This window comes from Pseudomonas defluvii (genome assembly GCF_001695625.1).
Lineage (GTDB): Bacteria > Pseudomonadota > Gammaproteobacteria > Pseudomonadales > Pseudomonadaceae > Aquipseudomonas > Aquipseudomonas defluvii.
Map to the genome: position 1 here is coordinate 56,153 of NZ_MBPN01000005.1, position 45,571 is coordinate 101,723.

At 62.6% G+C, this 45,571-nt stretch carries 36 protein-coding genes; 9 read left to right on the top strand and 27 right to left on the bottom strand.

Annotated features, from left to right (window positions below):
- Window positions 1-104 precede the first annotated feature (104 nt).
- The 11 genes from purD to EKA13_RS02430 form a co-directional block, all read right to left on the bottom strand.
- Window positions 105-1,400: a phosphoribosylamine--glycine ligase gene (gene purD / locus EKA13_RS02375; protein ID WP_065757940.1), complete on the bottom strand. Its 1,296-nt coding sequence runs from the start codon at window positions 1,398-1,400 to the stop codon at window positions 105-107.
- Between the two features lie 121 nt (window positions 1,401-1,521).
- Window positions 1,522-3,123 carry a bifunctional phosphoribosylaminoimidazolecarboxamide formyltransferase/IMP cyclohydrolase gene (gene purH, locus EKA13_RS02380; RefSeq protein WP_065757941.1) on the bottom strand — a complete coding sequence of 534 codons (1,602 nt, stop codon included), beginning with the start codon at window positions 3,121-3,123 and terminating at the stop codon, window positions 1,522-1,524.
- Between the two features lie 82 nt (window positions 3,124-3,205).
- Window positions 3,206-3,526 carry a DNA-binding transcriptional regulator Fis gene (fis, locus tag EKA13_RS02385; protein WP_003186237.1) on the bottom strand — a complete coding sequence of 107 codons (321 nt, stop codon included), beginning with the start codon at window positions 3,524-3,526 and terminating at the stop codon, window positions 3,206-3,208.
- On the bottom strand, window positions 3,523-4,536 hold the full coding sequence (gene dusB / locus EKA13_RS02390; protein WP_065757942.1) for a tRNA dihydrouridine synthase DusB: 1,014 nt from the start codon (window positions 4,534-4,536) through the stop codon (window positions 3,523-3,525). The genes fis and dusB overlap by 4 nt, the downstream gene beginning before the upstream one ends.
- A gap of 174 nt (window positions 4,537-4,710) precedes the next feature.
- Entirely contained in the window at window positions 4,711-5,970 is a 1,260-nt protein-coding gene (locus EKA13_RS02400; RefSeq protein WP_065757943.1) for a DUF3426 domain-containing protein, read from the bottom strand.
- Between the two features lie 40 nt (window positions 5,971-6,010).
- A complete protein-coding gene (gene prmA / locus EKA13_RS02405; RefSeq protein WP_065757944.1) occupies window positions 6,011-6,889 on the bottom strand; it encodes a 50S ribosomal protein L11 methyltransferase in 879 nt (292 codons plus the stop codon).
- A 151-nt stretch (window positions 6,890-7,040) separates the two neighbouring features.
- Window positions 7,041-8,105 (bottom strand): 2,3-butanediol dehydrogenase, encoded by a 1,065-nt coding sequence (locus EKA13_RS02410; RefSeq protein WP_245704297.1) that lies wholly within the window; start codon window positions 8,103-8,105, stop codon window positions 7,041-7,043.
- A gap of 31 nt (window positions 8,106-8,136) precedes the next feature.
- Complete coding sequence (locus tag EKA13_RS02415) at window positions 8,137-9,258, bottom strand: acetoin dehydrogenase dihydrolipoyllysine-residue acetyltransferase subunit (protein WP_065757946.1); 1,122 nt, start codon at window positions 9,256-9,258, stop codon at window positions 8,137-8,139.
- The gene (locus tag EKA13_RS02420; RefSeq protein ID WP_065757947.1) at window positions 9,255-10,274 is read right to left on the bottom strand and encodes an alpha-ketoacid dehydrogenase subunit beta; all 1,020 of its coding nucleotides are present in this window, start codon (window positions 10,272-10,274) and stop codon (window positions 9,255-9,257) included. Before EKA13_RS02420 ends, EKA13_RS02415 begins: the two co-directional genes overlap by 4 nt.
- Before the next feature lie 35 nt (window positions 10,275-10,309).
- Window positions 10,310-11,287: a thiamine pyrophosphate-dependent dehydrogenase E1 component subunit alpha gene (locus EKA13_RS02425; protein ID WP_065757977.1), complete on the bottom strand. Its 978-nt coding sequence runs from the start codon at window positions 11,285-11,287 to the stop codon at window positions 10,310-10,312.
- A 22-nt stretch (window positions 11,288-11,309) separates the two neighbouring features.
- Window positions 11,310-12,368 (bottom strand): ATP-NAD kinase family protein, encoded by a 1,059-nt coding sequence (locus EKA13_RS02430; protein ID WP_065757948.1) that lies wholly within the window; start codon window positions 12,366-12,368, stop codon window positions 11,310-11,312.
- A gap of 280 nt (window positions 12,369-12,648) precedes the next feature.
- Here EKA13_RS02430 and EKA13_RS02435 point away from each other — a divergent pair, with 280 nt between their 5' ends.
- A complete protein-coding gene (locus EKA13_RS02435) occupies window positions 12,649-14,529 on the top strand; it encodes a sigma-54-dependent Fis family transcriptional regulator (RefSeq protein WP_065757949.1) in 1,881 nt (626 codons plus the stop codon).
- Window positions 14,530-14,592: 63 nt separating this feature from the next.
- On the opposite strand, the gene accC is transcribed toward EKA13_RS02435, so the two are convergent.
- The 6 genes from accC to EKA13_RS02465 form a co-directional block, all read right to left on the bottom strand.
- On the bottom strand, window positions 14,593-15,954 hold the full coding sequence (gene accC, locus EKA13_RS02440) for an acetyl-CoA carboxylase biotin carboxylase subunit (RefSeq protein ID WP_065757950.1): 1,362 nt from the start codon (window positions 15,952-15,954) through the stop codon (window positions 14,593-14,595).
- Window positions 15,955-15,971: 17 nt separating this feature from the next.
- On the bottom strand, window positions 15,972-16,430 hold the full coding sequence (gene accB, locus EKA13_RS02445; RefSeq protein ID WP_065757951.1) for an acetyl-CoA carboxylase biotin carboxyl carrier protein: 459 nt from the start codon (window positions 16,428-16,430) through the stop codon (window positions 15,972-15,974).
- Window positions 16,431-16,520: 90 nt separating this feature from the next.
- Entirely contained in the window at window positions 16,521-16,973 is a 453-nt protein-coding gene (aroQ, locus tag EKA13_RS02450) for a type II 3-dehydroquinate dehydratase (protein ID WP_065757952.1), read from the bottom strand.
- 171 nt (window positions 16,974-17,144) lie between these two features.
- Window positions 17,145-18,926, bottom strand: coding sequence for a protein-disulfide reductase DsbD (locus EKA13_RS02455; RefSeq protein ID WP_065757978.1), 1,782 nt, complete (start codon window positions 18,924-18,926; stop codon window positions 17,145-17,147).
- 113 nt (window positions 18,927-19,039) lie between these two features.
- Window positions 19,040-21,001, bottom strand: a complete 1,962-nt coding sequence (locus tag EKA13_RS02460) for a methyl-accepting chemotaxis protein (RefSeq protein ID WP_065757953.1) — start codon at window positions 20,999-21,001, stop codon at window positions 19,040-19,042.
- Between the two features lie 107 nt (window positions 21,002-21,108).
- A complete protein-coding gene (locus EKA13_RS02465) occupies window positions 21,109-22,725 on the bottom strand; it encodes a response regulator (protein WP_065757954.1) in 1,617 nt (538 codons plus the stop codon).
- 282 nt (window positions 22,726-23,007) lie between these two features.
- On the opposite strand from EKA13_RS02465, the gene EKA13_RS02470 reads away from it, so the two are divergent.
- The 4 genes from EKA13_RS02470 (at window position 23,008) to speA (ending at window position 27,255) form a co-directional block, all read left to right on the top strand.
- Window positions 23,008-24,081: a DUF2333 family protein gene (locus EKA13_RS02470; RefSeq protein ID WP_065757955.1), complete on the top strand. Its 1,074-nt coding sequence runs from the start codon at window positions 23,008-23,010 to the stop codon at window positions 24,079-24,081.
- A gap of 4 nt (window positions 24,082-24,085) precedes the next feature.
- Window positions 24,086-24,622, top strand: a complete 537-nt coding sequence (locus EKA13_RS02475; RefSeq protein WP_065757956.1) for an NUDIX hydrolase — start codon at window positions 24,086-24,088, stop codon at window positions 24,620-24,622.
- A 193-nt stretch (window positions 24,623-24,815) separates the two neighbouring features.
- Entirely contained in the window at window positions 24,816-25,187 is a 372-nt protein-coding gene (locus EKA13_RS02480; protein WP_065757957.1) for a translation initiation factor Sui1, read from the top strand.
- Between the two features lie 154 nt (window positions 25,188-25,341).
- The gene (gene speA / locus EKA13_RS02485; RefSeq protein ID WP_065757958.1) at window positions 25,342-27,255 is read left to right on the top strand and encodes an arginine decarboxylase; all 1,914 of its coding nucleotides are present in this window, start codon (window positions 25,342-25,344) and stop codon (window positions 27,253-27,255) included.
- 206 nt (window positions 27,256-27,461) lie between these two features.
- Here the strand turns inward: speA and EKA13_RS02490 are convergent, their stop codons facing one another.
- The gene (locus EKA13_RS02490; protein WP_065757959.1) at window positions 27,462-28,826 is read right to left on the bottom strand and encodes an MATE family efflux transporter; all 1,365 of its coding nucleotides are present in this window, start codon (window positions 28,824-28,826) and stop codon (window positions 27,462-27,464) included.
- 171 nt (window positions 28,827-28,997) lie between these two features.
- Between EKA13_RS02490 and EKA13_RS02495 the strand changes: the two genes are divergently transcribed.
- A complete protein-coding gene (locus tag EKA13_RS02495; RefSeq protein WP_065757960.1) occupies window positions 28,998-33,896 on the top strand; it encodes an alpha-2-macroglobulin family protein in 4,899 nt (1,632 codons plus the stop codon).
- Window positions 33,897-33,961: 65 nt separating this feature from the next.
- Here EKA13_RS02495 and EKA13_RS02500 read toward each other — a convergent pair whose 3' ends face one another.
- A complete protein-coding gene (locus EKA13_RS02500) occupies window positions 33,962-34,255 on the bottom strand; it encodes a hypothetical protein (RefSeq protein WP_065757961.1) in 294 nt (97 codons plus the stop codon).
- Window positions 34,256-34,359: 104 nt separating this feature from the next.
- Here EKA13_RS02500 and pbpC point away from each other — a divergent pair, with 104 nt between their 5' ends.
- The gene (gene pbpC, locus EKA13_RS02505) at window positions 34,360-36,714 is read left to right on the top strand and encodes a peptidoglycan glycosyltransferase PbpC (RefSeq protein ID WP_065757962.1); all 2,355 of its coding nucleotides are present in this window, start codon (window positions 34,360-34,362) and stop codon (window positions 36,712-36,714) included.
- A gap of 12 nt (window positions 36,715-36,726) precedes the next feature.
- Here the strand turns inward: pbpC and EKA13_RS02510 are convergent, their stop codons facing one another.
- On the bottom strand, window positions 36,727-37,176 hold the full coding sequence (locus EKA13_RS02510; protein WP_065757963.1) for a DMT family transporter: 450 nt from the start codon (window positions 37,174-37,176) through the stop codon (window positions 36,727-36,729).
- Window positions 37,177-37,356: 180 nt separating this feature from the next.
- Between EKA13_RS02510 and EKA13_RS02515 the strand changes: the two genes are divergently transcribed.
- Window positions 37,357-39,024, top strand: a complete 1,668-nt coding sequence (locus tag EKA13_RS02515) for a ShlB/FhaC/HecB family hemolysin secretion/activation protein (protein WP_065757964.1) — start codon at window positions 37,357-37,359, stop codon at window positions 39,022-39,024.
- Window positions 39,025-39,421: 397 nt separating this feature from the next.
- Here the strand turns inward: EKA13_RS02515 and EKA13_RS02520 are convergent, their stop codons facing one another.
- The 7 genes from EKA13_RS02520 to EKA13_RS02550 all read right to left on the bottom strand — a co-directional run bounded on the left by EKA13_RS02520 (window position 39,422) and on the right by EKA13_RS02550 (window position 44,559).
- Window positions 39,422-39,892 (bottom strand): prepilin peptidase, encoded by a 471-nt coding sequence (locus EKA13_RS02520; RefSeq protein ID WP_065757965.1) that lies wholly within the window; start codon window positions 39,890-39,892, stop codon window positions 39,422-39,424.
- A 93-nt stretch (window positions 39,893-39,985) separates the two neighbouring features.
- The gene (locus EKA13_RS02525) at window positions 39,986-40,546 is read right to left on the bottom strand and encodes a DUF4136 domain-containing protein (RefSeq protein ID WP_065757966.1); all 561 of its coding nucleotides are present in this window, start codon (window positions 40,544-40,546) and stop codon (window positions 39,986-39,988) included.
- 26 nt (window positions 40,547-40,572) lie between these two features.
- A complete protein-coding gene (locus tag EKA13_RS02530) occupies window positions 40,573-41,193 on the bottom strand; it encodes a DUF4136 domain-containing protein (RefSeq protein WP_065757967.1) in 621 nt (206 codons plus the stop codon).
- Window positions 41,194-41,213: 20 nt separating this feature from the next.
- Complete coding sequence (locus EKA13_RS02535; protein WP_065757968.1) at window positions 41,214-41,963, bottom strand: methyltransferase; 750 nt, start codon at window positions 41,961-41,963, stop codon at window positions 41,214-41,216.
- Window positions 41,960-42,265: a MazG-like family protein gene (locus EKA13_RS02540; protein ID WP_065757969.1), complete on the bottom strand. Its 306-nt coding sequence runs from the start codon at window positions 42,263-42,265 to the stop codon at window positions 41,960-41,962. Before EKA13_RS02540 ends, EKA13_RS02535 begins: the two co-directional genes overlap by 4 nt.
- A gap of 78 nt (window positions 42,266-42,343) precedes the next feature.
- The gene (locus EKA13_RS02545) at window positions 42,344-43,204 is read right to left on the bottom strand and encodes a MaoC family dehydratase (RefSeq protein ID WP_065757970.1); all 861 of its coding nucleotides are present in this window, start codon (window positions 43,202-43,204) and stop codon (window positions 42,344-42,346) included.
- A 2-nt stretch (window positions 43,205-43,206) separates the two neighbouring features.
- Entirely contained in the window at window positions 43,207-44,559 is a 1,353-nt protein-coding gene (locus tag EKA13_RS02550; protein ID WP_065757971.1) for a 3-oxoacyl-ACP reductase, read from the bottom strand.
- Between the two features lie 119 nt (window positions 44,560-44,678).
- Between EKA13_RS02550 and EKA13_RS02555 the strand changes: the two genes are divergently transcribed.
- The coding region (locus EKA13_RS02555) for a thiolase family protein (RefSeq protein ID WP_065757972.1) at window positions 44,679-45,571 on the top strand (893 nt) is incomplete at its 3' end.

Here is a 45,571-nt window from a genome sequence, read left to right on the forward strand (position 1 = left end):
TGAATGCCGGGGTACCACTATGCGCGGCGGGCCGAGACGAAGGCAAGGCCCGCGCGGGGCCTTGTCGTCTGGTCGGGTACGCCAGGCGTACCCGTGGTCTCGTTTTACTGCTGATGTTCACCGCGCTCACGGGCAATGGCACGGTAGCCAATGTCGTTGCGGTAGAAGCTGCCTTCCCAGCTGATTTCACGGGCCAGGCGGTACGCTTGCTGCTGTGCGGCTTCAACGGTTTCGCCCAGTGCTGTGGCACAGAGTACACGACCGCCGGTGGCGACGATTGCGCCATCCTTGAGTGCGGTACCCGCGTGGAACACCTTGCCGGTCAGTTGGGCAGCAGCGTCCAGGCCGTGGATCGGTGCACCTTTGGTGTAGTCGCCCGGGTAGCCGCCAGCTGCCAAGACCACGCCCAGGCTTGGCTGCGGGTTCCACTGTGCTTCGACCTTGTCCAGCGCCTTGGCGAATGCGGCTTCGATCAGCAGCACCAGGCTCGACTCCAGGCGCAGCATGACGGGCTGGGTCTCCGGGTCGCCGAAACGGCAGTTGAACTCGATGACCTTCGGGTTGCCCGCTTTGTCGATCATCAGACCGGCATAGAGGAAGCCCGTGTAGACATTGCCTTCCTCGGCCATGCCGCGAACGGTCGGCCAGATCACCTGATCCATGACCCGCTGATGCACCTCGGCGGTTACGACCGGTGCTGGCGAGTAGGCACCCATGCCGCCGGTGTTCGGGCCGGTATCGCCGTCGCCGACGCGCTTGTGGTCCTGGCTGGTGGCCATCGGCAGCACATTATTGCCGTCGACCATGACGATGAAGCTGGCTTCTTCGCCATCGAGGAATTCCTCGATCACTACGCGCGAACCGGCTTCACCGAAGGCGTTGCCAGCGAGCATGTCGCGTACGGCGTCTTCGGCTTCTGCCAGGGTCATGGCAACGATCACGCCTTTGCCCGCGGCCAGGCCGTCGGCCTTGATCACGATCGGTGCGCCTTTTTCGCGCAGGTAGGCCAGTGCCGGTTCGATTTCAGTGAAGTTCTGGTAATCGGCGGTCGGAATCTTGTGGCGTGCCAGGAAGTCCTTGGTGAACGCCTTGGAGCCTTCCAGTTGGGCGGCACCCTTGGTTGGGCCGAAGCAGTCCAGACCACGGCTGCGGAACAGATCGACGACGCCAGCGACCAGCGGGCCTTCCGGGCCGACGATGGTCAGGGTGACGTTTTTCTCGGCGAAGTCAGCCAACTGCTCCAGCGCGGTGACGTCGATGGCGACGTTCTCGCACTTGGCTTCGGTAGCGGTACCGGCGTTGCCTGGGGCGACGAAGACTTTCTCGACGCGTGGGTCCTGGGCAACTTTCCAGGCCAGGGCGTGTTCACGACCGCCGCTGCCAATAATCAAAACCTTCATGTCAAAACCTCGATGACGCTAATTCTGGAAACTGCGGGAGCCAGCGTTGTGGCGATGGGCGCGTTGCAGTCCTGGGGACTGCACGCGGCCTGTATCGCTGACAACGCCGGCGCCTGAGCGCTTAGTGGCGGAAGTGGCGCATGCCGGTGAAGACCATTGCAATGCCGGCTTCGTCAGCGGCAGCAATGACTTCTGCATCGCGCATCGAGCCGCCTGGCTGGATCACGGCAGTGATACCCACTTTAGCTGCATTATCGATGCCGTCACGGAACGGGAAGAACGCGTCCGAGGCCATGACCGCACCCTGCACCTGCAGGCCGGCGTGCTCAGCTTTGATCGCAGCAATGCGCGCGGAGTTGACGCGGCTCATCTGGCCTGCGCCAACACCGATGGTCTGACGGTTCTTGGCGTAGACGATCGCGTTGGACTTGACGAACTTGGCCACTTTCCAGGCGAAGATCAGGTCGTTGATTTCCTGTTCGGTCGGCGCGCGCTTGGTCACGACTTTCAGGTCGTTGGCCGAGATCATGCCATTGTCGCGGCTCTGCACCAGCAGGCCGCCGTTGACGCGCTTGTAGTCCCAGGCGGCAGCACGCTCGGCAGGCCATTCGCCGCAGGTCAGCAGGCGCACGTTGGCTTTGGCTGCAACCACAGCGCGGGCTTCGTCGCTGACGCTTGGGGCGATGATCACTTCGACGAACTGACGCTCGACGATGGCTTTGGCGGTTTCGCCGTCCAGTTCGCGGTTGAAGGCGATGATGCCGCCGAAGGCCGACTCGGTGTCGGTGGCGTAGGCCAGCTCGTAGGCCTGGCGAATGCCGCCCTCAGGGCTGACAGCCACGCCGCATGGGTTGGCGTGCTTGACGATGACGCAGGCCGGCTTGACGAAGCTCTTCACGCACTCCAGCGCGGCGTCGGTGTCGGCCACGTTGTTGTACGACAGCTCTTTGCCTTGCAGCTGTACGGCCGTCGAGATGCTGGCTTCGGCTGGCTTGGCTTCAACGTAGAACGCCGCGCTCTGGTGCGGATTCTCGCCGTAGCGCATTTCCTGGGCTTTGACGAACTGGCTGTTGAAGGTGCGCGGGAATTCGCTGCGGCCTTCGGTGGTCAGGGTTTGCGCCGACTGGTTGATGGTGCCCATGTAGTTGGCAATCATGCCGTCGTAGGCTGCGGTGTGCTCGAAGGCCTTGAGCATCAGGTCGAAACGCTGAGCGTAGGTCAGGCCGCCGGCCTTGAGGTTTTCCAGGACGCTGGCGTAATCGCTGGCGTTAACCACGATGGCGACGTCTTTGTGGTTCTTGGCCGCCGAACGCACCATGGTCGGGCCGCCGATGTCGATGTTCTCGATAGCGGTCGGCAGGTCGCAGCCTGGCTTGGTGATGGTGGCTTCGAAGGGGTAGAGGTTGACCGCGACCAGATCGATCGGCTTGATCCCGTGCTGTTCCATGATCGCATCGTCGGTACCGCGACGACCGAGGATACCGCCGTGGATTTTCGGGTGCAGGGTCTTGACCCGGCCGTCCATCATTTCAGCGAAGCCGGTGTAGTCGGCGACTTCGACTGCAGCAACGCCGTTGTCCCGGAGCAGCTTGAAGGTGCCGCCGGTGGACAGGATCTCGACACCGAGTTGTTCCAGTTCGCGGGCGAATTCAAGGATCCCGGTCTTGTCGGAAACGCTGATCAAGGCGCGGCGGATCGGCAGGCGGGTGGTCTGGTCGGTCATTTCAGATTCCATAACGCGGTGGTTTCAGCAAAAAAGGCGACCTCATCGAATGGGAGCCGCCTTTTCTGGTTTGGATTCATGCTTAGAGCAGGTCGTACTGCTTGAGTTTCTTGCGCAGCGTGCCACGGTTGAGCCCGAGCAGTTCACTGGCTTTGGTCTGGTTGCCCTTGACGTAGTTCATCACGCTTTCGAGCAACGGCGCTTCGACTTCCGAGAGCACTAGGTTGTACACGTCCGTGACGGCAGCACCCTCGAGGTGCGCGAAGTAGTTGTGCAGCGCCTTCTCCACGCTCCCGCGAAGGGTCTGGCCCTCTTCGCTCGGGGTGTTGAGGTGCTGTTTCAGGTTGACGTTGTCGCTCACGGGCGTTGTTCCACTCACTAAAGTCTCGGTCATCATCGTCATGCGGCCACCCCTTGTCCGTCCTCTGTCTCAAGGCTTTGTTCACGTTCACGGAAAAAGGCGTGAACGTGGGCGCACTGCGCTTGCGTATCGTCCAAACGATTGAACTGGGCGCGAAACTCCTTGGCGCCCGGCAGCGTTGCCAGATACCAGCCGACATGCTTGCGGGCAATGCGTACGCCCATCACATCGCCATAGAAGGCGTGCAGCGCGGCCAGGTGCTCCAGCAGAATTCGTTCCACTTCATCCAACTGCGGTGCCGGCAAGGTTTCACCGGTGCGCAGGTAATGCTCGATCTCGCGAAAGATCCATGGCCGCCCTTGGGCTGCCCGGCCGATCAACAGGCCGTCGGCTCCAGTGGCGTTCAGCACCACACGGGCCTTCTCTGGCGAGGTGATATCGCCGTTGGCAAAAACCGGTATCGACACCGCCTGCTTGATCGCCGCGATGGTGTCGTATTCGGCTTCGCCGGTATACAGGTCGGCGCGGGTGCGTCCATGGACCGCCAGCGCCTGGATGCCGGCCTGCTCGGCGATTTTCGCCACGGTCAGGCCGTTCTTGTTTGCACGGTCCCAGCCCGTGCGGATCTTCAGGGTGACAGGTACGTCCACCGCGGCAACTACCGCATGGAGGATTTCACTGACCAAGGCTTCATCTTTCAATAAAGCAGAGCCTGCGGCTTTGTTGCAGACTTTTTTTGCCGGGCAACCCATATTGATATCAATGATCTGGGCGCCAAATTCCACGTTGGCCCGGGCCGCCGCCGCCAGCATCTGCGCATCACCACCGGCGATCTGTACCGAGCGTGGCTCGGGATCACCTTCGTGGATCATGCGCAGACGCGACTTGCGGCTGTTCCACAGGCTCATGTCGCTGCTGACCATTTCCGAGACAACAAGCCCCGCGCCCATGCGTCGGCAAAGCTGACGAAAAGGCTGGTCCGTCACCCCGGCCATCGGCGCGAGGATCAAGGCATTCTGCAGTGTGTAGGGGCCGATGCGTACCGCCGACATAGGAGTTCCCTGTTGTGGGGCCGGATCATTGGAGTTCGAAAAAGGGATCGCATGATACCCGCTCTCGATGACTGGATAAAGGTCGATTTGGATAAAATCTGAACAGCTATGAGCTTATTCCGACCGGTTACGAGGGCTCGGCAGGCGCCACGAATATGGCGCCGGAGCCCGGAATTACTCGGGCGAGCGGAAACTCAGGCTGTAATTGACGGCCTTTGGCCCCGGATCGAGGATGTCCAGTGCGATGTGAATAGGCGTCTGGCTGGGCATTTCCCCCTTGCCCGCCAATTCGCCACTGAGGTATTCGGCCGGCTTGAAGCGGCGACTGGCAATCAACTGGCCATTGAGGTCGGCGAAGCGCAGTTCCAGCAGGGGAAACGGCTGGGAGAAGGGAGCACGGTTGTAGATGATCGCGTCGACGATCAGTGCGCCAGTGAAATCCGGGTGGCTGCGGACCACCAGGTTGCTGCTCTTTATTCGAGCGATATCGACTTTTGACGGCACGCTGCAGCCCAATTGCGGGCACAGTTGCTGGAACCACGGGCGGTACTGATCCTGACGAGCCAGTTCATCGAAGTGGTACGCAATGTACTGGGCGGCGAGGCCGGAGGCGGCCAGCAGGATCAACAGGCTCCAGAGCAGGCGGCGGCCCCACGAGTTGCGTGGCTTTTGCCAATCGAGCTGCAAAGGGTCGTCTACCAGATCGAGCAATGGCTCCTTGCGCGCTGGTCGACCGGACATCGCCCCCAACCCGGGTTCCTGACGTTCCTGTTCGACCGCTGGTGCTTCATCATCGGCATGCAGGGTGTCGTGTGCCGACAGACGGTCGCTCGGAAGGTCGGGCTCATCGTCGTCGGTGCCATGCGCGCGGCGTGGCTCGTCATCGAAGTCGTTTGAGTCGAGCGACAGGGAGGGTTCTGTGCGTTCCCCCTGAGCCGGTTCGTGGTCTACCGGCTCATTGTCTATCACGGGGGGATGAGACGCTTCCTCCGCGGCTACGGGTGGCTCGTCTGCCGGGTTGCCGAACAGGTCGTCGGCCAGTGGCGGTTCATCACCGTCGCGGCTGGCGCTGAGGCCGGTATCACGTCGTGCTGGCCCCTTGAGCTCGGTGATGGGCTGGATTTCGCGCTGTTCCAGGCGCGCCAGCTCTTCATCGAGGTCAAGGTGGTCGAGGTCCAGTTCGGCCGCGCGCCATTCCCGTTGGCTGATCGCCGGGGCTGGCGGATTTGCCGCCGGCGCGCTGAGCGGCGCAGGTGGCTGCTCGGTTTCGGCGGCCTTGTTCGCAGCCTGCTGCTCAAGCAGTTGGCGGGCAGCGTTGAACACTTGCAGACAGTTGCCGCAGCGCACCACACCGCGCGCCACACTCAGTTGAGTGTGGCTGACGCGGAAACTGGTCTGGCAATGGGGGCACTGGGTGACGAAACTGTCGGTCATGCGGCGATCCGAATTGTGCAAGCGTCCATTCTAGGTGCTCTTAGCGACGGCGACCACTGATACGCACCCAGCCATCGCGTTCGGCGATTGGGTCCAGCTCGAAGTCATTGGCATAGGCGGCTGCGACCTCTGCGCCTTGCTCGGCGAGAATGCCGGACAGTGCCAGCAAACCACCAGGGCGAACCAGGCTGGATAGTTGCGGCGCCAGCGAAACCAGTGGGCCGGCGAGGATATTGGCGACCAGTACCTCGGCCTGCATGGCGGGCATCTGCTCTGGCAGGTAGAGCGGGAAGCGTTCATCGGCGATGCCGTTGCGCCCGGCGTTGTCGCGGGAGGCCTCGAGGGCCTGCACGTCGATATCGGTACCGACGGCCTGGCGCGCACCGAGCAACAGTGCGGCGATGGCGAGGATGCCCGAGCCGCAGCCGAAGTCGAGGACTTCACGGCCTTGCAGGTCCTGGCCGTCCAGCCATTCCAGGCACAGCGCGGTGGTCGGGTGGGTACCGGTGCCGAAGGCCAGGCCCGGGTCGAGCAGCAGGTTGACCGCTTCGGGCTCTGGTGCGGCATGCCAGCTTGGCACGATCCACAGGCGCTTGCCGAAGCGCATTGGCTGGAAGTTGTCCATCCAGCTACGTTCCCAGTCCTGATCCTCGATCACCTCGGCGTGGTGCTCCGGCAGCTCGGCGCCGGTCAGCAGGCGCAGGTGGGCAAACACCGCGTCGGGCTCGGCATCGGCTTCGAACAGGGCCAGCAGGTGGGTGTGCGACCACAGTGGGGTGGTGTTGAGGTCCGGTTCGAAAATTGGCTGGTCTTCGGCATCCATGAAGGTGACGGAGACGGCGCCGACTTCGAGCAGGGCGTCTTCATAGGTTTCGGCTTGTTCCGGGCTGATAGCCAGACGTACTTGCAGCCAGGGCATGGCGTTTACCTTTGGGAAATCTACAGGGGCAGCCAACGGCTGCGTCAAGCGCGCCAGTTTACATGAGTGCGAAGGGTTTGGCGTAGAGGGGATGCATCACCGGCAAGGCCGGTGCCTGCAGACGCGCAGGCACCGACATTGCTGGCGTGATTCAGCGTTTTGATGGCGAGACGATGATCTTCACGTTTTCCTCTTTATTGTTCACCAGCTCGTCAAAGCCGCGCCCGACGATCTGTTCCAGGTCGATGCGCCCTGTCACCAGCGGGGTAATGTCCAGCCGCCCGTCGGCGATGAACGCGATGACGTCAGCAAACTCACCGTTGTACGCCAGGGCGCCGAGGACCTGTTTCTCGGTCGAGACCAGCTCAAAGAAATTGAACTCGCTCGGTTCTTCGAAGATCCCCACCAGTACGCACTTGCCTGCCTTGCGGAGGGTGTCGATGGCCAGTTTGGCGGTGTGCTTGTTGCCGATGCACTCGAAGCTGACATCGGCACCCAAGCCGTTGGTCAGGGCACGGATCTCGGCCAGGGCATCGCATTCCTTCGGATCGAGCACCACGCTGGCGCCCACCTCCAGGGCCTTGGCCTTGCGTGCGGACGACATTTCCAGGGCAATCACCTTGGCTGCGCCTGCCGCTTTGGCACACATGATGGTGCACAGGCCGATGGTGCCGGCGCCAACCACGACGACAGTCTGGCCAAGCAGGTTGCCGGCTTTCTTGACCGCATGCATGCCCACCGCCAGGGGCTCGATCAGTGCGCCGGCCTCCCGAGGGAAACCGGCCGGTAGTTTGTACAGCAGGTTGGCCGGTACGTTGACGCGCTCGGCGAATGCACCGTTGTTCATCAGCCCGGTAAAGGCCAGGCGCTCGCAGATGTTGTACAGGCCGTGGGTGCAGTAGTAGCAGGTGCCACAGTGCTGGCAGGCATCGGCGGCGACCGGGTCGCCGACGGCATAGCCTTCGACGCCGTCGCCGAGCTTGAGGATTTCGCCACAGAACTCGTGGCCCAGGATGCATTGGCCCTGGATGCCGGTCAGTGGGTGCGGGGCTTCGACCGGAATGAATACCGGGCCGGCCACGTATTCGTGCAGGTCGGAACCGCAGATGCCGCACCAGTCCACTTTGATCTGAACCCAGCCCGGCGGTGGGTCGGCGGGCAGTGGTACGTCTTCGACGCGGATATCGTGGCGGCCATGCCAGACGGCGGCACGCATGCTAGCGGTGTTGGAAAGGTCGTTCATGACGTTATCTCCCTGATTGCTCGACGGCCTGAAGGAATGCCAGCAGGCACTGGTTGACCTCTTCGGCGGCTTCCATCTGCAGCATATGCCCCTGGCCGGGGAGGATCTTGACCTGTGCCGGTAGACCGTCCACATGGCTGGCCGGGATGATTGCGTCTTCGGCGCCCCAGAGCAGCAGGCTTGGCTGCTGCTCGACCACCACGCGCAGGTCATGCCGTTGTTGGCCGTTTTCGCAGATCATTTGGGCCAGTTGTCGCAGCGCGCTGTCTACGCCTTCAAGGCGCTTGAACTTGAGCATGTCTTCGAGCATTTGGCGGGTGACCAGCCCGGGGTCGGAGAACAGCTGCACCAGTTGCGGTTTGAGTGCGTTGCGGTTGCTGGCCTCGACAAAGCCTTGCAGGTAATCGGCATTGATTTCCCGGCCCAGGCCTGCGCTGGCCAGCAGGCTCAACGAGTGCACCCGGGACGGCGCCAGGCGTGCCAGGTTCAGTGCTACCGCGCCGCCCATGGAGTGCCCGGCCAGATGCACCCGTTCGATGTCCAGATGGTCGAGCAGGGCCAGTACGGTTTGGCTCAACTCATCCAGATCGCCCCGTTGCAAGGTCTTGCCGGACTCGCCATGACCGGGCAGGTCGAGGGCAATGACGCGGCGTTCGGCGGCCAGGCTCGGGTGATTGAACAGCCAGTTGTTCAGATCGCCGCCAAAGCCATGCACCAGCACCAGGGGCGTGCCACCCTGGCCGAGTTCGAAATAGCGCAGGGTGCGCCTGTCCAGATCGATTTTCTGCGGTGCCGGGCCGCTGTCCTGTTCGCTATCGCCGCCGGGGACGAACGCCTCCTGGAAGCGCTGCACAACCTGATCGATGTCTGCGTCGCTGGCCTCGCCTTCGACCACCACCGCGAGCAGGGCACCGACCGGCAAGGTTTCGTCGGGCCGGGCGATCTGTCGGCGCAACACCCCGCTGAACGGGGCTTCGACGCTGCTGGAGATCTTGTCGGTCTCGACATCCAGCACTTCGTCGCCCTTGTTGATTTGCGCGCCTTCTTCCACCAGCCAGGCATCGACCCGGCCTTCGGTCATCGACAGGCCCCATTTGGGCATGGTCAGGGTGTGGATCTGGCTCATGCCGCCTTCCTCCCGGCCATGACCTTGTGCACCGCGGCTTCGATCTTCGCGGCTGTCGGGATATAGAGGTCCTCAAGGGCATCGGAGAATGGCACCGGTGTATGTGGTGCGGTGACCATTTCAATCGGTCCTTTCAATGCGGCGAAGGCTTTTTGCGCGACCAGCGCGCTGATGTCGGTGGCCATGGAACAGCGCGGGTTGGCTTCGTCGATCACTACCAGGCGACCGGTTTTTTCCACGCTTTCCAGAATGCTGTCTTCGTCCAGCGGGCTGGTGGTGCGCAGGTCGAGTACTTCGCAATCGATGCCCTGGCGGGCCAGGCTGGCGGCGGCATCCATGGCCAGATGAACCATGCGCCCGTAGGTCACCAGGGTGATGTCGTCGCCGTCACGCAGGTAGTTGGCCTCACCGAACGGGATGGTGTAGAGCTCTTCCGGCACCTCGCCCTGCATGCTGTAGAGCAGTTTGTGTTCACAGAAGATCACCGGATCGTTGTCGCGGATCGCCTGGATCAGCAGGCCCTTGGCGTCATAGGGCGACGATGGGCAGACCACTTTAAGGCCGGGGATATGTGTCCACAGCGAGGTGAGCATTTGCGAGTGCTGGGCGGCTGCGCGCAGGCCCGCACCCACCATGGTTCGCATGACCAGCGGGGTGACCGCCTTGCCACCGAACATGTAGCGGAACTTGGCCGCCTGGTTGAGGATCTGGTCGAGGCAGCAGCCGGCAAAATCGACGAACATCAACTCGCACACCGGGCGCAGGCCTTGGGTGGCAGCCCCGACAGCGGCGCCGACATAGCCGATCTCCGACAGCGGGGCGTCCAGCACGCGCCCCGGAAATTGCGGGTACAGGCCTTTGGTTACGCCCAGTACGCCACCCCAGGCATCCTCGGCGCCGGGTGCGCCGGCACCGCCTGCGACGTCTTCGCCAATGATGAAAACGCTGGTGTCGCGACGCATTTCCTGGGCCAGTGCTTCATTGATGGCCTGCTGGTAAGTGATCTTTCTCGCCATGATGATTCTCCACGTATTTTTGTTGTTGGGGTGGCTCAGGGGTAGGACACGTACACGTCGCTGAGCAGGTCGGCGGCTTCGGGTTTGGGGTCGGACTTGGCGCGGCGTACCGAGTCTTCGATCAGGTCCTCGACCTGGCCATCGATCTGGTCCAGTTGCTCGGTGCTGAGCAGGCCGGCGCGCACGGTGCGTTCACGGAATTGCATGAGGCAGTCGCGGGTTTCTCGCAGGTTTTTCACCTCGTCCGGGGCCCGGTAGGTCTGGGCGTCACCTTCGAAGTGGCCGTAGTAGCGGGTCAGCTTGACCTCTACCAGTGAGGGGCCTTGCCCGGCGCGGGCGCGGGCAATGGCGGCACCGGCAGCTTCATGTACGGCAAAGAAGTCGTAGCCATCGATGGTCACCCCCGGCATGCCGAAACCGGCAGCGCGGTCGGCGATGTGATCGCAGGCCACCGACCAGTTCGACGCAGTGGCTTCGGCATAACCGTTGTTCTCGGCGACGAAGATGCAGGGCAGGTTCATGATCGACGCCAGGTTCATGGCCTCGAACACTGCGCCTTCGTTGGAGCCGCCATCGCCGAAGAACACCACGGCAACGTCATCGGTGCCCTTGAGTTTGGCCGCCAGTGCCGCGCCTGCTACCAGCGGCGCACCTGCACCGACGATACCGTTTGCTCCGAGCATGCCTTTCTCCAGGTCGGCGATGTGCATCGAGCCGCCCTTGCCGCCGCAGACGCCGGTTTTCTTGCCGTAGATCTCGGCCATCATCCCGTACACATCGACGCCCTTGGCAATGCAGTGGCCGTGACCACGGTGGTTGGAGGCAATGCAGTCGCTGTCGCGCAGGTGTGCCATCACCCCGGCGGCGGACGCTTCCTCGCCGGCATACAAGTGGACGAAACCGGGAATCTCGCCAGTGGCGAACTCCACGTGCAGGCGTTCTTCAAAGGCGCGGATGGTGCGCATGACCTGATAGGCATGCAGCAGTTGTTCGGTGGACAGGTGAGTGGACATCTTGTTGTTCTCCAGGGTTGTCTCAGCACGGTTGATTCGCAGGGTGTTGCGGGTGTTCACGGCCAACGGCCAACAGGCGATGGCGGGCGGCGTAGGCGAGCACCGCTTCGACATCGATGCTCAACGGGCCATGGCCGTCGAGGGTGATGGTGGGGCGGTCCTGCTCGCTGAACTCGATTTCGCGTTCACCGTCCAAGGCCAGGGTGCCGCTGGCAAGGCTCAGTGAGTGGGCCACGCCAGGTGTCAGGGTGCCGGCGGCGGTGACTCCGCAGCCCAGCAGCAGGCCGGGTGCCAGCGGTGCCAGCAGGGCCTGGTCGGCGTGGGGGTGCAGGCGTACCCAGGCGCCCTCGGGGGCATTTCGGGGTACCGGACACCACAGCCCGCACAGTGCCGAGAGGCCGATGGCATGAGGTTCGGCGAAGGTCACGAAGACTTCCGCAAGGTCTTCCGTGCGGCTGATGGCGCGGGCACCGACAAAACGTTGTGGCGACACCGCGACGTCCACCAGCGCCCATTCACAGATACCTCGGTTGGGTTCGCGCACGAGCAGGCGTTTGTTGCGCCGCAGGCTGACCGGTGCCGGCACCCGGCCACTGGCATAGAGGCCACCGGCCAGGCCTGCGCTGGTGGCTTCGCGCAGTTCAGGAAAGGCATTGTTGGTGCCGGTGGAGAGCGTCAGCAGTGGGATGTCACCTACCTCGGCAGCCACTGCCTTGTGGGTACCGTCGCCACCCAGCACTGCAATGAGTGTGGCGCCCTGCTCGACCATCAGGCGGGCGGCCAGGCGGGTATCCTCGACGGTCTGGCGCAGCGGCATGTCGAGGATGCGCAGCTGTGGCCAACGCTGCTGGGCAGCCTGTGGCCCGAGGCCCGCCTTGAGTACGGCAGCGGCGATACCGGTCATGTCCGGCGGCAGCAGCACCTGGTCAACCCCGGTCGCGGCAAAGGCCGCCAACAGGCGTTGCACGGCCGAGGCCTTGTCGGTGCTGGAGTAGAGCCCAGCGTTGGCAGTCAGTCGGCGCAGATCGCGACCCGAAGCCGGGTTGGCGATGATGCCTACGGTGAGAACGGGATGGCTCATGGGCACACCTTTGGTTTTGTTTGTCAGGGCTAGAGCAAGCGCGGTGCCAAGGTGCCTTGAGCGATGCGCAAAGGGCCGTTCCAGAGCGGTTTTGTAGTGAGGTTGGGCGCGCGCGTGGCACGGTGCGGCAAGACGCTGGGTGTCAGTCGCAGGGGCCGTTTGCTGAGACGCCGAGACGCTGCGTCTCACAGAGGCCATGGCGCAGGCAGTGCTTGTCGAGGTCCGGCAATGGGCGCTTAATGGGCCGCATAACGACAAGAACACGAGAACCGGAGGCCCCATGCTTGCCGCGAACTCCAAGGCCCACGTCGATTGCGTCAGCCGTGTGCTGAAGAACGCCGATCGTCTGCCTCAAGCGCCGGTCCCGGCGCCTATCCTCGACTCCTGGCGCCGCTCCATGGAGCAGCACCGTCTTGACCCGGCCTCGCTGCAAGGGCCACGTATCCTCTCGCAAAGCTCGCTGAATGAATGCCGCGAGCGCGCCGAGCTGTTCCTGCGCATCGCCAGTGATGCTGTGGCACGCCTGCACGGGCGGGTGCGTGATGCCGACTACTGTGTGCTGTTGACCGATGCCCAGGGGCGCACCATCGACTACCGCGTCGAGTCGACGATTCGCAACGACTGCCGCAAGGCGGGCCTTTACCTGGGTACCTGTTGGTCGGAAGGCGAGGAGGGCACCTGTGGCGTGGCTGGGGTACTGACCAGTCATGCACCGGTCACTGTGCACAAGCGCGATCACTTTCGAGCAGCCTTCATCGGCCTGACCTGCTCGGCTGCCCCGGTATTTGACCCTCAGGGCGCCCTGTTGGGCGTGCTCGATGTCTCGGCGCTGCAATCGCCGGACGACCGTCGCAGCCAGCACTTGATCCGGCAGATGGTCGTCCAGAGTGCGCGTGAGATCGAGAACGCCTTTTTCATGCACAACGCCGAACAGCATTGGGTGTTGCGCGCTCACAGTGCGCCTGGCTACGTCGACAGCCAGCCAGACTTTCTCCTGGCCTGGGATGCCGACGGGCGCTTGCAGGCGCTCAACAGTGTGGCCCGGCGGGTGGTGCTTGAGCAGTGCGGGCAGGTGCCGGAGCACATTGGCCAGTTGTTCGACCTGGAGACCCTGCGGGCCGCGACCGACGAGGCGGCCCAGCGTTTGAACTGGACTGCCGCCGGTGGCGAAGTACACGCCCGGGTCAGTTCGCCACGACGCCAGCCAGTGCAGCGGGCGACTCGAATTGGACAGCTTGCGGTCGATCCGCGAGTGACGGAAGCCTTGCGCCTGGCGACGCGGGTCAAGGACTGCAACCTGGCGGTGCTGGTCCAAGGTGAGACAGGCTCGGGCAAGGAGGTTTTTGCCCGGCAGTTGCATCAGCGCAGTGCGCGAGCGGAAGGGCCTTTTGTGGCGCTCAACTGTGCGGCAATCCCCGAGAGCCTGATCGAGAGTGAGTTGTTCGGCTACGTCGCCGGAGCCTTCACGGGGGCCTCGACCAAAGGGATGCGTGGGCTGCTGCAGCAGGCTGATGGCGGTACGCTGTTTCTCGACGAGATCGGTGACATGCCGCTAGGTCTGCAAACGCGTTTGCTGCGGGTGCTGGCTGAGGGTGAAGTGGCCCCTCTTGGGGCTTCACGGCGTGAGCGGGTGGATATTCAGGTGATCTGCGCCACGCACCGCGACCTGGTTGCAATGGTGGCTGCGGGCAGTTTTCGAGAGGACCTGTACTTTCGGTTGGCCAACGCCCGTTTTGAACTGCCGCCGTTGCGCGAGCGTAGTGACTTGTTGGTATTGATCAATCAGGTGCTGGAAGAAGAGGCGAAAGCCTGTGGTGTGCAGGTGGGGCTTGGGGCGGCGGCGCTGGAGTGCCTGTTGAGCTACCGCTGGCCGGGTAATCTGCGTCAACTGCGGCAGGTGTTGCGGTATGCCTGTGCCGTATGCAGTGCCGGCACCTTGCAGGTGGAGGACCTGCCGCTGGACGTGCGCGGTGCGCAGTGCCCGGCACCCGAGCAGCAGCGGGTCAGCCCGCAGCGGCAAGTGCTGCTTGACGCGCTGGTGCGTCATCGTTGGAAACCGGGTGATGCTGCGCGCGCGCTGGGAATCTCGCGGGCGACGTTGTACCGACGGGTGCATGAACATGGCATTGAAATGCCAAGGATGCAGGCGCCGCGTACGTGAGTCCCCTATAAAACAAAAAGCCCCTGGCCTTTCGGTCAGGGGCTTCTGTACATCACTTTCGGATCACTCCTGGTTAGCCAGTTTGTGTTCCAGATAGTGAATGTTCACGCCGCCTTTGCAGAAACCTTCATCACGCACCAGGTCGCGGTGCAGTGGAATGTTGGTTTTGATGCCATCAACGACGATCTCGTCCAGGGCATTGCGCATACGGGCCATGGCCTCGTCGCGGTCTTTGCCGTAGGTGATCAGCTTGCCGATCAGCGAGTCGTAGTTCGGCGGTACGCTGTAGCCGCTGTACAGGTGCGAATCGACACGGATGCCGTTGCCGCCTGGCGCGTGGAAGTGCTTGACCGTGCCTGGGCTCGGGATGAACTTCTTCGGGTCCTCGGCGTTGATCCGGCATTCCAGCGAGTGGCCGCGAATCACGACGTCTTCCTGGGTGAACGACAGCTTGTTGCCAGCGGCGATGCTCAGCATCTCCTTGACGATGTCGATGCCTGTGACCATCTCCGAAACCGGGTGCTCCACCTGAACACGGGTGTTCATTTCGATGAAGTAGAAGTTGCCGTTTTCGTAGAGGAACTCGAAGGTGCCAGCACCACGGTAGCCGATCTCGATGCACGCCTGGACGCAGCGGGCAAAGACTTCCTGACGGGCTTTCTCGTCGATGCCTGGTGCTGGTGCTTCTTCCAGCACTTTCTGGTGACGACGCTGCAGCGAGCAGTCACGGTCGCCCAGGTGGATGGCATTGCCTTGGCCGTCGGACAGTACCTGAACTTCCACGTGACGTGGGTTGGTCAGGAACTTCTCCAGGTAGACCATGGAGTTGCCGAACGCAGCACCGGCTTCGGTACGGGTCAGTTTGGCCGAGGCAATCAGGTCCTCTTCCTTGTGCACCACACGCATGCCGCGACCACCACCGCCACCGGCGGCCTTGATGATCACTGGATAGCCGACTTCACGGCCAATGGCCAGTGCAGTCTCTTCGTCTTCCGGCAGTGGGCCGTCGGAGCCTGGTACGGTCGGTACACCGGCGCGCTTCATGGCGTCCTTGGCCGAAACCTTGTCGCCCATCAGGCGAATGGTGTCGGCTTTTGGGCCAATGAAGGCAAACCCGGAGTTTTCTACCTGCTCGGCGAAGTCGGCGTTTTCCGCGAGGAAGCCGTAGCCTGGGTGAATGGCGGTAGCGCCGGTCACTTCAGCCGCGGCGATGATTGCCGGGATGTGCAGGTAGGACTGGCTGGCCGAAGCCGGGCCGATGCAAACCGATTCGTCGGCCAGGCCCAGGTGCATCAGCTCGCGGTCAGCCGTGGAGTGTACGGCGACGGTCTTGATGCCCATCTCTTTGCAGGCACGCAGGATCCGCAGGGCAATTTCACCGCGGTTGGCGATCAGAACTTTTTCCAACTTCGCAGGTTTCAACATCGTTGGCTCTCCGCGGTTCAAACGATGGTGAACAGCGGCTGGTCGAACTCAACCGGCTGGCCGTCTTCTACCAGAATGGATTCAATCACACCGCTGGTTTCAGCTTCGATGTGGTTCATCATTTTCATGGCTTCGACGATGCACAGGGTGTCGCCTTTCTTCACGGTCTGGCCAACTTCAGCGAAGTTTGGCGAGGTTGGCGAAGGCTTGCGGTAGAAGGTACCGACCATTGGCGAGCGAACCACGGTGCCGTTCAGTTTTGGCGCGGCGGCAGCTTCGGCAACCGGGGCTGCAGCAGCTGGTGCAGCGGCAGGTGCGACGGCAGCAGCCATAGGGGCTGGCGCGTAGTACTGCTGAGCTGGAGTCTTGCTGTGGCGGCTGATCCGTACGGATTCTTCGCCTTCCTTGATCTCCAGCTCGTCGATGCCGGACTCTTCCAGCAGTTCGATCAGTTTCTTGACTTTACGGATATCCATGAATCATCAACTCCCAAGGTTCGGTCAGGGGCGTATAAACGTGTAATCAAACGTTTCTATGAGCCCGGCCAATGGGCCAGGTACTCGTTATCAGGGCTTTGCGTTCGCTGCCAATTGCTCCAGTGCAGACTCCAGGGCCAGCCGGTAACCGCTAGCGCCCAGGCCGCAGATCACGCCTACGGCGACATCTGAAAAGTAGGAGTGATGGCGAAAAGGTTCACGCTTGTGCACGTTAGACAAATGCACTTCGATGAATGGGATGCTCACCGCCAGCAGCGCGTCACGTAATGCGACACTTGTGTGCGTAAAAGCCGCCGGGTTGATCAGGATGAAGTCCACGCCTTCGTTGCGTGCGGCGTGGATACGGTCGATCAACTCGTACTCGGCATTGCTCTGCAGGTACTGCAGGTGGTGGCCAGCGGCACGGGCGCGCTGTTCCAGGTCCTGGTTGATCTGATCCAGGGTCACGGCACCGTAAACACCAGGCTCGCGGGTGCCAAGCAGGTTCAGATTGGGGCCATGCAGTACCAGTAGCGTTGCCATCTGCGGATCCTTTTTTATTCGTGCGAACACATCAGCGCGGCGACTATGCCGCAAGCACGGGGCAGTGTCCAGTTACCTGCAATAGCCAGCACGATGAGCGAGATTCACGCAAAATATATGACCATTTTGTTAATTTTGGTCATGCATGCCGCTTTTTACGACCACAGCAAGTTATAGACGCAGTTCGCTACGAATGCGCAACAGATGTTCAGCAAATTCGCCGGCGTTTGTCTCGCCAACCACTCGGGCGTCGGTTTTTTCGCTGCCGTTCGCCGCAAAAAACATCAGCGCAGGTGGGCCGAACAGGTGGTAGCGGTCGAGCAGGGCGCGTTGTTCAGCGGTGCTCTCGGTGATGTCGAACTTGATCAAGCGAAAGCCCTCCAGGTGCGCCTGGACAGCAGGTGCACTCAGTACCTCGCGCTCGATCACCTTGCAGCTGATGCACCAGTCGGCGTACCAATCCAGCACCACGGGTTGCCCTGCCGCTTTGGCCTCGGCCAGGGCGGCGTCGAGTGCTGCGGGTGTGTGCACCTTCTGCCATGCGTCGGCCTGGGCGCTGGCGATGGCACTGGCGCTGCTTGGCAGGTGCGTTTTGCCCAGTGGCCTGAACGGGTCGGTCTGGCCACTGAAGGCGCCATACCAGCAGGCCACTGCATAGGCGAGCAGTAACAGGCCGAGCAATTGCGTCAGGCGTCGGGCCGGGCTTTTCTCGATGAACTCAAGGGCACCGAGGAACAGTGCGACACCCGCCGTCAGCAAGCCGATCAGCACCAGGGTCACTTCGCCCGGCAATATCCGGCTTAGCAGGCCGATGGCCAAACCCAGCAGCAAGACACCAATGGCATTTTTCACAGTGACCAGCCAAGGGCCGCTTCTTGGCAGCCAGGCGGCACCGCCGGTGGCGACCAACAGCAGCGGCGCCCCCATGCCCAGGCCCAGGGCAAAAAGCTTCAGCGCGCCGCCCAGCGCATCGCCACTGGCGCTGATGTACAGCAGGGCGCCGGCCAATGGTGCGGATACGCAGGGCGATACCAACAAGCTGGAGAGGATGCCAAGCACCGCCGCACCAAGCAGTGAGCCGCCGCGTGTACGCCCGGCAATATGGTCAAGGCGAGTGCTCACTGCCAACGGCAAGCGCAGTTCAAACAGACCGAACATGGCCAGGGCAAAGACCACGAAGAACAGCGAAAACGGCACCAGTACCCAGGCCGATTGCAGGCGCGCCTGCAGGTTCAGTTCGGCGCCGAACAGCCCCATCAATGCGCCAAGCAGGGCAAAGCAGGCGGCCATCGGCAGGACGTAGGCCAGTGACAGGCTCAAGCCTCGCCACCCACCGATATGGCCGCGCAACACCACGCCGGAGAGAATCGGCAGCATTGGCAGTACGCACGGGGTGAAGGTCAGGCCGACGCCGGCGAGGAAGAACAGCAGCAAGGCTTTCCAGTCGGTATGGGTGCTGCTCTTGGCTGTGTCGGCTGGCGCCGCGCCGCTGCCCGAAATGCTCAGGCGCTCAGTTTCCGGTGGGTAGCACAGGCCTTTGTCGGCGCAGCCCTGGTAGGTTACCAGCAGGGTGAAGGCGCGTTTATCGGCGCCCCGTGGCAGGGTGATGTCGAGGATGCCGTGATATACCTCGACATCGCCGAAGAATTCGTCGTGCTTGGCTTCGCCTTTGGGCAGCTGTGCGCTTTCCAGTGCAATGTCGGCGGGTTCGCTACGGAACTGAAAGCGGTGTCGGTAGAGGTAGTAACCCTCGGCGGCGACGAAGCGCAGGGTGATGGACTGCGCATCGTCCTTGACCAGGCTGAGCTTGAACGCTTCGCGTACAGGGAGGAAATCGGCGCTGTTGTTCAGCGTGGCGGCGCCCAGCGTTGCACTAGGACGGCTGTCGAGCAGGCCGGCGGCGGCAACGGGCAGGGCCAGGACCATAAACAGAAGGCAAAGCAGACGGCGCATGACAATCTCGCGGAACGGGTATGGGCGCATCATAGCGGAGTGTGCCGAGACGTGCAGGCGCCGCGCACCCCCTTACATCCCGCGGATGCCTTTACAGGCATCCGGTGTTCCCCTCAAACCCTGAATGCGCGAACGGCAGTGTTCAGTTCGCCCCCCAGCCTGAGCAACTGTTCACCCTGTTCACGGCCCTCGCCGATACGATGCAGGTTGTCTTCACCCAAGGTGTGGATGCGCTCGCTGTGATCACGAATTTCACTGACCGCGCCACTCTGTTGAGCCGTGACATCTGCGATACGCTCGGCGGTGGCAGCGATGGTCTGAATTGCCCCGACGATTTCATCCAGTGCGCCGTCGGCGGCCTGGGCCTGGCTGGCGGTCGCTTCAGCATGTTCAACCTGCGCACGCATGCCTTCCACCGAATGGCGTGCGGCCTGTTGCAAGCGCTCGATCAGCGTTTGAATTTCTCCAGTAGCCCCCGTCGTGCGCTGCGCCAGCGAGCGGACTTCTTCGGCGACCACGGCAAACCCCCGGCCCATCTCGCCAGCCCGTGCGGCCTCGATGGCCGCGTTGAGGGCCAGCAGGTTGGTCTGTTCGGCAATCGAGCGGATCACCGTCAGTACACCCCCGATGGTTGCCGACTCCTGAGCCAGTTGTTCGATCATCTGGGTGTTGCCCTGCACCTCGCCGACCAGCGAGTGCAGCCCGGTCAGGCTTTGGCCAATGACTCGCTGCCCCTGCTCGACGGCGCGCCCGGCACTGCGGCTGGCATCGGCAGCCTGGCTGGCATCGCCAGCGACCTGGACAATCGTGGCCTCCAGCTCACCCAGCGCGTCGCGTATCTGCGCTGTATCTCCGGCCTGGCGCTCGGCGCCATCGTGCAGGGCACTGCTCATGTCGGCCAGGGCATGGCTGCTGCCGGCCACTTGTTCGGCATTGCTGCGCAAGGTGCCAACCAGTTCCACCAGATAGATGCGCAGGCGATTGAGCGAGTCCTGAATATCGCGCAGCTCGCGGTTGGTTGCGCCCAGGGCGATGGTTTGGCTGAAGTCGCCTTCCGCCCAGCGCGACAGTGCCGGGGAGAGGTTGGTCAGCACCCGCGTCAAGCGTCTTTGCAGGGTGTCGATCAACAGGGCAATCAGCAGGATCATGGCAATCATGACACCCTGGATCAGGCGTACTTCACCCTGTATCTGCGCGTGCTGGCTACGCACGCCTGGCTCCAGTTCGGCAATCGCCTGTTGTACTGCTGCAATGCGCTCATGGGTGCTGTTGGCCAGCTCGGCGCGGCGTTGAATCTGTTCGCGGGTGCGTTGAAGCTCGCCCGGATAACGGCTTAGCAGGCTGTTAAGCTCGCGTTTCAGGGCGATGCCGCTGTCTTCGGCGACGGCGGTGGTTTCGCTCTGCAAGCCCATCAGCGCGGCGAAGTCGTCTGTGCTCGAGGCTGTGCTGGCGGTGACGCCCAGCAATGGCAACTGGTCGAGGGCGCGGGCTTGGCCGACGATGCTTTGCAGCTCGCGCTCTACCTCGTCGGCCAGTTCGCTGCGACCACTGCTGACCAACTTGTCGCGTGCCAGTGAGAGCCTGCCCAAATGCACGCTGGCATTGAGCAGCGCTTGTGGGTAGTGCCCGGCGTCGGGGCTATTGCTGCTCTGGGCATACTGCGCCAGTTGTTCAAGTGCAGCACCAAGCTCGCGTTCGGCTTGCAGCAACAGGGCTTGAGGGTCGCCGGCAAGCTTGCCGGCGGCCAGCAGCTCGGAGCCGGTGAACGCCTGCAGGCTGTCCAGGCTTGGGCGCAGGCGAGCGGCCAGGTCGTCGGGGAGAACGCTCAGTTGTGCCTGCAAGTCGACGATAGCCTGCTGTGCTTCAGCATGGCGCAGCGCATCGCCGCTATTCAGGTAGTCCTGAATGTTGCGCGCGGCCTGGTTCTGAAACTGCTGGGACAGGCCCAGGTAGCGCTCCATCAGCAGATAGGGGCGCTCCAGCGCATGCTGTGACCACCACAGTGTCGCGCCCAAGGCCAGGCAGACGGTGACCAGCAACAAGGTGTTGAGATTGGTAAGCAGCTTCAGGCGCATATCCAGGGTCTACCAACGGCTGAATGGTAAGCCTCTGAAGTTATTGCGTTTTTGTTACGAGGTTATGACGAAGGCGCGGAAGAACTAAAAAAACTGGCACATTGCCTTTATGGTTCGCTGCGCAGCACGGTGTTGCGTCCTGCAGCCTTGGCCCGGTACAGCGCCTCATCGGCGGCGGTTGCCATGCTCAACGCATCGAGCCCATCGTTCAGTTGTACAACCCCGGCGCTGAACGTGCAGTACAGGTCGCGCGGCTGGGCCGGGTAATGAATTTCGGAGAAGCGTTGGCGGATCTCATCCAGCACTTTGTGTGCGGCATTCAGGTCTGTACTGGGCATGACAATCGCAAACTCTTCACCGCCATAGCGACCAATAAAGTCGGTCTTGCGCAGGCGTTGTTTCAGAAACAGCGCCAGGCTTTTGATCACGCGGTCGCCCATGGGGTGGCCGTGGCTGTCGTTGACCTTCTTGAAGTGATCGATGTCGAGCATTGCAAAGCTCAATGGGCGCTCTTCGCGACGGGCGCGGAAGCTGCAGTCTTCCAGCAATTGCAGGATGTGCGTGTGGTTGTACAGGCCGGTGAGGCTGTCGCGGACCATGCGTGCATTGAGGTTGCGGGCTCGCGCCGCACGGTTGCGTACCGTGGTGATCAGATGGTGCGAACGGATGGGTTTGGTCAGGAAGTCATCGCCGCCCTCGCTCATGGCTTCGAGCTGCTTGTCCAGGTCGTCCTCGGCCGACAGGTAAATGATCGGCACACTGACATAACGGTCGTTTTGTCGGATGACCTTGGCCAGCTCAGGCCCCGTGCAGCCTGGCATGTACAGATCAAGAATGATCAGGTCTGGCTGGAAGTCGGCCAGCTCAGCCATGGTTTGAATCGGGTCGGTGAGGGTGCGGGTAACGATGCCTGCGTTGTTCAGCAAGCGCTCGGTGTAGATGGCTTGAGCCCGCGAATCATCAATGACCAGTACCCGGAACGGTTCGTACTGAGTCACGCTGGTCAGCAGTTCGACCTTTTCCAGCAGGCTGGAGGCTTCCAGCGTGCCGGTCAGGAATTCCTGGCCGCCAGCACGCACGGCAGCCAGGCGCGTCGGCGTATCGGTTTCGTGCAGGCTGAAGAACAACAGCGGAAGGGGCTGCTCCAGCCCCTGTTGAGCTTGGGCCGCCAGATGCAGGCCTTGCCCGCTGCCGGTGAAGTCGACGTCCATGACTAGGGCGGCCGGCAGACGCTCGGCCATCGAGGCCCGAAAGGCTTCGGCGCTGTTCAGTGCCTGTACCCCTAGGCCAAAGAACTCCAATTGCGTCGCCAGTCGCTCTGCCCGGTCATGGTCTTGCAGCATGATGTAAACCGGCTTGCGCAGCGGCGGCAGCGGGGTCTGCTCAAGCTGGTCGCCCTGGCGCAAGCCAGTGCGCGACAGGCGTTGCATCAGGCGGTTGAGTTCATTGATCAAGCCGCTGCTCAGGCGCGCACCGTTAGCCTCTATAGCCTTCAGGGTTTGCCCTATTGCCTCGGCCAGTTGACTGTGCTCAGGCTGGTCAAAGCGCTCGGCATAACGCTGCAGTCGCAGGTTGGCTTCGCACAGTTCACCGAGGTCATTGCTCGACCACTCGCTACGCTGCAGGCGTTGCCAGATCTCAAGTATCTGCCGAGCCTGGTGAATGACCCGCTGGGCAAAGTGCTGTTTGAGGCGCTCACGATTTGGGTCTTCTGGCTCGGTCATGTCCTGACTACTTATATAGGGGTGAGGCTGAGTTCCAGTGATGGCTCTATGCTAGCACTACTTTTCAGGCGATCACGTGTCTTGCGTCAAATTACCGCGTTGCCTGCAAATTCAGTTTGTGACCGGATAGTCGCTTATGCGAAGCAGCCGGGTTGATTTATAGTGCAACGCATGATGCCGACCCCCGGCAGGCGAGCGGCTGTGAAAAGCACAGGGTACGCCGGCGCAATGCCTGGGCTTGCGGTCGAACCTTTGAACCGACGTGACTGAAAGGACAATGCCATGCTGGACTGGAAAAACCGTACAGGCAAAGCCGAGGCGCGCGAGCGGGCTGGTACCCGTGAAACAGCAGCGGGCAGCTATTTCAGCGGCCTGTTGTTCAGCCGGGCGCTGGGAACACTCATTGCCATTTATCTGTTGGTGACGATTGCCCTGGGCTGGTACTGGAGCGAGGAGCCTGACCTGTTCCCGGTTCAGCAGAACGCCCAGGCTGCAGCTGAGCGCACGGGCAAGCAGATGGTGATCGGCTATACCACCATCGAAACTCTCAAGACTGTTTCCGGTACGTTGCTGCACAAGCCCGGTGGCTATATCTCCAACGACCGTTTCCCGCCAGGCCTGTGGATGGACAACATGCCGAGCTGGGAGTACGGCGTGCTGGTCCAGGTGCGTGATCTGAGCCGCGCCCTGCGCAAGGACTTTGCCCGCTCCCAGTCGCAGTCCACCGAGGATGCTGACCTGGCCAAGGCCGAGCCGCGCTTCAACTTCGACAACAAGAGCTGGATCTTGCCGTCGAGCGAGTCGGAGTTCCAGGAAGGCATCAACAGCCTGACCCGTTATCAGAACCGCCTGGCCTCGCCTGACCAGCAGGGCGCGCAGTTCTATACCCGTGCCGACAACCTGAACAACTGGTTGGGCGATGTCGCCACGCGCCTGGGTTCGCTGTCCCAGCGCCTGTCGGCCAGCGTCGGCCGGGTCAAGCTCAATACCACCCTGAAAACCGAGTCTGTGGTTGCCGGCCAAGTGCCGCAATTGGATGAGGAAGTGGTCGAGACCCCGTGGCTGCAGATCGACAACGTGTTCTACGAGGCCCGTGGCCAGGCGTGGGCGCTGTCGCACCTGCTGCGCGCCATCGAGGTCGACTTCGCCGACGTGCTGGCGAAGAAGAACGCCACCGTCAGCGTGCGTCAGATCATCCGCGAGCTGGAGGCCTCCCAAGAGTCTCTGTGGAGCCCGATGGTACTCAACGGCAGTGGCTTCGGCATGTGGGCCAACCACTCGTTGGTGATGGCCAACTACATTTCCCGGGCCAACGCCGCAGTGATCGATCTGCGCCAACTGCTGTCCCAGGGCTGAGGCGGTGGCCATCTCTTCCCGCGAGGCGGCGCATCGCGCCGCTTCAGATGCTGAGCGCATCGTCTGGGTCGACCGCGACGATGCCGAGCAGGGTGCCATGCAACGGGCCGAGTTGCGCGAGCGCGGCTTGATCGGTCGTGGCACGTTCATTCTGCTGTTCAACTCGGCCGGGCACCTGTGCGTGCACCGGCGCACACTGAGCAAGGCGCTTTATCCGGGCTATTGGGATGTGGCCGCTGGCGGCATGGTGGCGGTGGGTGAAAGCTACGCCGCCTCGGCAGCGCGAGAGCTGGAAGAAGAATTGGGCGTAACCGGCGTTGAACTGACGGCCCATGAGCGTTTTTTCTTCGATCAGCCCGACAACCGTTTGTGGTGCGCGGTGTTCTCGGCCGTCTGGGACGGCCCCCTGCGGCTACAGCCGGAGGAGGTCAGCGAGGCTCGTTTTCTGCCCCTGGAAGCGGTCATGGCCGACAGCCTGGTGCAGCCGTATTGCCCCGATTCACTGGCCGCGTTGAAACGTTACCTCGACCGTCAATCCTGAGGTCGCTAAATCTGCCTAAAATGGCGCAGATTTGTACTTAGCATTTGCTGCATTTGTCGTTACACTGCGCGGCCTTTTAAAGCCGGGACTGTTCGCAGACCCGGTTGCGCTGCCCCTGCCAGAGTGGGGCTTCGCGGTCGGTACCTCGCTCGGGGCATCGACCAGTTTTTGTCCTCACGATAGAGGATCAAAAGTGGCCAAAAAAGCCGCATCATTCGCTGCCCTTGGCGGCCTGGTGTTCTCCACCGATGCAGGTCGGCATTGCCCGGACTGCAGCCAACCCATCGATGCCTGCATCTGCAAGCAGACGGCCATCCCTGAAGGCGATGGCATTGCTCGCGTGCGCCGCGAAAGCAAAGGCCGTGGCGGCAAGACCGTTACCACCATCAGCGGCGTGCCGCTGCCCCTCGAAGCACTCAAGGATCTGGCCAGCACGCTCAAGCGCCGCTGTGGAACCGGTGGTGCCTTGAAGGACGGTGTCATCGAGATCCAGGGCGATCATGTCGAGCTGTTACTGGCAGAACTGGTCAAACAGGGCTTCAAGGCGAAAAAATCCGGTGGCTGATCGGCCCCGTCGCGATTTTTTGCATTCCCGTTTCTAAACTCGTTCCCGTAGGAAGGGTCTACCCCTGAACACGGAAGACCGTCATTTTCAGGATTTACACTGCGCCCGCTCCGGGCTGGCCGGTGTTCTTCGATTTTTTATATAGGGGACTTCGATGTCCGTACGACGCACACGCAAAGACGATGGCAGCCAATGGACCGTTGCGGACAGCCGCAGTGTGTATGGGATCCGCCATTGGGGGGCCGGGTATTTCGCGATCAACGAGGCCGGGCGCGTCGAAGTACGCCCCAACGGGCCGGGCAGTGCGCCGATCGACCTGTTCGAGGAAGTCGATGAACTGCGCAAGAGCGGCTTGTCGCTGCCATTGCTGGTTCGTTTCCCCGACATCCTGCAAGACCGCGTACGCCAACTGACCGGTGCTTTCGACGCCAACATCGCGCGCCTGGAATACCAGAGCAAGTACACCGCGCTGTACCCGATCAAGGTCAACCAGCAGGAAGCGGTGGTGGAAAACATCATCGCCACTCAGGACGTGTCCATCGGCCTTGAGGCAGGCTCCAAGCCTGAGCTGCTGGCCGTGTTGGCGCTGGCGCCGAAGGGCGGCACTATCGTTTGCAACGGTTACAAGGACCGCGAGTTCATCCGCCTGGCGCTGATGGGCCAGAAGCTGGGCCACAACGTCTTTATCGTCATCGAGAAAGAGTCGGAAGTGGCGCTGGTGATCGAAGAAGCCGCCGAACTCAAGGTCAAGCCGCAGGTTGGCCTGCGTGTGCGCCTGTCGTCCCTGGCTTCGAGCAAGTGGGCTGACACCGGTGGCGAAAAATCCAAGTTCGGCCTGTCGGCGGCACAACTGATCTCGGTGGTACAGCGCTTCCGTGATGCCGGCCTGGATCAGGGTATCCGCCTGCTGCACTTCCACATGGGTTCGCAGATCGCCAACCTGGCGGACTACCAGCACGGTTTCAAGGAAGCCATTCGCTACTACGGCGAACTGCGCGCCCTGAACCTGCCGGTCGATCACATCGACGTCGGCGGTGGCCTGGGCGTGGACTACGACGGTACCCACTCGCGCAACGCCAGTTCGATCAACTACGACATGGACGACTACGCCGGTGTCGTGGTCGGCATGCTCAAGGAGTTCTGCGATGCGCAGGGCCTGCCGCACCCGCACATCTTCTCCGAGAGCGGTCGCTCGCTGACAGCCCACCACGCCGTCCTCGTAGTGCAGGTGACGGACGTTGAGAAACACAACGATGAAGTGCCGACCATCGAAGACAAGGAAAGCCTGCCGGAAACCGTGCAATGGCTGATCGACCTGCTTGGCCCGACTGACATCGAGATGGTCACCGAGACCTACTGGCGCGCCACGCACTACATGAGTGACGTCGCTGCCCAGTATGCCGATGGCAAGATTACCCTGGCCCAGAAAGCCCTGGCCGAACAGTGCTACTTCGCCGTCTGCCGCCGCCTGCACAACTCGCTGAAGGCGCGCCAGCGTTCGCACCGTCAAGTGCTGGACGAGCTCAACGACAAGCTGGCCGACAAGTACATCTGCAACTTCTCGGTGTTCCAGAGCCTGCCGGACACCTGGGCGATTGGCCAGGTACTGCCGATCCTGCCGTTGCACCGTCTTGACGAAGAGCCGATGCGCCGCGCTGTGCTGCAGGACCTGACCTGTGACTCCGACGGCAAGATCAACCAGTACGTCGACGAGCAGAGCATCGAGACCAGCTTGCCGGTGCATGGCATCAAAGAAGGTGAAGACTACCTGCTGGGTATCTTCCTGGTAGGTGCTTATCAGGAAATTCTGGGGGACATGCACAACCTGTTCGGTGATACCGATTCGGTGAACATCTACCAGAACCCGAACGGCAGCGTGTACCACGCCGGTATCGAAACCCACGACACCATCGAAGACATGCTGCGTTACGTGCACCTGTCGCCGGAAGAGCTGATGACGCACTACCGCGACAAGGTCGCCAGCGCCAAGATCAGTGCCCGCGAGCGCACCCAGTTCCTGGATGCCCTGCGCCTGGGCCTGACGCGTTCTTCGTACCTGTCCTCGTAACACGGCGTCGGCTGTCATCGCGGCCAAGGCCGGCTCCTACAGAGATCCGTGCAGAACACTCCATTTCTGTAGGGGCAGGCTTGCCTGCGATGGCATTGGCGGGGCGTCAGTAAGTGCGCGGCGCCCGCATCGTTGGCAAGCCAACTCCTACAGGGATCAGTGTGGAGCACTGCATTATCTGTGTGGCAGGCTTGCCTGCGATGGCATCAGCGGGATTTCAGTGCGTGGGTGGGCTCTTTGAACCATTCATTGCGTTGCTGCATCCGCCAGCTCATCAGGCCCAGTGTCACGCCGCGCAAGGCCATGAACAGCAGAAAACCCAGCCACAGCCCATGGTTGCCAAGCCCGCTTATGGCATAGGCAAAGGGGACGGCGAGGACGACGCTGAGCAGCATACCGTTGCGCATTTCCCGTGCGCGGGTGGCGCCGATGAACAGGCCATCGAGCAGGTAGCTCCACACGGCGATCAACGGCAGCACTGCCAGGTACGGCAGGTACTCGAAGGCGGTTTCACGCACGCTTTGGATGTCGGTCTGCATTTCAATGAACAGGTGGCCGCCAAGCATGAACAGCAAGGCAAACCCCAGGCTTGCCAGCAACGACCAGCCCGCCGCCACGGTCAAGGAGCGACGCAGGGCGGGACGGTCGCCGGCCCCGATGGCGTGGCCACAAAGTGCTTCCACGGCGTGGGCCAGGCCGTCCAGTGCATAGGCCGTGAGTAGCAAGCCGTTGAGCAGCAGGGCATTCGCTGCGACGGTGGCATCGCCCAAGCGGGCGCCCTGCACGGTGATCAGGAAGAACACCGCCTGCAAGGCCAGGCTGCGAATGAAGATGTCCCGGTTGACGCTCAGCAGCGGTCGCCAGCTCTGCCAGCGGCGTAGCGCTGCCCAGGCCAGTTTGCCCGGGTAGGCGCGCAGGGCCGGGCGGGTCAAGGCCAGGCCGAGCAGGGCAGCGCTCCACTCGGCGACCACCGAAGCCCGCGCCGAGCCGATAACGCCCCAGTCCAGGCCCATCACGAACCAGAGGTTGAGCACGATGTTCAGCAGGTTGGTGGTCAGCAGGATCGCCAGCGGTGCACGCGCATTCTGGGTGCCGAGGAACCAGCCTACCAGGGCGAAGCTGGCCAGGGCGGCCGGCAGGCCGAGCAAGCGGGTCTGGAAGAAGTCATGGGTGGTTTGTGCCAGCGCCTGCGAGGGTTGCATCACGCTCAACGCCAGGTGGCTGAAGGGGATCGCCAGCAGGCCCAGCAACAGGGCGAAGCACAGCGCCAGTGCCAGCCCTTGCAGCAGTACCTGGCGCAAGGCAGCGCCGTCCTCACGGCCGGCGGCTTGTGCGGCAAAGCCGGTAGTGCCCATGCGCAGGAAGCCCATCACCCAGGCCAGGACGGTATAGAGGCTGGCGCCGACAGCCACTGCACCGAGTTGGTGGGCATGGGGCAGGTGGCCGATCACGGCACTGTCGACCAAGGCCACCAGCGGTACGGAGATGTTCGAAAGAATCATCGGCGCGGCCAGCGCCCACACGTTACGGTGGGTAGGGCGGTCGCGCCAATCGGCGATCAGTGAGGTCATGCATGCTCCTTGTCAGCCCGCATTGTAGTGGACAGACGGCACTAATGGGCCGACAGGCGGTCTGAGCGCCTGGCCTGTGGCTAAAGCGTGCATTTGCGCACGCTTGCCCTGATGCTGATGAGATATAGTTCACCCCTTAAAGACACTGCTGCCCAAGAGAGTTCATCTCCCATGTTCAACAAAGGATTGTTGCTGGCCTGTGCGCTGGCGCTATTGAGTGCCTGTGACTCGTCATCCGTGGATAAACCCGCGCCTGCACCGGCAGAGAAGGCGGCGCCCAGCGCGCCCAAGCCCGCGCGTGAAGATGCGGCAACCCTGGCCCAACGCTACGCCGGACGCGAGTTGAGCGTGGTGGATGTGTCCGAGGTGCAGTTGGATGGCTCAAGCACCTTGTCGGTGTCGTTCAGTGCACCACTGGACGCTCAGCAGCCATTTGCCGAGCGCCTGCACCTGGTCGATACGGTAAAGGGCAAGGTTGACGGTGCCTGGGAGCTCTCTGATAACCAGATGGAACTGCGACTGCGGCACCTGGAGCCCAAGCGCAAACTGGTGCTGACCATCGACGCCGGGCTGTTGGCGGTGAATGGCAAGCGCCTGGCTGCCGAGTCGGTCAGCCGCCTGGAAACCCGCGACCTGGAGCCGACTGTCGGTTTCGCCAGCCGCGGCTCGCTGTTGCCGACCCGCGTGGCCGAAGGCCTGCCGGTGATCGCGCTGAACGTCGACAAGGTCGATGTCGAATTTTTCCGGATCAAGCCTGAAGCGCTGCCGACCTTCCTGGGGCAGTGGGGCCGCAACAGCAGCCTGCAGACCTATGAGTCCCGCGAGCTGTTGCCGATGGCCGAGTTGGTCTATGGCGGTCGCTTCGACCTGAACCCGGCGCGCAATACCCGTGAAACCCTGCTGTTGCCGATCGCCGGCCTCAAGCCGCTGCAACAACCGGGTGTTTATCTGGCGGTCATGCGTGCCTCGGGTACCTACAACTACTCGCAGCCGGCCACACTGTTCACCCTCAGTGACATCGGCCTGTCGGCGCACCGTTATCAGAACCGCCTCGATGTGTTTACCCAGGCGCTGGAGGGCGGTAAGGCCCTCAGCGGTGTGGAGGTCGAACTGCTCGACAACGAGGGCCGTGTGCTGGGCCAGGGCAAGACCGATGGCAGCGGCCACGCGCAGTTGCCGGCAGCGGCCAAGGCTGAGGTGCTGTTGGCCAAGCAGGCTGAACACACCACGATGCTGCGGCTGAACAACGCCGCGCTGGACCTGGCCGAGTTCGACATCACCGGGCCTCTGGCCAACCCTTTGCAGTTTTTCGTGTTTGGTCCGCGTGACCTTTATCGCCCGGGTGAGACGGTGCTGCTCAACGCGCTGCTGCGTGATCAGGACGGTAAGCCGGTCAAGCCGCAACCGGTCACGGTCGAAGTGCGTCGCCCGGATAACCAGATCAGCCGCAAGTTTGTCTGGGAACCGGGTAGCGAGGGCCTTTATCAATACGCCCTGCAACTGGCTGGCGAAGCGCCGACCGGGCGTTGGGAGTTGCTCTTCGACTTCGGCGGCGGTCAGCGACAGGTCTACGGCTTCATGGTCGAGGACTTCCTGCCCGAGCGTCTGGCGCTTGAACTCAAAGGCAGCCCGACACCCCTGAGCCCTGATGAAACTGCCGAGATATCGGTCAATGGCCGTTACCTCTACGGCGCCCCAGCGTCGGGCAATCGCCTGAGCGGCCAGGCCTACATCCGCCCACTGCGTGAGGCGGTGCCGGCCTTGCCCGGCTATCAGTTCGGTTCGGTCACCGAGCAGGAGTTGAGCCAGGATCTGGAGCTGGACGAAACGACCCTGGATGCCTCCGGTGATGCCACGCTGAGCATCGAGAGCAAATGGTCCGAAGCCCGTTCGCCTTTGCAGTTGACGGTGCAGGCAAGCCTGCAGGAGTCCGGAGGCCGGCCAATCACTCGCCGGCTTGAACAGCCGATCTGGCCTGCCGAGCGGCTGCCGGGGCTGCGTGGCCTGTTTGACGGTGAGGAAACCGACGGTGACGGCCCGGTCGAGTTTGAACTGCTTGTCGCCGATCGCAACGGCAACAAGCTGGCGGTGGATAACCTGCGCGTGCGCCTGGTGCAGGAGCGCCGTGACTACTACTGGAACTACTCCGAAAGCGATGGCTGGAGCTACAACTTCAATGAGAAGTACCTGACCCAGAGTGAAGAAACCGTCAGCATCAAGGCCGGCGGTACCGCCAAGATCAGCTTTCCGGTCGCGTGGGGCCCGTACCGTGTCGAGGTGGAAGATCCGCGCACCGGGCTGGTCAGCAGCCTGCGTTTCTGGGCCGGCTACCGCGCCCAGGACAACACCGACGGCGGCGCCGTACGCCCAGACCAGGTCAAGCTGGCGCTGGACAAGAAAGCCTATGCCGATGGCGACACCGCCACGGTCACCGTGACCCCGCCTGCTGCAGGCAAGGGTTACTTGATGGTCGAGTCCGCCGATGGCCCGCTGTGGTGGGAGGAAATCGACGTGCCGGCCGAAGGCAAGGCCTTCGAGGTCAAGCTGGACCGCAAGTGGGCGCGGCACGATCTGTATGTCAGCGCCTTGGTGATTCGTCCGGGTGAGCGCAAGGCCAACGTCACGCCCAAGCGTGCCGTCGGTATTCTGCACCTGCCACTGGAGCGTGCCGAGCGTAAGCTGGCGGTCAGCCTGACGGCGCCAGAGAAGATGCGTCCCAAGCAACCCCTGACGGTCAAGGTACAGGCGCGTAACGCCGATGGCAGTGTGCCGAAACAGGTGCATGTGCTGCTGGCAGCGGTTGACGTTGGCATTCTCAACATCACTGAATACGCAACGCCTGATCCATTTGCCGCGATGTTCGGGCGCAAGGCCTATGGGGCCGATCAACTGGATATTTACGGCCAGTTGATCGAAGCCGGTCAGGGCCGCCTGGCCAGCCTGGCATTCGGTGGTGACGCCGGCCTGACCAAAGGTGGCAAGCGCCCGGACACCAGCGTCACCATCGTTGCCCTGCAAAGCGCGCCGGTGACCCTGAACGAGAAGGGTGAAGGCCAGGCCAGTGTCGATATCCCGGATTTCAACGGTGAGCTGCGGGTGATGGCCCAGGCCTGGACCGAAGACCGCTTCGGCATGGCCGAGGCCAAGACTGTCGTCGCCGCGCCGCTGATTGCCGAGCTGTCGGCGCCGCGCTTCCTCGCCGGTGGTGATCGCACCACCCTGGCGCTGGACCTGTCGAACCTCTCCGGCAAGGCACAGAACCTTACGGTGCAGTTCAGCGCAGATGGTCAGCTCAGCCTGATGCGCGCCGCCGAGCAGCAAGTGCCTTTGGCTGAAGGCCAGCGCAAGACCTTGCTGATTCCGGTGCAGGCCGTTGGTGGCTTGGGGCAAGGGCAGGTCAAGGTGCAGGTGCAAGGCCTGGTGCTGCCAGGCGAGCCGAACACCGTGTTCAGCCGGGAGTGGACCTTGGGCATACGCCCGGCGTACCCGGCGCTGCTCAAGCATTACCGCGCAACGCTCAGCGATCAGCCATGGAGCCTGCCGCAGTCGGAACTGGCGGTGTTCGAGCCGGCCGGCCTTGAGGCGAGCCTGGCCTTGTCCAGCCGCCCACCGCTGAACCTTGGCGAGCAGATTCGCGCGCTGGAAGCCTACCCGTATGGCTGTGCCGAGCAGACCACCAGTGGCCTGTACCCCTCGCTCTATGCCGATGACGCGACACTTAAACGCCTGGGCCTGAAAGGCGAGGCTGCGGATAAACGTCAGCGCAAGATCGAAGTCGGTATTGAGCGTTTGCTGGGCATGCAGCGCTACAACGGCAGCTTCGGCCTGTGGAGTGCTGACGGTGAGGAAGAGTACTGGTTGACCGCCTATGTCACCGACTTCCTCCTGCGTGCCCGTGATCAAGGCTATGCGGTGCCGGCCGAAGCCTTGAAGAAGGCCAGTGAGCGCCTGCTGCGTTACGTGCAGGAGCGTAACCTGATCGAGGTGCGCTACAGCCAGAACGCCGAGCACAGCCGCTTTGCCGTGCAGGCGTATGCCGCGCTGGTATTGGCGCGCAGTCAGCAAGCACCACTGGGCGCCCTGCGCAGTTTGTTCGAGCGTCGTAGCGATGCGCGCTCGGGCCTGCCGCTGGTGCAGTTGTCCGTGGCTTTGGACAAGATGGGCGACAAACCGCGCGCCGAACAGGCGATGCAGGCCGGGCTGGCGGTTACCCGTGATAGCCGCTACTGGCTGGGCGACTACGGTAGCCCGCTACGGGATCAGGCCTTGATTCTGGCCCTGCTGGAAGAAAACAACCTGGCGGCGGGCAAGCGTGAGGCTCGGTTGTTCGAGTTGTCGGACCTGTTGGCGGCCAATCGCTGGTTGTCGACGCAGGAGCGCAACGCCCTGTTCCTGGCCGGGCGCGGTTTGCTCGGCAAGCCAGAGCAACCCTGGACCGCTCGCCTGGAGGCTGGTGGCGAGGTGCGAGAGCTGAGCCAGGCACAGCCTGCAGTGAAGCTTGAAAGCACTGCGCTGGCTCAGTCGTTGACCGTACAGAACAACGGTGACCAGACCCTCTACCAGCAACTGACCTTGTCGGGTTATCCACAGGTGGCGCCACCGGCCGGTGGCGAGAACCTGAGCATCCGCCGCGATTACCTGGGCATGAACGGCCAGCCGTTGGACCTTAATGGCCTGAAGAGCGGCCAACTGGTGTTGGTACACCTGGCGGTGAGTGCCAGTCAGCGTGTGCCGGATGCCTTGGTGGTCGACCTGCTGCCTGCCGGCCTGGAGCTGGAGAATCAGAACCTGGCGCAAAGCGCGGCCAGCCTGGACAACGCCAGCAGTGCGGTGAAGGAGTGGCACAGTGCGATGCAGAACGCGACCTTGCTGCATCAGGAGTTCCGTGACGATCGTTATGTCGCGGCGGTGGACCTGGACGGATACGGCACCACGCACCTGCTGTACCTGGCCCGTGCAGTGACCCCGGGTGTTTACCGGGTGCCACCGCCACAGGTCGAGTCGATGTACCGGCCAAACTGGCAGGCGGTCGGCGAGGCGCGTGGGTCGTTGGTGGTCAAGGAGCGCTGAGTCTGCTGCCAGTGCCTACAGGGTGATGTCTGTCCTGTAGGCACCGGCCTTGCCGGCGAGGGTGGTCAATGCACCACCCAGCTCAGAATCCACAACCCCAGCAGCAACCAGATGATCCCGATAATGATCGAGGCGCGCATGAATGCGCGAACCGCCGAGTACAGCACCAGCAGCCCGACGATCAGCGTGAGGATGCTGACCAGCGAGGTGTCCATGCCCAACGTGCGCGAAAGGCCTTCGATAAAGCTGCCGCCAGCGTTGGACAGCAGGCTGAACAGGCCATTGAGGCCATCCACTACAAAGCGGATCAAGGCGCCCAGCGCTTGGCCGAGCCATTCGAAAAAACCTTCTACATGCATAATCGCTTCCTGATAATCATCATGGCAGCTTCGCCATTTTCCAGCCTTTGGCCACTCACGGGCCGGCTCGGTTCCCTGTGCCCGGAACAAGGTGTCGGCACGTGATGTTCAGCGTAGTTCGCCCTGATAGTCGCACGGGTAGATGGCTTGCGGGCATCGCGGCGAGTGGGTTGCTGCTGTGCGCGCTGCTATGGCTTGCCGACCGTATCTGGCCGCTGCCGTTGCCTGCGGATGACCTGGCCCGGGTGGTGCTGGCGGAGGATGGTACACCGTTGTGGCGTTTCGCCGATGCCAATGGCGTGTGGCGCTACCCGATCACTCCTGAGCAGGTGTCGCCCCTGTACCTGCAGGCCTTGCTGACCTACGAGGACCGCTGGTTCTATCGCCATCCCGGGGTGAACCCCTTGGCCTTGGGGCGCGCTGTCTGGCAGAACCTGCAGGGTGGCCGCGTGGTGTCCGGTGGCAGCACATTGTCGATGCAGGTGGCGCGACTGCTCGACCCGCATGCCAGAACGCTGCCCGGCAAGTTGCGCCAGCTCTGGCGTACCGCGCAGTTGGAGTGGCACCTGTCCAAGGACGAGATCCTGCAGATCTACCTCAACCGCGCGCCCTTTGGCGGAACATTACAAGGGGTCGCGGCGGCGAGCTGGGCGTACCTGGGCAAGTCACCCCAACAACTGACCCCGGCCGACGCCGCGCTGTTGGCGGTGTTGCCGCAAGCACCGAGCCGCCTGCGCCCTGATCGTCACCCGCAGCGTGCCCAGGCTGCACGTGACAAAGTGCTGCAACGGCTGGCCGAATACCGGGTGTGGCCTGAGCAACAGGTTGCCGAAGCGGCGCAGGAACCACTGTTGCTGGCGCCACGTCAGGAGCCGACACTGGCCCCGCTGTTGGCCCGGCGCTTGAACCGTCCGGGCAGCCCGCCATTGATCCGCACCACCCTCGATGCCGCCCTGCAACGCCGTCTGGAGGACCTGCTGCTGGGGTGGCGCGCGCGCCTGCCTGAACGTACGTCGGCAGCGATTCTGGTGGTCGAGTCGCAGACCATGGCCGTGCGCGCTTACTTGGGCTCGGTCGATCTCGGCGATACCCGGCGCTTCGGTCATGTCGACATGATCAGTGCCCTGCGCTCACCCGGTTCGACCCTCAAACCGTTCCTGTTCGGGATGGCGCTTGATGAAGGGTTGATTCACTCCGAGTCGCTGCTGCAGGACGTACCTCGGCGTTACGGCGACTACCGTCCCGGCAATTTTTCTCAGGGTTTCAGCGGGCCGGTTTCGGCCAGTTCGGCCCTGGCCTTGTCTCTGAACCTACCCGCGGTGCAATTGCTCGAAGCCTATGGGCCGAAACGCTTTGCCGCGCAGATGCGTCAGGGCGGCATGCCGTTGACGCTGCCACCACTGGCCGAGCCCAACCTGTCGTTGATCCTGGGCGGAGCGGGCAGCCGCCTTGAGGATCTGGTCAGCGGTTACAGTGCCTTTGCCCGCAACGGCATGAGTGCCGCGCTGCGTTTGCAGCCCGACGACCCACTGCTGGAGCGGCGCCTGTTGTCGCCGGGTGCGGCGTGGATCACGCGGCGCATTCTCAGTGGCCAGGCCCGCCCAGACCTCGACCCCCATGCCGAGTTGGTGCAGCGGCCACAACTGGCCTGGAAGACGGGCACCAGTTATGGCTTTCGCGACGCCTGGTCGATTGGCGTTGGCCCACGCTACCTGATCGGGATCTGGATCGGCCGCCCCGATGGCACACCGGTGCCGGGCCAGTTTGGCCTGGCCTCGGCGGCGCCGTTGATGCTGCAGGTGCATGACGTGTTGAGTAACCGCGACAGCCAGCGCGGCATCACCGCACCGGTAGCAGCCGTACCGGCCAACGTTGGGGTGGCAGCGATCTGCTGGCCACTGGGCCAGCCGATGGCCCGGCAGGATGACAACTGTCGGCGGCAACGTTTCGCCTGGACGCTTGATGGCACCACGCCGCCGACGTTGCAGGCGCTTGATCAGCCCCTGAGTGTGGGCTTGCTGGAAAAGGTCTGGGTCAATGACCAGGGCTTGCGTGTCGATGCGGCGTGCCCCGGTGCCCATGCACGCGACATCGCCTTGTGGCCTGCGCCGCTGGAACCGTGGTTGCCCCGGGTGGAGCGACGCGAGGCACGGTTGCCGGCCATTGATCCACGGTGCCCGCCGAAGGTGCCGGACGCAACCGCGCCGTTGTCGATTGTTGGTGTGCGCAACGGCGACCAATTGCGCCGACCGGCGACCAGTCGCGACGCGCTGCAACTGAAAGTGTCGGCCTTGGGTGGCAGTGGCCAGCGCTGGTGGTTCCTCAACGGCGCGCCGGTGGGCGAGACTGCTGCACAGGATAGCCTCACGGTCAGTTTCGAGCAGGCCGGCCGGTATGAGTTGAGTGCACTCGACGCCAGCGGGCAGACCGCACGCATCGAGTTTCAGGTCAACGACTGAGCCGCAGTCTATTCAGCCGCGACGAATCATCCAGACGCCGGCCAGTACCAGCAGCAAGCCGGCGACCTTGCCCAGGCTGGCCGGCGCTTCGCGAAAGCCGGCCCAGCCGAAATGGTCGAGGGTCAAGGCCATTGCCAGCTGTCCGGCCAGTACCAGCGCCATGAACAGCAATGCGCCAATGCGCGGGCCGGCAAAGGCGGCCGTTGTAATGAAAAAGGCACCCAGCAGACCACCGCACCAGTGCCACCAGGTCAGGCTCTTGAGTGCGTTGAAACCAGGCACTTCGCGCTGCAGCAACACCAGCGCAAGCAGCGCGACGGTGCCGACACCAAAGGAAATCAGGGCGGCGGCGAGCACGCTGGACACCTGTTTGGCCAACTGGCCGTTGATACCGGCTTGCAGCGGAAGAAAGGCGCCAGCGACGAACGGCAGGCAGAGCAGCCACCAGGCAGGGGCGGGCATGGCAATCTCCAGAAAAAAGGGGCGCGGATTATAACGGCAGGCGGCGAGGGGTGCTCGTCTTGCCTCTGGCAACTGTAGACCGGATGGCCAATTAGACGGTTGTTCGGGCAACACCTACGCTTGGGTTAGACGAAACGCACCGTCGAGCCGCCCCGTACATTCAGGGTCAAGGAGTGTCCTATGCGTTCGATGACCCTCGCATTGTTGGGCCTTTCCTGGGGGTGTGGCGTGTGCGCCGATGCCTTGCAGAATGACCTCAATCGCAGTGCGGTCGAACGCTACCTGCCGACATCTAACCTGCCGATCGATGCCTATCGCCCGGCCGCAGCCGATGTGTTTGTCGCGCCTGCGAAACCGCCTTTGTTGCGTTTGCCGACCGGTACTCGGGTATGGTTTCGAAAGGTGCATTTTGAGGGTGGTACGGTCTACCCACTGAGTGATTTGAAAGACAACTATCAGGACCTGATAGAACGCGCCGTCACCCTCGACGAGGTGCTTGAGGCCACGGCGCGATTGACCGAGCGTTATCACCGCGATGGCTATTTTCTGTCTTATGCGGTGGTGCCGGATCAGGACTTCAGTGAAGGCTCCTTGCGGGTGGTGCTGGTTGAAGGCTACGTGCGCGACGTTGAACTGCGCGGTGATGTCGGCCCGGTGTCGGCCTATGTGACACGCCTGGCAGAGAGGATCAAAACGGAAAGACCACTGACCCGGCAGACCTTTGAGCGCTACACCCGCTTGATGAACCACATCCCAGACGTGACCCTGAAAGGCTTGTTGAGCCCCGCCAGCCCGTCGGACGGTGCTGCCCGCTTGATCGTCAAGGCATCGCGCCAACCCTTGGCGGCCGCAGTGGTACTGAACGATGGCAGCCGTGCAGACCCTCAAGCGCTGTTGAGCCTGGACAGCCAGTCGCAGACGGCGCTGGGTGAGCAATTGAGTGTTGGTGGCTTGTTTGCGTCGGGCGATGATCATCAGCGTTACTACCGTCTCGACTATGCCCAGTACCTGGACAGCGAGGGCAGCCAGTTGAACCTGGCTGCCTCGACCTTCCGCACGGAGTTGGACACGCCGCTACACCTTCGCAATGGCCGGGAGCTGCTGCGGGATTGGCGTAGCGATACCGTATCGGCGGGGCTGAGCCAGCCACTGATTGCCGCACCTGACGAATGGCTGAATGTTGCGGCAAGGCTCTACGCGGTGCGTGACCGCATTGACTATCGGGCTGACGGTACGCCGCTCAATACCTCAACGGATACCGATACCCGTGTGCTCAGCTTTGAGGGGGATTGGCGCAAGGCTGATGAGCGGCAACTGCGGATGATCAGTGGAGGTGTGTACCAGGGGCTTGATTACCTGGGGGCCAAAACCAACAGCGATTACGACCTGGATTTTTTGCGCCTGCGCGTGTCCGGCGTCCAGCGTGACCGTTTCTTCGACAATTGGCAGGGTGTGGCATCGGGGGCTCTGTACTGGAGCGACGACAGCCTGCCGGACAGTGAACGGGCCGTGTTTGGTGGGCGGTATTTTGGGCGAGGTTACCCGGTCGACCAAGCCTCTGGCGACAAAGGATGGGGCTTGGCTTATGAGGTCAACTACAGCGTCATGGGAGAGGGTGGCCTACTGAACGTGGTGCAACCGTATGCTGTACTGGATACCGCCCAGGCCTGGTTCAACAAACTGGATGTACGCAGTGCGCACCTGGCATCGCTGGCGCTGGGGGTGCGCATGGGGGATTTGCGTGACTACAACCTGTCATTGGAGATCGCCAAACCTTTGGCCGATGCAGCGTTTGACAGCGTCGATCGGCATCCGCGTTTTACCGTGAGCGTCAGCCTGAAGTTGTAAACCTGTACGGGATGGCATTTCGTTTTCCTTGCGCTACCGTCAATTAACGAAGCCATTGAATGCCGCTGCAGAGTTGGGGCGCTGCCTGAAAAGACACTGTGAGTGGTCGTTTGAGCAGAGGGGGCCGACATGAGTAGTCGCATTACCATTAGCCTGGTGAGGGCGTTTCTGCTGGGAGCGCTTGTGGCCTGTTTCTGCGGGCAGGTGCTCAGTCGGGATACTGGCGTATCGGAGGCCGTGCCGGTGTTCATGAGTGAGCGGTTGATCGTACCGCCCTCAGGCAATTTTCAACGTCTTGAACAGGTTCTGGGGCGCAGAATCTGGCGGGCACTGGCCGCCGGTCCCTGGCAGGAAGCGTGTCATTTTGAAGCGCGAGCGCTAAGCAGGGGCGGTTCGGTTACTGGATCCACACCGCAGCCAGAAGAAAGCCTGCCATCAGGAACGGTGCGAAGGGCTGTTTGCTCGATGACGCTTCACGCAGTTGCGTGAGGCGTTTTTTCACTCGCAGGCTCAAGAGCGACCACAGCCAGCGCCGGCTCAATAGCCAGATCACCAAGGCCACGCCCGCACCGATAAAGGTGCCCAGGACATGCATCTTGTCGGTGGCTAGTGCCAACGCGGCGAGCAGCTTGACGTCACCCGCACCCACATGACCAAGCATGTAGCCGGGTAAGGTCAGCAGCATGACCAGGGCCAGCGCCCAGCCGCCTTCGCTGGCGTCGGCGCCTATCCAGGTATGCCCGGTGGTAAACAGGTAAGCCAGTGCGCACGTGGCTGCACCCAGTGTCAGGGTATTGGCGACCTCGCGTTCACGTACATCCTGTTCGGCACACAAGGCGAGCCACAGCAGCAGGACGATGCTTTGCATGGGTGAGTTGCCATCCTTTTCGATGATTGATTCTAGGAGCCGTCTGCTCTCTCTTTCAGGGTAGACGCCTTCAGCCACGGCGGAAAAAAAAGCTCAGCGCGGAGGGTAGTTGGCCAGGACCTTGGCGACGGTTTGCTGGATCGCACTGCTGCGCTCTGCAGGGCTGGGCGGGTAGTTGCTCATGACGTGTTCAGCGCTGCCGCGCCAGACCAGCTTGCCGTCATGGCCGTCGAACAGGTCGACCTGAATGGTGGCCACCGTGTAGTCGACGCTGCGGGTTTCGTTGTAGGCCGGCCCGCCCCAGTAGCCGCCCCAATAGCCGTTCCATGCGCCACCATAGTTGGTCGTGACCTGCTGCTGGCGGTTTTCGACGATCAGGTAGGCCTGTACGCTTAGATCGGCATGGCTGCTGCCTTGCGCTGGGCGCAGGCCGCGTTGATCGAGCTGACCACTGATGGCCTGGCGGATGCGTTGCTCGGTCAAGTCACTCTGGATGCGCGGATCGTCGGGCCGGTACTGCAAGGCCGGTTCTTTCCAGGCCCAGCTACGGTAGCTGGCGAAGTCTCGGCTGGCGTCGAAGTCCTGGGTGACATTGTTGCTCTGGCAAGCACTCAACAGGGCAAACAAGGCAAGTAACGCAATACGGCGGAACATGACGGTTCTCCGGTGGCCTCTACAACCTAACTGGGAGGATAACCCTCCAGTGCTTTGTTGATTGCGCTACGCACTGCATCGGCACGGCCCCGCTCGGAGCTCGGGTTCGCGGCTTCGGCGCTGGCACTCCAGACCGCTTGGCCATTGCTGGCGTCGAACAGGTGCAGGCGCACCACTAACACTTCGATTTCGTAGGTCCGCACGATGGGGACGCTGGTGTACATGCCATAACCACCGTGGTGACCATAGCCATAACCGCTGTACCCATAGCCACCATAAGGGTAGTCGTCCTCACGAACCTGGCGCAGGCGTTTTTCCACACTGAGGCTGGCGCTGACCTGCAGGTCGGCGGGCTGCTCGCGGGAGGGCCGCAGGCCGTGTTGGTCAAGTGCGTTACTGACCGCCTCGGCCAGTTGCGCCGGATCGGCGATGCTACTGCCATCGGGCAGTTGGCCATTGCGCCAGCTCCAGCTGCGGTAGTGCGCATAATCACGGTTCGCTGCCGGGTAGGCGCTGGCATCGAAGGTGTTGGCTGCATGCGCGGGTGCTGGCGGCATTGGCAGAGCGCTGGCGACATAAGGGTTGCTGCCCTGACAGCCAACCAAGGCCAGGCAGATCAGGCTCGCAGCAACAGGACGGTACGACATGTCGTGCTCCAGTCGACCCGCTACAGGGGCCGGCAGATCCAGTGCAGGTAGCGGCCCAGCCCGGCGAACACCGGATGGCGGCGATGCGCCAGTTCCATTTCCAGCAGGTCGCTCAACGCGGCCTTGGCCTGGAATTCGCTCGGCATGTAGTCGTGGAAAACCCGCACGCCGCTTTCGTTTTCAACCTGCCACAGGCGTTCAAGGTGCACCTTGAGTTCGCGTGGATCAAGTGGTTTTTGCGGGGTCAGGCTCTGCTTTTCGCCAGCCATGCTGTTGCGCCGCATTTTGCGGAAATGGCCCTTGAGCAGGTTGCGGTACACCAAGGCATCACGGTTGTAGAACGCCAACGACAACCAGCCACCGGGGCGTGTCAGTTGATGCAGGACGGGCAGAATGGCCTCGGGCTCGGCCAGCCATTCAAGCACGGCGTGGCATAACACCAGGTCATAGGGCTCGGTGAGTTGGCCGAGCAGGTCTTGCCAGGGGGCCTGGATGAACGTGGCGTGTTGGCCTGCGTCGGCAAAACGTGCCCGGGCACCGTCAAGCATCGGCGCGGCGGGCTCGGCCAGGGTTACCTGGTGGCCGCGCTCGGCCAGCCACAAGGCCATATGGCCCAGGCCTGCACCAATATCGAGAACGCGTAGTGGGCGCTCTGGCAGGCTCTCGACAAGGTCGGCCTGGAGCACCGCCAGACGAATCGCACCTTTTGCTCCACCGTAGATCTTTTCGGCAAAACGGGTCGCCAGCTCATCGAAGTGACGGTCATTCATCGGGCGAAACGCCTCTCGCTGTCAGCCAACTTGAGTGTGACGACCTGCTCCATGTCCAGGCCCAGTTCACTGCACAGTAATAGCAGGTAGAGGACGACATCGCCGACTTCCTGGCCGGCGTGTTCCAGTTGCTCCCTGGAGAGTTGGCGCGACTGGTCTTCACTCAGCCACTGGAAAATTTCGACCAGTTCGGCCATTTCCACGCTGGCCGCCATGGCCAGGTTTTTCGGGCTATGAAAGCCGCGCCAGTCGTTGTTGTCACGAATGCGGTGCAGTCGCTCGGTCAATGCTTGCAAATTCATGGGGTAGTCTCCTCAGGCTGCATAGCTTCAGCCTGAGCGCGCTGCAACGCAAGGACCTCAAGGCCAGAGGTTGCTGGTTCAGGGGGCTTCAAGCGCTCGCCATGTCCCCTGTATATGCACCAACCCGCCATGGCCACTCAGACGCAGTTGCCCGGTGGGTGCGACAGGGCTGGCGTCGAGTACCACCTCGCTTGGCAAGCGTACCGGTTTGTGGAAATTGACCTCAATCGCGTAACCACCGGTTGGCAGGTGGCCACGCAAGGCGGCCAGGGCCATGGCTTTGCTCCACATGCCATGGGCAATGGCTTTGGGGAAACCGAACAGGCGGGCGCTGATGGCGCTCAGGTGGATCGGGTTGTAGTCGCCACAGAGGCGTGCATAGCGTCGTCCGATGTTGCTGTTGGCGTACCAGCGGGTCAGTTCGCTCAGGGGCAGGGCTTCGGCTTCAGGTTCGCAGGCGGGTTCGCCTGGAAGTTTCACGCCTCGGCACAGCATGCGGCTGGTTTCGCTCCAGAGCAGCCCGAGACCATCGCGGGCTTCGGTGATGAGGTCGAAGGTTGCGCCTTTCTCATGGGCCTGCAGGTTATCCACCCGCACCGCGAAGTGCAGTCGGGTGACACCGCCCAGCGGTCGTATGACGTGAATGCTGTTGCTCAGGTGAACCAGGCCTGGCAGCGGAAACGGAAAGTCGTTGGCAGTGAGCAACTGCAGTTGCAGGGGGAATGCCATTACATGCGGCCAGGTCGCGGGCAGCAGCGGGTCGTCACCAAAGTGGCACAGCGTGCGGTAGGCTGCCAGTCGCTCGGCATTGACCTCAAGGCTGCAGCGTAGCCCGGTCGTCGGCAGGGTGGTGCCGCTGATCTTGCGCTTGCGCGCTGCTCGCAGGTACAGCCCAGGCAGCGCGGCGGTCGTGCTCAGTTCATGCCATTGATGCGTCATGCTCAAGCCCCCATGACCGCTTGCCCGCAGACCCTCAGCACCTGTCCGTTGACCGCGCCGCTGCCCGGCTGCACCAGCCAGGCCACGGCTTCGGCGACATCCTGTGGCAGGCCGCCCTGGCCCAGTGAACTCATGCGCCGGCCTGCCTCGCGCAGGGCGAAAGGAATGGCGGCGGTCATCCGCGTTTCAATGAAACCCGGGGCGACGGCGTTGATGCTGCTCCCCGTGCTGGCCAGGCGTGGCGCCCAGGCCTGGGCCAGGCCAATCAGGCCGGCCTTGCTGGCGGCATAGTTGGACTGCCCGCGGTTGCCCGCAATACCACTGATCGAGGCCAGCAGCACGATGCGGGCGTTGGCGTGCAGGGCGCCTCTGTCGAGCAAGGCCTGGGTGAGGATCTGTGGTGCCTTAAGGTTAACGGCCATGACCGAGTCCCAGTACTCCGGGGTCATGTTGGCCAAGGTCTTGTCACGGGTGATTCCGGCGTTGTGAACGACGATATCGAGGCCATCAGGCAGGCCTGCGATGAGCTGTTCTGGAGCATCGTCCGCACAGATATTCAGTGCCAGGCTGCGTGCGCCCAAGCGGGTTGCAAGCGCTTCAAGCTCGGCCTTGGCCTGCGGTACGTCGAGCAGCACAACGTCTGCACCGTCTCGGATGAGGGTTTCGGCGATGGCCGCACCAATACCGCGTGCGGCGCCGGTCACCAGTGCCTTGCGCCCGGCCAGGGGGCGCGTCCAGTCCTGAACGTGGCTGGTGCAAGCATTCAAGCGCAGCACCTGGCCGGAGATGAAGGCACTCTTGGGCGACAGGAAGAAACGCAGTGCGCCTTCAAGCTGGTCCTCGGCACCGTCGCCGATATACAGCAGTTGCAGTCTGCCGCCGTTGCGCAGTTCTTTCGCCAGCGAACGGCTGAAGCCCTCCAGGGCACGCTGGGCAACACTGGCCAGCGGCGCTTCGAGCTGTTCCGGGGCACGCCCGAGAATCACCACTGACGCATTGGCATCAAGGCTACGTAGCAGCGGCTGGAAGAACTCGCGCAGTTGCTTGAGCTGGTCGATGTCCTCCAGTTCGCTGGCATCGAACAGCACCGCCTTGAGCGATGGCCCCAGGCCCGCCACCCACGCCGGCAGTTGCAGGCCCTCATCGGCATAGCTGTAGACCTCGTCGGTCAGACGTGTGGCAAACCCGGCGACCTGCCGCGACAGTGCGCCACCGCCCAGCAGCAGCGCCCCTTCGATCGGACGCATCCGGCCGGCCTCCCAGCGCTCCAGGCGGGCTGGTGTCGGCAAGCCGATGACACCGACCAGGCGGCGGCCGAAGTCGGAGTTGGCGAAGTCGAGATAGCGGTCGGACATGAATGAGGCCTCCATGAGATCAGCCTCAAAGTGTGGACCATGTTTTGCCGTTGGTCGCTTGAAGGTGGAAAAAACACCTACGCTGTATCGAGTCTGCCCTCAACACAAGGAGGTTGTGCATGCGTTCTTTGCGCCGGGTCGCAATCATCGGTGGTAACCGAATCCCCTTTGCTCGCGCGAATGGCCCTTATGCCAAGGCCAGCAACCAGGACATGCTCACGGCGGTCCTGGAGGGGCTGATCGAGCGCTTCAGCCTGCACGGCGTGCGCCTGGGCGAGGTGGCCGCTGGCGCGGTGCTCAAGCATTCACGGGATTTCAACCTGGCCCGCGAATGTGTCCTTGGCTCGCGGTTGTCAGCGCAAACGCCGGCCTATGATGTGCAGCAAGCGTGTGGCACTGGGCTTGAAGCGGCGTTGATGGTCGCCAACAAGATCGCTCTGGGGCAGATCGAGTGCGGCGTTGCCGGGGGTGTTGATACCACTTCGGATGCGCCGATTGCGGTGAGCGAAGGCTTGCGTCGGATCTTGTTGCAGGCCAATCGGGCGAAAGGTACGGGTGAAAAGCTCAAGGCACTGTTGCAACTGCGCTTTCGGCACCTGAAGCCCGAATTGCCGCGTAATGGCGAGCCTCGCACAGGCCTGTCGATGGGCCAGCACTGCGAGTTGATGGCGCGTACCTGGCAGATTGAGCGTCTGGCTCAGGACGAACTGGCCTTGCGCAGCCATCAGAACCTGGCGGCGTCTTTTGCCGAGGGCTGGCACGATGACCTGCTGACACCTTTCCTGGGTTTGAACCGCGACCAGAACCTGCGCCCCGACCTTACTCTGGAAACGCTTGCTGCACTCAAGCCGGTGTTCGATCGAAGCAGCCAAGGTAGCCTCACGGCAGGTAACTCGACGCCGTTGACCGATGGTGCCTCGGTGGTCTTGCTGGGGAGTGAAGCCTGGGCGCAGGAGCGAGGTTTGCCGGTGATGGCCTGGCTGGTCGACGGCGAGAGCGCCGCAGTGGATTT

Bases quoted from the DNA above. Each gene is read 5' to 3' on its own strand.
- EKA13_RS02435 (WP_065757949.1), top strand. From the start codon at position 12,649: ATGCTTGCCGCGAACTCCAAGGCCCACGTCGATTGCGTCAGCCGTGTG.
- accB (WP_065757951.1), bottom strand. From the start codon at position 16,430: ATGGATATCCGTAAAGTCAAGAAACTGATCGAACTGCTGGAAGAGTCC.
- EKA13_RS02535 (WP_065757968.1), bottom strand. From the start codon at position 41,963: ATGAATGACCGTCACTTCGATGAGCTGGCGACCCGTTTTGCCGAAAAG.
- EKA13_RS02465 (WP_065757954.1), bottom strand. From the start codon at position 22,725: ATGACCGAGCCAGAAGACCCAAATCGTGAGCGCCTCAAACAGCACTTT.
- EKA13_RS02460 (WP_065757953.1), bottom strand. From the start codon at position 21,001: ATGCGCCTGAAGCTGCTTACCAATCTCAACACCTTGTTGCTGGTCACC.
- EKA13_RS02490 (WP_065757959.1), bottom strand. From the start codon at position 28,826: ATGACCTCACTGATCGCCGATTGGCGCGACCGCCCTACCCACCGTAAC.
- accC (WP_065757950.1), bottom strand. From the start codon at position 15,954: ATGTTGAAACCTGCGAAGTTGGAAAAAGTTCTGATCGCCAACCGCGGT.
- speA (WP_065757958.1), top strand. From the start codon at position 25,342: ATGTCCGTACGACGCACACGCAAAGACGATGGCAGCCAATGGACCGTT.
- fis (WP_003186237.1), bottom strand. From the start codon at position 3,526: ATGACGATGATGACCGAGACTTTAGTGAGTGGAACAACGCCCGTGAGC.
- EKA13_RS02515 (WP_065757964.1), top strand. From the start codon at position 37,357: ATGCGTTCGATGACCCTCGCATTGTTGGGCCTTTCCTGGGGGTGTGGC.
- EKA13_RS02420 (WP_065757947.1), bottom strand. From the start codon at position 10,274: ATGGCGAGAAAGATCACTTACCAGCAGGCCATCAATGAAGCACTGGCC.
- EKA13_RS02525 (WP_065757966.1), bottom strand. From the start codon at position 40,546: ATGTTCCGCCGTATTGCGTTACTTGCCTTGTTTGCCCTGTTGAGTGCT.
- prmA (WP_065757944.1), bottom strand. From the start codon at position 6,889: ATGCCCTGGCTGCAAGTACGTCTGGCTATCAGCCCGGAACAAGCCGAA.
- EKA13_RS02540 (WP_065757969.1), bottom strand. From the start codon at position 42,265: ATGAATTTGCAAGCATTGACCGAGCGACTGCACCGCATTCGTGACAAC.
- purD (WP_065757940.1), bottom strand. From the start codon at position 1,400: ATGAAGGTTTTGATTATTGGCAGCGGCGGTCGTGAACACGCCCTGGCC.
- EKA13_RS02470 (WP_065757955.1), top strand. From the start codon at position 23,008: ATGCTGGACTGGAAAAACCGTACAGGCAAAGCCGAGGCGCGCGAGCGG.
- pbpC (WP_065757962.1), top strand. From the start codon at position 34,360: ATGTTCAGCGTAGTTCGCCCTGATAGTCGCACGGGTAGATGGCTTGCG.
- EKA13_RS02520 (WP_065757965.1), bottom strand. From the start codon at position 39,892: ATGCAAAGCATCGTCCTGCTGCTGTGGCTCGCCTTGTGTGCCGAACAG.
- EKA13_RS02550 (WP_065757971.1), bottom strand. From the start codon at position 44,559: ATGTCCGACCGCTATCTCGACTTCGCCAACTCCGACTTCGGCCGCCGC.
- EKA13_RS02530 (WP_065757967.1), bottom strand. From the start codon at position 41,193: ATGTCGTACCGTCCTGTTGCTGCGAGCCTGATCTGCCTGGCCTTGGTT.
- EKA13_RS02455 (WP_065757978.1), bottom strand. From the start codon at position 18,926: ATGCGCCGTCTGCTTTGCCTTCTGTTTATGGTCCTGGCCCTGCCCGTT.
- EKA13_RS02425 (WP_065757977.1), bottom strand. From the start codon at position 11,287: ATGTCCACTCACCTGTCCACCGAACAACTGCTGCATGCCTATCAGGTC.
- EKA13_RS02415 (WP_065757946.1), bottom strand. From the start codon at position 9,258: ATGAGCCAGATCCACACCCTGACCATGCCCAAATGGGGCCTGTCGATG.
- aroQ (WP_065757952.1), bottom strand. From the start codon at position 16,973: ATGGCAACGCTACTGGTACTGCATGGCCCCAATCTGAACCTGCTTGGC.
- EKA13_RS02430 (WP_065757948.1), bottom strand. From the start codon at position 12,368: ATGAGCCATCCCGTTCTCACCGTAGGCATCATCGCCAACCCGGCTTCG.
- purH (WP_065757941.1), bottom strand. From the start codon at position 3,123: ATGACCGACCAGACCACCCGCCTGCCGATCCGCCGCGCCTTGATCAGC.
- EKA13_RS02410 (WP_245704297.1), bottom strand. From the start codon at position 8,105: ATGCGTGCCGCCGTCTGGCATGGCCGCCACGATATCCGCGTCGAAGAC.
- dusB (WP_065757942.1), bottom strand. From the start codon at position 4,536: ATGTCGGCGGTACGCATCGGCCCCTACACACTGCAGAATGCCTTGATC.
- EKA13_RS02510 (WP_065757963.1), bottom strand. From the start codon at position 37,176: ATGCCCGCCCCTGCCTGGTGGCTGCTCTGCCTGCCGTTCGTCGCTGGC.
- EKA13_RS02545 (WP_065757970.1), bottom strand. From the start codon at position 43,204: ATGACGCATCAATGGCATGAACTGAGCACGACCGCCGCGCTGCCTGGG.
- EKA13_RS02400 (WP_065757943.1), bottom strand. From the start codon at position 5,970: ATGACCGACAGTTTCGTCACCCAGTGCCCCCATTGCCAGACCAGTTTC.
- EKA13_RS02500 (WP_065757961.1), bottom strand. From the start codon at position 34,255: ATGCATGTAGAAGGTTTTTTCGAATGGCTCGGCCAAGCGCTGGGCGCC.
- EKA13_RS02495 (WP_065757960.1), top strand. From the start codon at position 28,998: ATGTTCAACAAAGGATTGTTGCTGGCCTGTGCGCTGGCGCTATTGAGT.